The sequence below is a fragment of the Paractinoplanes ovalisporus genome (genome assembly GCF_016834655.1).
In the GTDB taxonomy this organism is placed as follows: domain Bacteria; phylum Actinomycetota; class Actinomycetes; order Mycobacteriales; family Micromonosporaceae; genus Actinoplanes; species Actinoplanes ovalisporus.
Genome location: NZ_JAENHP010000023.1, coordinates 1 through 57,671, shown reverse-complemented (window position 1 = coordinate 57,671; position 57,671 = coordinate 1). Strand labels below are relative to the sequence as shown.

46 protein-coding genes, 1 pseudogene and 1 riboswitch (1 of these 48 running past the window's edge) are annotated in these 57,671 nt (G+C 72.1%); of the genes and pseudogenes, 27 read left to right on the top strand and 20 right to left on the bottom strand.

The window, feature by feature from the left end:
- The 5 genes in view from JIG36_RS41695 to JIG36_RS41675 are tightly spaced (at most 5 nt apart) and all read right to left on the bottom strand, a layout consistent with a single transcriptional unit that may run on beyond the window.
- Positions 1–259, bottom strand: partial view of a hypothetical protein gene (locus tag JIG36_RS41695; protein ID WP_203382302.1) — the beginning only. 1,529 nt of this gene lie to the left of the window's left edge; the window shows 259 of its 1,788 coding nt (coding positions 1–259); it begins with the start codon at positions 257–259; its stop codon lies beyond the left edge, outside the window.
- Positions 256–528 (bottom strand): hypothetical protein, encoded by a 273-nt coding sequence (locus JIG36_RS41690; protein ID WP_203382300.1) that lies wholly within the window; start codon positions 526–528, stop codon positions 256–258. The genes JIG36_RS41695 and JIG36_RS41690 overlap by 4 nt, the downstream gene beginning before the upstream one ends.
- Positions 529–533: 5 nt before the next feature.
- The gene (locus JIG36_RS41685; RefSeq protein WP_203382298.1) at positions 534–1,973 is read right to left on the bottom strand and encodes a hypothetical protein; all 1,440 of its coding nucleotides are present in this window, start codon (positions 1,971–1,973) and stop codon (positions 534–536) included.
- Positions 1,963–2,670 carry a hypothetical protein gene (locus tag JIG36_RS41680; protein ID WP_203382296.1) on the bottom strand — a complete coding sequence of 236 codons (708 nt, stop codon included), beginning with the start codon at positions 2,668–2,670 and terminating at the stop codon, positions 1,963–1,965. The genes JIG36_RS41685 and JIG36_RS41680 overlap by 11 nt, the downstream gene beginning before the upstream one ends.
- Positions 2,670–5,597 (bottom strand): FtsW/RodA/SpoVE family cell cycle protein, encoded by a 2,928-nt coding sequence (locus JIG36_RS41675; RefSeq protein WP_203382294.1) that lies wholly within the window; start codon positions 5,595–5,597, stop codon positions 2,670–2,672. Before JIG36_RS41675 ends, JIG36_RS41680 begins: the two co-directional genes overlap by 1 nt.
- A 448-nt stretch (positions 5,598–6,045) precedes the next feature.
- Here JIG36_RS41675 and JIG36_RS41670 point away from each other — a divergent pair, with 448 nt between their 5' ends.
- Genes JIG36_RS41670 through dhaK form a run of 6 tightly spaced genes read left to right on the top strand, consistent with a single transcriptional unit; the run spans position 6,046 to position 10,606 of the window.
- Positions 6,046–6,642 (top strand): hypothetical protein, encoded by a 597-nt coding sequence (locus JIG36_RS41670; RefSeq protein WP_203382292.1) that lies wholly within the window; start codon positions 6,046–6,048, stop codon positions 6,640–6,642.
- 15 nt (positions 6,643–6,657) lie between these two features.
- Complete coding sequence (locus JIG36_RS41665) at positions 6,658–7,368, top strand: LuxR C-terminal-related transcriptional regulator (RefSeq protein WP_203382290.1); 711 nt, start codon at positions 6,658–6,660, stop codon at positions 7,366–7,368.
- A gap of 19 nt (positions 7,369–7,387) precedes the next feature.
- Complete coding sequence (locus JIG36_RS41660) at positions 7,388–8,248, top strand: class II fructose-bisphosphate aldolase (RefSeq protein ID WP_203382288.1); 861 nt, start codon at positions 7,388–7,390, stop codon at positions 8,246–8,248.
- Complete coding sequence (locus JIG36_RS41655; RefSeq protein WP_203382286.1) at positions 8,245–9,003, top strand: HAD-IA family hydrolase; 759 nt, start codon at positions 8,245–8,247, stop codon at positions 9,001–9,003. Before JIG36_RS41660 ends, JIG36_RS41655 begins: the two co-directional genes overlap by 4 nt.
- Positions 9,000–9,614 (top strand): dihydroxyacetone kinase subunit DhaL, encoded by a 615-nt coding sequence (dhaL, locus tag JIG36_RS41650; protein WP_203382284.1) that lies wholly within the window; start codon positions 9,000–9,002, stop codon positions 9,612–9,614. The genes JIG36_RS41655 and dhaL overlap by 4 nt, the downstream gene beginning before the upstream one ends.
- The gene (gene dhaK / locus JIG36_RS41645; protein ID WP_203382282.1) at positions 9,611–10,606 is read left to right on the top strand and encodes a dihydroxyacetone kinase subunit DhaK; all 996 of its coding nucleotides are present in this window, start codon (positions 9,611–9,613) and stop codon (positions 10,604–10,606) included. The genes dhaL and dhaK overlap by 4 nt, the downstream gene beginning before the upstream one ends.
- 23 nt (positions 10,607–10,629) lie before the next feature.
- Here the strand turns inward: dhaK and JIG36_RS41640 are convergent, their stop codons facing one another.
- Positions 10,630–11,166: a DNA-binding transcriptional response regulator gene (locus JIG36_RS41640; protein ID WP_203382280.1), complete on the bottom strand. Its 537-nt coding sequence runs from the start codon at positions 11,164–11,166 to the stop codon at positions 10,630–10,632.
- 110 nt (positions 11,167–11,276) lie between these two features.
- Positions 11,277–12,152: a MerR family transcriptional regulator gene (locus tag JIG36_RS41635; RefSeq protein ID WP_203382278.1), complete on the bottom strand. Its 876-nt coding sequence runs from the start codon at positions 12,150–12,152 to the stop codon at positions 11,277–11,279.
- Positions 12,153–12,253: 101 nt separating this feature from the next.
- Here JIG36_RS41635 and eno point away from each other — a divergent pair, with 101 nt between their 5' ends.
- Positions 12,254–13,546 (top strand): phosphopyruvate hydratase, encoded by a 1,293-nt coding sequence (gene eno / locus JIG36_RS41630; RefSeq protein WP_203382276.1) that lies wholly within the window; start codon positions 12,254–12,256, stop codon positions 13,544–13,546.
- Here the strand turns inward: eno and JIG36_RS41625 are convergent.
- Positions 13,496–14,476: a LacI family DNA-binding transcriptional regulator gene (locus JIG36_RS41625; RefSeq protein ID WP_203382274.1), complete on the bottom strand. Its 981-nt coding sequence runs from the start codon at positions 14,474–14,476 to the stop codon at positions 13,496–13,498. The genes eno and JIG36_RS41625 overlap by 51 nt on opposite strands.
- A gap of 72 nt (positions 14,477–14,548) precedes the next feature.
- Here JIG36_RS41625 and JIG36_RS41620 point away from each other — a divergent pair, with 72 nt between their 5' ends.
- Positions 14,549–15,673: a phytanoyl-CoA dioxygenase family protein gene (locus tag JIG36_RS41620; protein ID WP_203382271.1), complete on the top strand. Its 1,125-nt coding sequence runs from the start codon at positions 14,549–14,551 to the stop codon at positions 15,671–15,673.
- A gap of 18 nt (positions 15,674–15,691) precedes the next feature.
- Here the strand turns inward: JIG36_RS41620 and JIG36_RS41615 are convergent, their stop codons facing one another.
- From JIG36_RS41615 to JIG36_RS54840, 3 genes are all read right to left on the bottom strand, one after another.
- Positions 15,692–16,867 (bottom strand): glycoside hydrolase family 32 protein, encoded by a 1,176-nt coding sequence (locus tag JIG36_RS41615; RefSeq protein WP_236049270.1) that lies wholly within the window; start codon positions 16,865–16,867, stop codon positions 15,692–15,694.
- 5 nt (positions 16,868–16,872) lie between these two features.
- Entirely contained in the window at positions 16,873–17,268 is a 396-nt protein-coding gene (locus JIG36_RS41610; protein ID WP_203382267.1) for a PRC-barrel domain-containing protein, read from the bottom strand.
- 116 nt (positions 17,269–17,384) lie between these two features.
- The gene (locus JIG36_RS54840) at positions 17,385–18,764 is read right to left on the bottom strand and encodes a protein kinase domain-containing protein (RefSeq protein ID WP_203382265.1); all 1,380 of its coding nucleotides are present in this window, start codon (positions 18,762–18,764) and stop codon (positions 17,385–17,387) included.
- 92 nt (positions 18,765–18,856) lie between these two features.
- On the opposite strand from JIG36_RS54840, the gene JIG36_RS41600 reads away from it, so the two are divergent.
- The 6 genes from JIG36_RS41600 to JIG36_RS41570 all read left to right on the top strand — a co-directional run bounded on the left by JIG36_RS41600 (position 18,857) and on the right by JIG36_RS41570 (position 33,893).
- Positions 18,857–19,726, top strand: coding sequence for a DUF4132 domain-containing protein (locus tag JIG36_RS41600; RefSeq protein WP_203382262.1), 870 nt, complete (start codon positions 18,857–18,859; stop codon positions 19,724–19,726).
- Positions 19,723–24,432: a hypothetical protein gene (locus tag JIG36_RS41595; protein ID WP_203382260.1), complete on the top strand. Its 4,710-nt coding sequence runs from the start codon at positions 19,723–19,725 to the stop codon at positions 24,430–24,432. Before JIG36_RS41600 ends, JIG36_RS41595 begins: the two co-directional genes overlap by 4 nt.
- Complete coding sequence (locus tag JIG36_RS41590; protein WP_203382258.1) at positions 24,429–25,535, top strand: ATP-binding protein; 1,107 nt, start codon at positions 24,429–24,431, stop codon at positions 25,533–25,535. Before JIG36_RS41595 ends, JIG36_RS41590 begins: the two co-directional genes overlap by 4 nt.
- Positions 25,536–25,683: 148 nt before the next feature.
- Positions 25,684–30,690, top strand: coding sequence for a DUF5682 family protein (locus tag JIG36_RS41580; protein WP_369076888.1), 5,007 nt, complete (start codon positions 25,684–25,686; stop codon positions 30,688–30,690).
- A complete protein-coding gene (locus JIG36_RS41575) occupies positions 30,687–32,756 on the top strand; it encodes an SWIM zinc finger family protein (protein WP_236049269.1) in 2,070 nt (689 codons plus the stop codon). Before JIG36_RS41580 ends, JIG36_RS41575 begins: the two co-directional genes overlap by 4 nt.
- Before the next feature lie 249 nt (positions 32,757–33,005).
- Positions 33,006–33,893, top strand: coding sequence for a CYTH domain-containing protein (locus tag JIG36_RS41570; RefSeq protein WP_203382250.1), 888 nt, complete (start codon positions 33,006–33,008; stop codon positions 33,891–33,893).
- Between the two features lie 177 nt (positions 33,894–34,070).
- Here the strand turns inward: JIG36_RS41570 and JIG36_RS41565 are convergent, their stop codons facing one another.
- The 3 genes from JIG36_RS41565 to JIG36_RS41555 are packed head-to-tail and all read right to left on the bottom strand — an operon-like array spanning position 34,071 to position 37,776.
- The gene (locus tag JIG36_RS41565) at positions 34,071–36,017 is read right to left on the bottom strand and encodes a potassium transporter Kup (protein WP_307873128.1); all 1,947 of its coding nucleotides are present in this window, start codon (positions 36,015–36,017) and stop codon (positions 34,071–34,073) included.
- 37 nt (positions 36,018–36,054) lie between these two features.
- Complete coding sequence (locus tag JIG36_RS41560; protein WP_203382248.1) at positions 36,055–36,741, bottom strand: NADPH-dependent F420 reductase; 687 nt, start codon at positions 36,739–36,741, stop codon at positions 36,055–36,057.
- Between the two features lie 3 nt (positions 36,742–36,744).
- Positions 36,745–37,776 (bottom strand): LLM class flavin-dependent oxidoreductase, encoded by a 1,032-nt coding sequence (locus JIG36_RS41555; RefSeq protein ID WP_203382246.1) that lies wholly within the window; start codon positions 37,774–37,776, stop codon positions 36,745–36,747.
- A gap of 75 nt (positions 37,777–37,851) precedes the next feature.
- Between JIG36_RS41555 and JIG36_RS41550 the strand changes: the two genes are divergently transcribed.
- Together JIG36_RS41550 and JIG36_RS41545 are read left to right on the top strand one after the other, a co-directional pair.
- A complete protein-coding gene (locus tag JIG36_RS41550) occupies positions 37,852–38,316 on the top strand; it encodes a MarR family winged helix-turn-helix transcriptional regulator (RefSeq protein ID WP_307873127.1) in 465 nt (154 codons plus the stop codon).
- Positions 38,317–38,326: 10 nt separating this feature from the next.
- Positions 38,327–39,178 (top strand): NAD-dependent epimerase/dehydratase family protein, encoded by an 852-nt coding sequence (locus JIG36_RS41545; protein ID WP_203382242.1) that lies wholly within the window; start codon positions 38,327–38,329, stop codon positions 39,176–39,178.
- Here JIG36_RS41545 and JIG36_RS41540 read toward each other — a convergent pair.
- The 3 genes from JIG36_RS41540 to JIG36_RS41530 are packed head-to-tail and all read right to left on the bottom strand — an operon-like array spanning position 39,139 to position 41,514.
- Complete coding sequence (locus tag JIG36_RS41540) at positions 39,139–39,627, bottom strand: 5-methylcytosine restriction system specificity protein McrC (protein ID WP_203382240.1); 489 nt, start codon at positions 39,625–39,627, stop codon at positions 39,139–39,141. The two genes, JIG36_RS41545 and JIG36_RS41540, sit on opposite strands and share 40 nt — an antisense overlap.
- A gap of 8 nt (positions 39,628–39,635) precedes the next feature.
- Positions 39,636–40,043, bottom strand: a complete 408-nt coding sequence (locus JIG36_RS41535; protein ID WP_203382238.1) for a hypothetical protein — start codon at positions 40,041–40,043, stop codon at positions 39,636–39,638.
- 1 nt (position 40,044) lies between these two features.
- Positions 40,045–41,514: an McrB family protein gene (locus JIG36_RS41530; protein WP_203382236.1), complete on the bottom strand. Its 1,470-nt coding sequence runs from the start codon at positions 41,512–41,514 to the stop codon at positions 40,045–40,047.
- Between the two features lie 33 nt (positions 41,515–41,547).
- A riboswitch (SAM riboswitch) is annotated at positions 41,548–41,664 on the top strand.
- 9 nt (positions 41,665–41,673) lie between these two features.
- On the opposite strand from JIG36_RS41530, the gene JIG36_RS41525 reads away from it, so the two are divergent.
- From JIG36_RS41525 to JIG36_RS41500, 7 genes and pseudogenes are all read left to right on the top strand, one after another.
- The gene (locus JIG36_RS41525) at positions 41,674–42,825 is read left to right on the top strand and encodes an aminotransferase class V-fold PLP-dependent enzyme (protein ID WP_203382233.1); all 1,152 of its coding nucleotides are present in this window, start codon (positions 41,674–41,676) and stop codon (positions 42,823–42,825) included.
- A 125-nt stretch (positions 42,826–42,950) separates the two neighbouring features.
- Positions 42,951–43,529 (top strand): HdeD family acid-resistance protein, encoded by a 579-nt coding sequence (locus JIG36_RS41520; RefSeq protein WP_203382231.1) that lies wholly within the window; start codon positions 42,951–42,953, stop codon positions 43,527–43,529.
- A 177-nt stretch (positions 43,530–43,706) separates the two neighbouring features.
- Positions 43,707–43,859 (top strand): annotated as a pseudogene (locus tag JIG36_RS54890) (S1 family peptidase); the annotation flags it as partial.
- Positions 43,838–44,179, top strand: coding sequence for a hypothetical protein (locus JIG36_RS41515; protein ID WP_203382229.1), 342 nt, complete (start codon positions 43,838–43,840; stop codon positions 44,177–44,179). The pseudogene JIG36_RS54890 and the gene JIG36_RS41515, both read left to right, overlap by 22 nt.
- A 17-nt stretch (positions 44,180–44,196) precedes the next feature.
- Complete coding sequence (locus tag JIG36_RS41510; RefSeq protein WP_203382227.1) at positions 44,197–44,637, top strand: NUDIX domain-containing protein; 441 nt, start codon at positions 44,197–44,199, stop codon at positions 44,635–44,637.
- A gap of 1,093 nt (positions 44,638–45,730) precedes the next feature.
- Complete coding sequence (locus JIG36_RS41505; protein WP_203382226.1) at positions 45,731–45,910, top strand: hypothetical protein; 180 nt, start codon at positions 45,731–45,733, stop codon at positions 45,908–45,910.
- A 19-nt stretch (positions 45,911–45,929) separates the two neighbouring features.
- Complete coding sequence (locus JIG36_RS41500) at positions 45,930–46,205, top strand: hypothetical protein (protein WP_203382224.1); 276 nt, start codon at positions 45,930–45,932, stop codon at positions 46,203–46,205.
- A 55-nt stretch (positions 46,206–46,260) separates the two neighbouring features.
- Here the strand turns inward: JIG36_RS41500 and JIG36_RS41495 are convergent, their stop codons facing one another.
- Entirely contained in the window at positions 46,261–47,658 is a 1,398-nt protein-coding gene (locus tag JIG36_RS41495) for a gamma-glutamyltransferase (RefSeq protein ID WP_203382222.1), read from the bottom strand.
- 94 nt (positions 47,659–47,752) lie between these two features.
- On the opposite strand from JIG36_RS41495, the gene JIG36_RS41490 reads away from it, so the two are divergent.
- Together JIG36_RS41490 and JIG36_RS41485 are read left to right on the top strand one after the other, a co-directional pair.
- Positions 47,753–50,287, top strand: a complete 2,535-nt coding sequence (locus JIG36_RS41490) for a family 78 glycoside hydrolase catalytic domain (protein WP_203382220.1) — start codon at positions 47,753–47,755, stop codon at positions 50,285–50,287.
- A gap of 390 nt (positions 50,288–50,677) precedes the next feature.
- Positions 50,678–51,775 (top strand): hypothetical protein, encoded by a 1,098-nt coding sequence (locus JIG36_RS41485; protein WP_203382218.1) that lies wholly within the window; start codon positions 50,678–50,680, stop codon positions 51,773–51,775.
- 13 nt (positions 51,776–51,788) lie between these two features.
- Here the strand turns inward: JIG36_RS41485 and JIG36_RS41480 are convergent, their stop codons facing one another.
- Positions 51,789–52,280: a cupin domain-containing protein gene (locus tag JIG36_RS41480; RefSeq protein ID WP_203382216.1), complete on the bottom strand. Its 492-nt coding sequence runs from the start codon at positions 52,278–52,280 to the stop codon at positions 51,789–51,791.
- Entirely contained in the window at positions 52,277–53,212 is a 936-nt protein-coding gene (locus tag JIG36_RS41475; protein ID WP_203382214.1) for an MBL fold metallo-hydrolase, read from the bottom strand. The genes JIG36_RS41480 and JIG36_RS41475 overlap by 4 nt, the downstream gene beginning before the upstream one ends.
- Here JIG36_RS41475 and JIG36_RS41470 point away from each other — a divergent pair.
- Together JIG36_RS41470 and JIG36_RS53685 are read left to right on the top strand one after the other, a co-directional pair.
- Complete coding sequence (locus tag JIG36_RS41470) at positions 53,211–54,491, top strand: multidrug effflux MFS transporter (protein ID WP_203382212.1); 1,281 nt, start codon at positions 53,211–53,213, stop codon at positions 54,489–54,491. The two genes, JIG36_RS41475 and JIG36_RS41470, sit on opposite strands and share 2 nt — an antisense overlap.
- A 127-nt stretch (positions 54,492–54,618) precedes the next feature.
- Positions 54,619–57,489 (top strand): helix-turn-helix domain-containing protein, encoded by a 2,871-nt coding sequence (locus tag JIG36_RS53685; protein WP_203382210.1) that lies wholly within the window; start codon positions 54,619–54,621, stop codon positions 57,487–57,489.
- The last annotated feature ends 182 nt before the right edge of the window (positions 57,490–57,671 follow it).

The following is a 57,671-nucleotide window of genomic DNA, read 5'->3' as shown; positions in this document are numbered from 1 at the left end:
CGTGCGGATTGAACCGTGGGCCGGTCGACTCGGCCGGCGGGAAGTTGCCGGCCAGCATGGTGACCCGCCACGGATGCCGGTGCTGGTTCTGCTTGTCGGCCGCGCCGACCTCGAGGCGAAACGACGGCGGCCGCACGAACCGGTCGCTCTCCTCGTCGATCTCGGGCTCGTCGACCCCCAGCGACGACCCGCAGACCGGGCAGACGGTGCCGAACCGCTTGGTCAGGTCGTCGGTGGGCGGCGGCGGTCGGCGCCTCATGCGACGGCCCAGACGAGCAGGAACACGATCAGGGCGCCGGCTGTGCCCAGCCCCACCCCGACCACGGTGCCGACCAGCCGGCCCTCGCGGACCGCGCCGCCGAGATATCCGGCCACCGCGTCGCGTACCTGAACCACGTCGCGGTCCGCTCGCGTGGCCGGATCGGCGTCCAGCCACTTGCCGAACCGGTAGCCGTAGGGGGCGAACGCCTCGCCCGGGTCGCCGCAGCGCTCTTCGACGCGACGCCGCAGCATCTCTTCCCAGATCACGCCGATCACCTTCCGATCACGAATGCGTTCAACGCGATGAGCAGTCCGGCGCCGGTGAGCCCGCCGCCCCACAGCCACATCGCCAGCCGGGCCTGACTCTCGGCGAGGTCACCGGCGACCTCGTCGATGACCTCGTAGGCCCGCCGGACCAGCTGCGGCTTGCCGGCCGGATGTGCGCGCGTCTCCTGGCGCACACGGTCCACCGCGCGGACGGCGACGGGCGGGGCCTCCGGCGTACGGACGGGGGAGGGTTCGACCGGGGTGCGCACCTCGGTGCACTCGGCCTCGGCCCGGACCAGCCGCTGCAGCCACTCGGCGGCCCACGGGTCTTGGCGTTCCAGCGCGAGCGAGCCGCCCGGGCCGGTGCCGAACGGTTCGGCCAGCGCCCGGACCAGCGGCTCCCAGCGTGGGTCAGGCCAGAGGGCGGCCAGCGCGCGGAGCATCTTCTCCTCGTCGTCGGCGATCCGCCCCCCGGCCGGGTCGGTGGCGTCGGGCGCGAGGGCCAGCTGCTCCACCCATTCCCGGCCGGCCAGGGCGCAGAGCACCATCAGCATCAGGCCGAAGCGGTCCTGGGCATAGAGATGCCCGGCCCGGGGCGGCCCGGCCACCCGGCCCAGTCGCAGGTCGCGCAGGGCCCGGTAGTCGTAGAGCTCGCTGGAGCGCAGTGCCCGCGGCGGCGGGGTGGTGCGGGTGGCCGCGTCCGTGTCGATCAGGGCGTACTCCGACATCGGGGGCAGGTTCTCCGGGAAGTAGGTGTACCGGCACACGTTGTCGGGCTTGATGTCGCAGTGCGCCCACTCCTGCTGGTGCAGCAGATCGAGACCGGCGGCCAGGGTCTCGAACATCGACAGGTTCTCGGTTGCCGGGTGCGGGTCGCCGTGGTGATCGGCCTCCCAGTTCATCGGGTCGATGCGGGGGGAGACGGCCAGCAGCACGCAGTCGGGCTGGGTCTTGTCGCCCAGCCACGGCGGCAGGTGCCGGCGCAACTGGGCGACGATCTGGTCCGAGGGCACGCCGAGCCGGGTGGTCACCGCGCCGGCCAGCTCCTCGGGGCGGCCGTCGCCCCGTACCACCTGCACCGGGACGACGGCCCAGGGCGGTTTGAAGGCCATGCCCCGCTGGCCGGGCAGGAAATTGTTCACGTGCTGCAGGGCGCCGGCCTGGCGGTGCAGGTGCTGGCGCAGGGTGTCGGCGTCACCCACGGTGGCGCAGCGGTAGATCTTGACGTGCCACTCCAGCCAGCCGTCGCGCTCGTTGGCCGCGGTGGTGAAGATGACCTGCGTACTGATCGCCACCAGCTGGTCGGCGGCGGCGTTGCCGCTCAGCGGGGGCACCTCGAACTCGACCGGCTTGGACAGCAACGACTCCGGCGGCCGGACCCGCAGCAGCGCGCGGCCCTGCGGCCCGGCCAGGTCGATCATCAGCGGGGCATCGTCATCGGCCATGGTGGCCCTCCCAGTCGACGCTGTAGGTGAGACGGGTGGTGGCCGGGCCCGAGGCGTAGACCAGGGAGCCTCGGGCCCGGGCCTCGATCGCACCGCTGAGCGGCAGCGGTGTGTCGTCGACGCGGATCTCGTACTGCGGGCGGTGCGACGACCGGCGGAACGCGAACTGCCCGTGGTGGTTGCGCACCTGCAGCAGCGGGCCGCGCGGCACCCAGATCGCGTACTCCGGCAGCTGCATGAGCGCGCCGCGCACCGGTGCGCGGCTGCCCCAGCGGCCGACCGCCAGCCAGTTCGAGGCGGCGCCGACCCGGCACGGCCAGACGTTCTTGTCGTCGTAGCGCAGGGTGAGCACGGCGATGGGCTCGTACGCGTCCGGGCGCCGGGGCGGGGTGTCGTCCCGTGGCGGCGCCGGCCGGGGCACGGGCGGCGGCAGGAACGTGAACTCGAAGCCCGGCGGCGGCAGACCGGGGTCCTCGGCGAACGAGAAACGTGGTTTCAGCTCGGCACTGAGCATTCCCCTGAGGTGGGCCAGGCCGTCGGTGTAGATCCAGTCCTGGGACCACGCCGACAGCGGGCCTACCGTGGTCACGGTGATGTGCGGGGCCAGACCGGCGGCCCGCAGCCCGGCCGTGTTGGCCAGGTTGCAGTAGCGCACCACGGCCTCGTGGAAGGCGTCACGGACGACTCGCTCGTCCATCACCGGTCTCCGATCGTCGTACGGATGGCGCTGAGCAGCCGGTCGGCGCCGGACTGGGCCGGGACGACCGCGGCGAACGCCGTCTTCCCGTCGGGGGTGAAGCCGCAGACCCACTGCAGGGATCCGGCGGTGACCAGGTCGACGTGCAACCCGTCCGAGAGGGGGTAGTCGCTCGCCTTCAGCTGCTCGGCGACCTCGGGCGGGAAGGCGGCGACCGGCGGCCGGGCCGGGGTGACATCGGACAGCCCGGTGGCCGGGTAGGTGATCCGCTCGACGATCCGCGGGTGGACGGCCCGGCCGCCGTTGCCGACCGCGCCCGCGAGCACGGCCAGGGTCAGCGGCGTGCCGTGCGCGCCGGTCGGAGTGGACGGATCGGGCACGCAGGAGACGGCCGTTCCGGTGAGCCGGTCGGCGGTCCAGCGCTGCGGCCCGTCGCAGCGGCCCACCCGCAGGCCCAGGCGGGTAGCGGTCCCGGCCGGGGCGGCGGCCCACACGGGCGTGAGGGCATCCCCGTACGGATAACTCTGACCGAGCACCCCGTCGGGCCGGGGCGTGCGGCCGGGGTCGGCGTAGGACCACCGCCAGCACTGGTCCTGCCCGGCGCCGTCCCGCGAGCGGCGGCGGCAGTCGGCGTCGGCCGTGGAGTCGTCCACCTGGCCGGCGTCGTCCCGGCGTACGTAATTGTCGTGCTCCTCGGCGAAGTCGCGTTGCGCCTCGTCATCGACGTCACCGGCCGCGGCCGTGCCCGGGGTGGACGCGCTGACCAGCACCCGGCCGGTGGACGCGTCCAGGATCACCACGGCGGCCGACGGCTCGTCGTGCAGCGCGGCCGCGATCCGGTGCTGCCGGGCCGGGTCGATGGTCAGGGCGAGGTCGCCGTCGACCCGGTCGCGGGGAGCCGGGGCCAGCCGCTCGCGCAGGCTGGTGCCACTGCTGATCTCCATCACCCGCGGGTACGACGTGCGCAGCGGCCCGGCGGCGGACAGCAGACGGCCGAGGTCGTCCGCCTCCATCCCGGCCAGCTCGTCCCGGTTCTCGGGGGTCCAGTCGCCGGAGTGCCGGTCGAGCACGAGACGGCCCCCGCCGGGGAACGACACCGCGACCCGGGTGCGGGCCAGGGTGATCAGGTCGGTCGAGCACTGCTCCGGGTCGGGTCCGGGCGAGCCCAGGCCGTCCAGGTCGGGGGTGCGGCTGTCGCAGATCGGCCGGTTCGGCGAATACGTGGTGGGCAGGCGCAGGCTGCCGATGCGGGGCGCCGCGTACGGCACGGTGGTCAGCACCGCGACGATGACGATCAGCACCGCGGACAGGGCGGAGGCGGTGACCGGCCGCAGACCGGGCGCTCGGGCCGCGCGGTCGGCGGGCCCGTCGGCGCGGGCCACGGCGAGCAGCAGGGCCACACCCATGCCGATGGCGAGTGTGGACTGCCCGCCGCGGGACAGCAGCGGCGCCGGGATGCCGGTGTGCGGGACGACGTTGGCCGTGGCCGCCAGCACGAACAGGAACTGTCCGGTGAGCATCGTCCCCAGCCCGGCCGCGAACAGCACCAGCAGCGACGGGCGCCCGGCGGCCGGATCCAGGGTCGCGGCCCGCACCAGGGCGGCGCTGAGCAGCGCGAGCAGCAGACCGGCGGCGATCACGACCAGGCCGCCGAGCTTGTTCCAGACCACGGCCAGCACGAAGTCGGTCGACCCGGCGGGCACGGCGGCCGAGACCCGGTCGTGCAGCCCGCGCCCCCACAGCCCGCCGTCGGCGGTGGCGGCGATGGCCCGGGAGACCTGCGACCGCTCGCTCTCGGCGTCGGCCGCCAGCGAGCGCAGGCAGGCCACCCGCCCGTCCGGCACGTCCTGGTCGACGTGGGCCGGGGCGTCGACCACGGCGCAGGGGGCGTCCCAGCGGAAGCGCCACGGATCGTTCCAGACCCGGCCCCGCTCGCCGATGTAATCGGTGGTCAGCAGGGCCAGCGTGGCCGCGATGAGCAGCACCGCCGCGCCCACGAAGAGCCGGTACGCGGCGACGATCGCGAAGCCGTGCCGGCCGCTCTCGCCGGGCAGGCGGTTGCGGTCCAGATTGTGCCGGGTGGCATACCAGGTGACGCCCATGGTGGCCAGGGCGGCCGGGACGATGGTGCCGAAGTCGTGGCGCAGCCCGCTGGCCACCGCCACGACCGCGAAGACACCCAGCGGGAGCAGCAGGAACCGGTAGTTGCGACAGAGCGCGGGCAGCGCCGAGCCGTAGCCGTGCCGGGCCGCCGCCCGCCGGATGTCGGCGAACCCGTCGCTGAGCCGCCCACCCTGGAAGCGGTGGCTCTCCTGGGCCACCACGAAGGCCAGGGCGGCGCAGAACAGGATCTTGCCGTACTCGGCGGTGGCCACCGGCCCGGCGGTCAGCGCGACCCCGCCGCCGGCGAACAGCAGCGGCAGCAGGAACGGCACGGCCACCACGGTCAGCAGCACCGCCGTGCGGAGCGGCCGGCCCGCCTCCTCGGGGAAGTCGCTGCGCCGGGCCCAGGCCGCCCACCGGCCCAGCCCGCGCCGCCCCAGGAACGCGAGCAGCAGGACCACCGCGATGATGCCGAGCAGCGGCTGCACCAGCGCCGACCACGCCGCGCTCCAGCTGTCGGCCGTGATCGCATGGCCGAAACCGGTGCGCGGGTCGGGGACGACCACGAGCCGGACCGCCAGCAGCGCCCCCAGCTCGACCAGCACGGTCACCGTGACCAGCACGGCGAGCACCGGCCCGCGGATCGAGTAGCCGCCGGCGCCCGGGAACGGGTCGCGGAGCCGGTTGAACGCCAGACGACCCAGCACGACGGTGGTGACCAGGATGACGGGCACCCACACCGCGTAGGCCGGACCGGCGAAGAAGAACGGCGCCGCGACGAGGACGTGCGGAGCCAGCATGGTCAGCCCGGCCGGACTGAACACACCGTTGAGCAGGATCTGGCCGCGGAGCAGAAACCGTATCGCGGCAATTCCCGCCCAGCCGAGGCCGAGCAGAACGCAAATACCGTCATGCGCCGGCCCTGTGAAGAAGTTCGTGATGATGTGCCGACACCTCCGTCAATTCGCGACGGCCGGTATATACATATCCCAGGTAAAAGAGCCGTGCATCGGTGGTTAACCTGGCCGGGGGAAGGCCGAAAGGGCGGTTCCCTCAACCGTTCGGAGCCGGGCGGTTCAGCCCTTCACAGTCTTGCGCGGATCACCTTGGGCGGCGTCCTGCGGAGACCGTCCACAAGGGATGATCGGTTTATCGATGAATGCTCCGGAATTACTCACCCGAACGGCTGAACTGTTCCGGCCCGTGTCTTTGGCGGTTTTTTGGCGGCCCCGGTCAGGCTCTGATCACCAGGTGAGGACAGGGAGAGAGAACATGCCTTTTGTACGTCGTACCAGCTCAGCCGTGGTGGCTGTCCTCGCGGCGGTGACCCTGGCCGCATGCGGCGCGGTCTCGGACGACGCCGATGCCGATGCCGTCTCCGGAGATGCCGGCGACAGCGAGTTCTCGCTCGGCCCCAAGGTGGACATGACCTTCGAGCTGGACGGGGCGACCACGCTGAAGGGCAAGCAGACCGCGCTGGCGCCCTCGCTCAACGGCAAGTTCCTCAAGAGCTGCGACGAATACTCACAGGGCACCAAGCAGGACGACGGCAAGACCCTGTTCGCCATCGCCGGCCTGCTCGACGGCAACGTCGACGGTCGCAAGGTGACGGTCGAGCTGTGGATCGACGACTACACCGGGCCCGGCACCTATCCGAAGGACCAGCTGGTCGCCCCCGGCTCGCGGCCCAGCATCGCGATCGACAACAAGGTCTACGGCACCTGGCCCGAGAGCACGTCGAGCGAGGTGACCACCGACGGTGACGGCGGCGGCACCTGGACGTTCCGCAAACTCGCGACCACCGGCGAGGGCGGTCTGCCGGGCGACCCGGTCGACGGGACCTTGAAGTGGACCTGCAGCAACCCCTGACCTTATGTTCGAGGGGTGGGCGAGGAGGCCTTCCGGCTGGAGGAAGCGGTCGCGGACGTTTACCGCGACCTCCGGCTGGCGTCCGTCCTGCGCCGGCTGCTGCGGCACACCGCCCGGCTGACCGGCTCGGCCGCGGGCAGTGTCTCGCTCGTGGACGCGGAGGCCGGGCATTACACGAAGGCCGCCGAACACGGCGCGCTGTGCCGGCTCGGCGACACGTTCCCGCTCGACGAGGGCGCTACCGGCATGGCCTTCGCGAGCCGGCGACCCGTGGTGATCGAGGAGTACGGCCGGTTGCGGGCCGGGCACCTGGCGGGCTCGGACCCGGCCCGGCGCGGCCCGGCGGCGGCGGTGCCGATCTGGTGGCGGGGTGACGTGATCGCAGTCAGCGTCACCTTCGCGCCCCGGGCCGGCGTGTTCACGGCCCGCGAGGTCGACGACCTGGAGGCGCTGACCCAGACCGCGGCGGCCGCGATCGTGCGGGCCGACCAGCCGTCCCGGTCGCCGCTGACGGCTCGCGAGGGCGATGTGCTCGAGCTGATGTGGCGGGGCTTGACCTACCGGGAGGTCGCGACCCGGCTCGGGTTGTCGCCCAAGACCGTCGAGAAGCACGTCGCCGCGATCATGCGGAAGACCGGCACGTCGAACCGGACGGCGGCGGTGGTGACCGCGCTGAGCAACGGCTGGCTGGGCCTGGGGGATTCACCCCATACCGCGTACGGGTGACGGTGGCTTGACTGGGCGCATGCCCGTCGTGTCCCTGAAGGAGATCCTCGGCCGCGCGCTCGCCGACCGGTACGGGGTGGCCGCCTTCAACATCGTCAACGACCTGAGCATCGAGTCCGTCCTGGCGGCGGCCGTCGAGGAACGCGCCCCGGTCATCCTGCAGACGTCGGTCAAGACCGTGAAGCAGTACGGCCGGGCCCAGCTCAAGGACATCTTCGACACGCTCGTCCGCGGGGTCGACGTGCCGGTCACGCTGCACCTGGACCACTGCCCCGACCGTACGGTGATCTCGGACTGTCTCGCCGGCGGCTGGAACTCGGTCCTGTTCGACGCGCACGACCTCGACGTCGCCGAGAATCTCAAGCAGACCGTCGAGGTGGTCGCGGAGGCCCGGCGTACGGGAGCGCACGTCGAGGGGGAGATCGAGGGCATCCAGGGCGTCGAGGACGATCTGGGCTCGGACGACGCCTCCCGGATCCAGTCGCTCGAGGTGGCCGTCGACTTCATCACCCGTACGGGCGTGGACTGTTTCGCCCCGGCCATCGGCAACGCGCACGGGCAGTACAAGCAGGCGCCCACCCTGAACGCGCAGCGCGTGACCGATCTGGTCGAGGCGACCGGCGTCCCGATGGCGCTGCACGGCGGCACCGGGCTGTCGGACGAGCAGTTCACCGACCTCATCGCCCGCGGCTGCGCCAAGGTCAACATCTCGACGGCGCTCAAGGAAAGCTATCTCAAGTCGAGCCTGGAGGCGCTGCTGGCGGCCCGCGAGAAGGACAAGTGGGATCCGCCGACGCTGTTCCGGCACCAGCGGGCGGCCGTGCTCGAGATGGCCCGGCAGCACATCCGGCTCTTCGGGGGATCGGGGAAGGCCTGGTGACCGCGCTCGTCTTCGACTGCGACGGGGTGCTGGCCGACACCGAGCGGTACGGCCACCTGCCCGCGTTCAACGCCACCTTCGAACACTTCGGACTGCCCGTACGGTGGTCCGAGCGCGAGTACGGCGAGAAGCTGAAGATCGGCGGCGGCAAGGAACGGATGGCCAGCCTGTTCGCCGACCCCGCCTTCGCCGCCGCAGTCGGGGACGCCGACCGTACGGAACTGCTGCTCACGTGGCACCGGGCGAAGACCGCCGCGTTCAAGCAACTGGTCGCCGACGGACGCATCCCGCCCCGCCCGGGCATCGCGCGGATCATCCACGCCGCCCTGGACGCGGGCTGGACCGTGGCCGTGGCGTCGACCTCGGCCGAGGAGTCGGTGCGGGCCGTGCTCGAGAACGCGGTCGGGCCCAACCGCATCCCGGTCTTCGCCGGTGACGTGGTGCCGGCCAAGAAACCCGACCCGGCGATCTATGAGCTGACCGTCGAACGCCTCGGGCTCGACCGGGCCGACACGCTGGTGGTCGAGGACTCCCGCAACGGGCTGCTGGCCGCGACCGGCGCCGGGCTGCGCTGCCTGGTCACGGTCAACGACTACACCCGCGCCGAGGACTTCACCGAGGCCGCGCTGGTGGTCTCGGAACTGGGCGACCCCGGCCGCCCGCCGGTCGAGGTGCTGGCCAACCGCAGCGCCGCCCGGCCCGGCGACTGTCTGACGCTCGACGACCTGCGCGCCTGCCTGGAGGAGCCACGATGAGCCTGGCCGACACGGAACTGGTGGTCCGGACGATCGCCGACACCGCGATCGAGAACGAGAAGTACTTCGGCGACCTGGACTCGGTCGTGGGCGACGGCGACTTCGGCTACTCGCTGGCCCGCGGCTTCGAGAAGCTGCTGGAGGGCTGGGACGACCTCGACCGCACCGACGCGGGGACGTTCCTCAAACGTACGGGAATGGTGATCGCCTCGCGCATCGGCGGCACCTCCGGACCGCTCTGGGGCACCGCCTTCATGCGGGCCGGCGGGGCCGTCGCGGGCGCGACCGACCTCAGCCACGAGCAGGTCGTGGCGATGCTGCGGGCGGCGATCGAGGGCATCAAGGCGCGCGGCCAGTCCGACGTGGGGGACAAGACGCTGCTGGACGCGCTGGTGCCGTTCACCGACGCCCTGGAGGCCGGGACGATCACCGAGGCCGCGGCGGCGGCCCGGGCGGCCGCCGACGCCACCAGCGGAATGGTCGCCAAGCGAGGACGTGCTGCGTACACCGGCGAGCGCAGCCGAGGCTCGGTCGACGCCGGTGCCACCGCGGTGGCGGTCATCGCCGAACGGATCAGTGAGATCTGGCAGAAACAAGGAGCGTCGTCGTGAAGAAGTTCGTCAACGATCCCAAGAGTTTCGTCCCGGAGATGCTCGAGGGGCTCGCCCTCGCCAACCCCGGCACCCTCAAGTACATCCCCGCCTACAACCTGATCATGCGGGCCGACGCGCCGAACGAGAACAAGGTCTCCATCGTGCAGGGCTCCGGCTCCGGCCACGAACCGGCCCACGTGATGGTGGTCGGCCAAGGGATGCTCGACGCGGCCTGCCCCGGCGACGTGTTCGCGGCGCCACCGATGGACTACGTCTATGAGACCGCGAAGCTGATGGCCTCGCCCAAGGGCGTGCTGCTGCTGGTGAACAACTACACCGGCGACCGCATGGCGTTCGACATGGGCAAGGAGATGGCCGAGGCGGACGGCGTACGGTGCGAGATCCTCACGGTCAATGACGACGTGGCCGTGCAGGACTCGCTCTACACGGTCGGCCGGCGTGGCGTGGCCGGCAACTTCTTCGTCATCAAGGCCGTCGGGGCCGCCTCCGAGCAGGGCGCCGACCTCGACGAGCTGCTGCGCATCGGCCGCAAGGTCAACGACGTCACCCGGACGATGGGGGTCGCGCTGACCGCCTGCACGCCGCCGGCCAAGGGGTCGCCGCTGTTCGACCTCGGCGGCGACGAGATGGAGTTCGGCGTCGGCATCCACGGCGAACCCGGCCGCGAGCGCCGCAGCCTGGCCTCGGCCGACCAGATCGTCGACGACCTGCTCGACGCGGTGGTGCCCGACCTGCCCTACAACTCGGGCGACCGGGTGGCCCTGATGATCAACGGGCTCGGCGGCACCCCGATCAGCGAGCTCTACATCCTCTATCGCCGCGCCCACCAGCGACTGACCGAGCGCGGCATCACGATCGGGCGCAGCTACGTCAACGAGTACTGCACGTCGCTCGACATGGCCGGCGCGTCGCTCACCCTGGTCCGCCTCGACGACGAGATCGAGGGCCTGCTGGAAGCCCCGGCCGACGTCGCGATCCGCGTTTTCTGAGGCCTTTTTGCGGGGTGATGCGGTCAGGACAGCTGGGCGTTGACCGCCTTGACCAGCTCGTGCGGGTGGTCGATCACGGCCTGGGCGCCGAGGACGGTCAGCTGCGACGCGTTCGTGGTGTAGACGACCACCGGCTGCGTCAGGCCGGCGCCGCGCATGCGTTTGATCAGGCCGACGCCGTTGCGGCCGGTGATGACCAGCTCGAAATCCAGCTCGCCGAGGTAGTGCAGGGCGGCGTCGACCGTCGTCGTCTTGGTGACGAACCGGCCGAGCTGTTCGAGCGCCACCGTCTCGTAGAGGTTGTTGTCGGGCTCGTCGTCCAGCCAGAGAACCCGCGCGAGCGTGGTGTGTTCGCGGGGCGCCAGGCCGGCGACCGGCGGTTCGGGCTCACCCCGCTTGCGGGCCGCCCGCTGCACGGCCTTGATGGCCGACGCGGTGTCGCGCGGCCGCACCATCACCGAGGCGAAGGTCTGGCCCCGGAACAGCACGGTGGCGATGAGGGCCATCGCCACCAGGGCGAGAAGGGAGAGAACAAGCGTGTTGCCCACAGTCAGTGCCACCGTCCCTGGATCGCCGGACCTTGCGCAGGGCAGTCTGGCAACCACAGCGCGTCAGGGGGACCCCGTTCCTCTTCCTGGGTATTCCGGCAAAAGTCATCGCGGGCAATGAATCACGACAAGCGGGTCAGCCAGCGCATGACCTCCAGCGCGTGCGACGCCGGGTCGGGGATGGGGTGGAAGACGTGCTCGACCACGTCGTCGCTCACGATCAGGGTGAGCCGGTCGTAGAGGGCGCCCGCGGCCAGCGTGGGCAGGCCGGTCGCGGCGGCCAGGGTCAGCTTCGGGTCGGGGATCAGCGGATAGGGCAGCTGCAACCGGTGGACGAGCTCACGCTGGTAGCCGGTCGACTGGGCGGACAGGCCGTAGACCCGGGCGGCGCCGGCGGCCAGGATCTCGGCGTGGTGATCGCGCAGCCAGGCCGCCTGGTCGGTGGCTCCACGGGCGCCGCACACCTCGAGCAGGCCGCGCGGCAGGTCCACCCCGGGGCGGCCGGTCAGCGGATAGACGAACACGACCGTACGGCCGGGGCCCAGCGCACCCAGGTCGACCGGGCGGCCGTCGGTGGCATAGAAGCGCAGCGACGGCAGCGGCCCACCGATCAGAGCGGCCGGCTCGTTCCGGAACGCCGGTGGCGCGGCGACGACCTCGCGGGCCGCCTCGTCGATCCGGGCGTCGAGGGCGTCGCGCTGCGCGGTCAGGTGACCGATGCGCTGCTGCAGGGTGGTGGCGGTGCTGCGGAACGTCGCGAGGGCAGCGGCGCAGAGATCACCGTCGACGGCGATCGACTCGACGAACGGGCGGGTCTCCTCGACCGTGAGCCCGAGCGCCATCAACTCCCGGATCTGCGCCACCTGCCGCTCGGCCACCGGCTCGTACTCGCGGTAGCCGTTGCTCAGCCGCCGCGGCACGACCAGCCCGGCCGCCTCGTAATAGCGCAGCGCCCGCACCGTCGTCCCGGTGCGTCGTGCCAGCTCACCCACCCGCATCCCGCGACCCTAAACCCGTACCCCAGGGTGCGGGTCAAGGTGTTGTTTGTCGCCGCCGCAAAGCCACTGACCAGGCCGGAAAGCGTGCCAACCTGGCCGCCATGACAGCCATCAGCAGAGTGCACGCCCGGCAGATCCTGGACAGCCGTGGCAACCCGAGCGTCGAGGTCGACGTGGAACTGGCCGACGGTTCGCGGGGGCGGGCCGCGGTGCCGTCCGGCGCGTCGACCGGGGCCAACGAGGCGGTCGAACTGCGCGACGGCGACCCGCGACGCTTCCACGGCAAGGGTGTCGGCCAGGCCGTAGCCCACGTCAACGGCGAGATCGCCACCGCCGTCACCGGGCTCGACGCCGAGGACCAGGCCACGGTCGACGCGACGATGATCGAACTGGACGGCACCAAGGACAAGGGCCGCCTCGGCGCCAACGCGATCCTCGGCGTCTCCCTGGCCACGGTCAAGGCCGCCGCCGAGGCCCACCGCCAACCCCTTTTCCGGTACGTCGGTGGGGTCGGCGCCCGGTTGCTGCCGGTGCCGATGATGAACATCGTCAACGGCGGCGCGCACGCCGACAACCCGCTCGACTTCCAGGAGTTCATGATCGCCCCGGTCGGCGCGACGAGCTTCTTCGAGGCCGTCCGCATGGGTTCCGAGGTGTTCCACACGCTGCGCCGCTCGCTGGCCGAGGCCGGGCACAACGTCAACGTCGGCGACGAGGGTGGTTTCGCGCCGGCCTTCACCACCGCCGACGAGGCCCTCGACTTCGTGCTGCTCGCGATCGAGCAGAGCGGCTACCGGGCCGGTGCCGACTTCGCGATCTGCCTCGACCCGGCGAGCTCCGAGTTCTTCACCGACGGCCATTACGCGTACGCGGGAGAGGGTCTGACCCGGACCTCCGACGAGCACATCGATTATCTGCTCGACCTGGCCCGCCGCTACCCCATCGCCTCGATCGAGGACCCGATGGCCGAGGACGACTTCACCGGCTGGAAACGGCTCACGGCCGAGGCCGGCGACCGGCTCCAACTGGTCGGCGACGACGTCTTCTGCACCGACGCCGACCGGCTGCTCGACGGCATCGAGGGCGGCTACGCCAACGCGATCCTGGTCAAGGTGAACCAGATCGGCACGCTGACCGAGACGATCCGCACTGTCGAGACCGCGCACAAGGCCGGCTACCGCGTCGTCATGTCGCACCGCTCGGGCGAGACCGAGGACACCACGATCGCCGACCTGGCCGTCGGGCTGGGCTGCGGCCAGATCAAGACCGGTTCACTGTCGCGGTCGGACCGCACGGCCAAGTACAACCAGCTCATCCGGATCGAGGAGGAGCTGGGCGGCAGCTCAGAATTCGACGGGCGGGGCGTTGTACGGGGTGATCACCTGAACCGCTGACGGGTTGGTGCGCACCGGACCCGGCACCACCCCGTGGGCCTGCAGGACAGCGTGGCAGGCGCGCCTCAGGTCCGTACGCAGGTCGTGGTGCAGGACGGCGGAGGGCTTGCGCTCACGTAGCAGCATCGTGTTCTCGCCGTCGAGGTCGTGGGCGATGAAGACCTCGTACGGGTGGCCCTCGAACGCCTCGACCACGGCGGTGTTGCCGCCCGCGCCGGCATAGAGCGAATAGATCGCCCGGATGCCCGGGTGCTCGCGCAGCGCGGCGCGGATGGCCGGCACGGTGTTCCGATCGTCGACCACCTCGACCACGGGCCGCCGGTTCTCGGCCCGGAACCCGGCCGCCCGGTCGTCCTCACCGCGGAACGAGCCCTCGCCGCGCACCACGAGCACGTCGCCCGGGCGGTCACCGAGCCACTGGTCGATCAGGTAGGCGGTGGTCGCCCCGGCGGCGCGGTTGTCGATTCCCACGTACGCGATGCGGGGGCTCGCCGGCAGGTCGGTCACCAGCGTCACGAGCGGCACCCCCAGGCCACGCGTGGCGGCGACGACCTCGGGGAGGTCCGGCGCCTTGAGGATGACCCCGTGCGATCCCGACCGGCTGATCCGTCCGAGCGCCGGCACGACGTCGCCCTCGTGGAAGCGGGCCCGGAACACGGCCGGGCGCAGCGCCGGCAACTCGGCCTCCATCGCGGCCCGGATCGTCGCCGCGAACCGGGGCGGCGCCTGCACGACCACGTCGACCAGGAACGTGCGGCCACCCAGCCGCACCTGGTCGCGCTGCCGGTCGAGGTCGTCGATGGCGTGGTGCACCTCGCGGACCGTGCTCGCGCGCACCCCGCCCCGCCCGTGCAGCACCCGGTCGACCGTGGCCTCGCTGAGACCGGCCTGGGCGGCGATCTCGCGGATCCGGTAGGGCGGCCGCTTCATGCGTACACGATGAGGGCCTTTTGAGGGGTTCTCAAGGGTCTGCGGCGTCGCGCCCGGACTTAGCGTGACGGCATGACTGCTACCTGGTTCACCGCCGCCGACTGCCGACTGGAGGACTTCCGGGCCGTCTGCGAGCAGAAGACGGAGTTGACCGGCTATCCGCACGCGACCGACGTGGCCGGCAACGTGCTGATCTATCCCGGCGACCTGCCGAACACCCGCGAGATCCAGGGTGAGCTGATCCGGGCGCTGCGCGACGGACCCGGCATCGTGGTGTTCACCGGGGCCTTCGCGCCGGACGTGGTCGACCGGGCCACCGCGGTGTTCACCGCCCTGATCGACGAGCAGAAGGCGGCCGGCGTGCGCGGCGGCGACCACTTCGCGAAGCCCGGCGCCAACGACCGGGTGTGGGGCGCGCTCGACAAGTTCGCGCTGCGCGACCCGGCGGCGTTCGCCGCCTACTACGACAACAACACGCTGGCGCTGATCTGCCAGGCCTGGCTGGGCGTCGGCTATCAGGTGACCTCACAGGTCAACGTGGTCAACCCCGGCGGTCAGGCCCAGGTCGCGCACCGCGATTACCACCTCGGGTTCATGTCGCAGGAGCAGGCGCTGCGCTACCCGGCCCACATCCACACGCTGTCACCGGCGCTGACGTTGCAGGGCGCGGTCGCCCACGTCGACATGCCGGTCGAGACCGGTCCGACGCTCTATCTGCCGCACTCGCAGAAGTATCCGCCCGGCTACATCGCCTTCCACCAGCCCGAGTTCACCGCCTACTTCGAGGACCACCACGTCCAGTTGCCGCTGGCCAAGGGCGACGCCGCGTTCTTCAATCCGGCCCTGTTCCACGGCGCCGGCACCAACCGGTCCTCCGACGTACGCCGGATGGCGAACCTGCTGCAGATCTCGTCGGGTTTCGGCCGGGCCATGGAGGCCGTCGACCGCACGGCGATGGTGGCCGCCCTCTATCCGGTGCTGCTGTCCCACACGGGTTCGGTCGACAACGTCATCGCGGCGTCGGCCGAGGGTTACGCCTTCCCGACCAACCTCGACCGCGACCAGCCGATCGACGGCCTGGCCCCGCCGACGCAGGCTTCCCTGATGCGGCAGGCGGTGGCCGAGCGCCGGCCCGCCGACCGTTTCGAGGCCGAGCTGGCCGCCGCCGACACCCGCCGGGATTTTCGAAACCCCTGAGCGCGCTGCCGCTCTGCTTCAGCCGTCGGCGGGGGCGACCGCCCGGTCTCTGCGGGCGTCGTCCTGACCCCGTACGTGCCATCGGCTCGAATGAGTGGGATAGGCGCGCGTGGTGAAGGGCGTCGCGGTGCCGTCGAAGATCTCGACCATCGAACCGTCGAGGAACAGGCGGGGCGGCACCAGCGGTGACGCCGGCACCTCGAACTCGGCGACCAGCGTGTCGTCCAGCCACAGCGCGCCCGGGCCCGGTTCGAGGTCGATCGCCGGCAGGTCGGCCGCCGGGCGCGAGACCAGCACGTCGCCCACGAGCGACAACTCGCGGGCGTAGGTGAGGCAACCGGCCCAGTCGGCGGTGTCCGGGCGGTCGCGTTCCCACGCCCAGGCCCACATCAGCGTCCGGTCGGGCAGCGGCAGCAGCTGCGGGGCATAGAAGCAGGGCCCGCGGTCGAGCAGGCCGCCGGTCTGCGGGCGGAAGCACGGGCCGGGCAGCGTCAGGTCGCCGACCAGGTAGCGCACGCCCATCAACCCCTCCCGGCGCCACAGCGACACCACGAGCACCCAGCGGTCGCCGAGACGGACCAGGTTGGGGCACTCCCAGACGTCGGCCGGGGCGATCACGCCGGCCACCGGGTCGTCGCCGTCGAGCAGCACGCCGAGTTCGCGCCAGGCGGTCAGGTCGTCGCAGTCGTAGACCAGCACGCAGGGCTGCCCGTCGCCCCGGCCCGCGCCCTGGATCGCGTAGCGGTGGCCGAACGCCTCGAAGACGTACGGGTCGCGTACCTGGCTGACCGTGGGGTCGCGTGGGGGCCCGACGACGAGCGACGACGTCTGCTGCCAGGTCCGCATCGATCGGTCGCCGCGGGCCAGGAGCACGCCCGCCAGAGGCCGGTTGCCGTTGACCGCGCTGTAGACGGCGGTCGGCACGCCGTCGTCATCCACCACACAACCGGTCCAGCACCCGTACGCATCGGGCTCGCCCGGCCGGTTCACCAGCGCGACCGGTTCCGGTTGCCAGGTCACGAGATCGGCCGAGCTCATGTGCCCCCACTTGATGGCGGCATGCACGGGCGCATCGGGATTGTGCTGGAAGAACACGTGATAGCGGCCGCCCGCGAAGAAGCAGCCGTTCGGATCGTTCACCCAGCCCCGCTCGGGCCGCCCGTGCAACCGTGGAAACGTGGGATCGCCGGACATCACGTCTAGCGCGGGAAGCCCGGATAGAAGTAGCCCGGTGACCAGAACGGCGTGTGGCCGTAGTAGCCGTAGACCTCTTCGAGGTAGTCCCGTTCGGCCAGTTCGGGGTCGAAGCGCGGGGCCCCCGAGACGCGGTCCTTCGAGGTGTCGATGCGCACCTCGTCGTCGGTCACCTCGCGGACGGCGTCAATCGGGATGAAGGACGAGGTCGCCCCGAACCCGAGAATGCCCCCGTGCGCGACGTTCAGGAACCGGACCCGGCTCTCCTCGGCGTCGACCAGCAGGTCGGCGACCGTGCCGACCTCGGAGCCGTCGCTGTCGACGACCCGGCGTCCGCGGATGTCCTGCGCGGGATCGGCCACGATCTGATCGGTTTCCTTGAGCGGCTGCAACGTCGTCATCACCGTCTCCTCACCTGAGAACGGTGATTACCCCCGTACCGGCGTCTGATGCGTCCACCGGCAGGCCGCGGTGATGTCAGACGGATCGGCGCCGCCCGGTCGAGGCCGGCCACCTCTCACCCTGCGACTGCGCGCGGGGTCAGGGATGGGGCAGGCTCCAGATCTGGGACGGGGTGTCGGTGCAGGTCTGCAGCGCGAGCGGACCGTCGGGAAGGATTCCCAGGCACTTGCCGGAGCGGGCGTTGAAGAGCGCGCCGTTGGGCTGGGGGACCCAGATCTGGGCCACGCCGAAGTTGCACTCCCACAGCTGGATGCGGTCGCCCAGGTCGGCGCCCGCGTTGCCGCCGAGTGTCGAGGCAGCGGGTGGTGCCGGGGAACTGCAGGGCGCCTTCGCGGGTGAACGTCCAGCGCTGCGTGGGGGAGTCGGCGCACGGGACGGCGTTCAGCCGGGCGCCGTCCGCGTCGTCGGGCGGCTTCTCGATGCAACGGCCGTCTTCGGTTCTGGGGGCGGGCATTGCCGCGGGCGGGGAAGGGGGTGGGGAATCGGGCGGGAAGAGCCGGCGGGAGGCCAGGGCACCGGAGGCGAACACCAGGAGCAGCGTGAGCGCGGCGGCGGCCACCGTCAACGGGCGGCGGCTGCGGCGGGCGGGTGTGGGCTCGACGGTGGGCTCGGGCGGGCGAGTGGGAACACGTACGGTCACCTCGCCGTTCTGCCGCCACTGACGGCACCATTCGACGATCTGGGCCGGGGCCGGGCGCGCGTCCGGGTCGCGGGCCACGCACCAGCGGATCAGGGCGGCCAGCTGCGGGTCGACGCCGTCGAGATCGATGTCCTCCCGCATCGAGCGCATCCAGATCGACTCCAGCGTGCCCACGCCGTACGGCTTGCGGGCGGTCGCGGCGTGGGCGAGCGTCGCCCCGAGCGCGAACACGTCGGCCGCCGGTGACAGCGGTTCGCCGTTGAACAGCTCGGGCGCCGTGTAGCCGGGCGTGCCGACCGCGAGGACGGAGTTCGTGAGCCCGGTCTCGGCCAGGCCGCGCGCGATGCCGAAGTCGATGAGCCGGGGACCGGTCGGCGAGAGGATCACGTTCTGGGGTTTCACGTCGCGGTGGCAGATGCCGTGCGCGTGGACGTCGGCCAGGGCCTCGGCGAGCGCCGCCATCAGGGTGCGGCAGTCGGTGGCGGGGGCCGGACCGTTCGTGTCGATCGCGGCGGCCAGCGTCGGGCCGGGGACATATTCGGTGGCGAACCAGAACGGCGGCTCGTCCAGCTCGCAGTCGATCAGGGCGGCCACGTACGCGTTGCGGACCGTCCGCAACGTCTCGGCCTCGCGCCGGAAGCGGTCGAGGGCCTCGGGCTGATCGAGGTAGCCCGGGTTGATCACTTTGACCGCGGCCGGGCGGCCTCCGGGCGTGCGGCCGAGGAAGACCGTGCCCATCCCGCCGGAGCCGAGACGTCTCTCGATCTCGTACCGCCCGATCGTCGCGGGATCCACGAGCGGGAAGGATACGTGCTCACGGCGGGTGCGGAAAACTGTCGGTCCCCGATGGCACAATCCGCGGCACGTTCGACGGTGGGGGAGTTCCGATGGGTTGGGTGGCGGCTGGTGCCGACTACGAGGTCAGCCTCGACGGCAGCCGGGTGGTGGCGCGCAAGAGCGGGGGCAGACCGCTGAAAAGCCTGCCCAAGGCCCTGAAGGAGCACGAAGCGGTCGTCGGGCTGCGTCAGCTCGCCGAGTGGCTGAAACGCCACGAGGCCTCCGCCCGGGCCGAGGTCGAACGCTGGATGATCCGGTCGCTGCCGGTGCCGGCGGCGGTCATCGCCGAGGTCTGGGCCGACGAGACGTGGCGGGCCCTGCTGCGAGACGTGGTGGTCGTGCCGGTCACCGGCGACGGCGGGTGGGATGTGGCGGCCGCCGGGCTGCTGCGTCACGCCGGCGCCGACGGCCTGGGCGTGGTCGACCTCGACGGCGAGTCGGCCCGCATCACCGCGCCCGCGGTGGCGCTTCCTCATCCCGTACGCCTTCCCGACCTCGACGACCTGCGCGAGTTCGCCGCCGATCTGGGCGTCGAGCAGGGGCTGTTGCAGCTGTTCCGCGAGATCTGGCGCAAGCCCGAGGGCGAGGCCGAGCAGCGGGCCGAGCTGCGGCGCTATTCCGGCGCCCGTTACAAAGAGCTCCGCCACGTGCAGTCCCGGGCCACCTCGTCGGGCTACCGCGTCCAGGGCGGCATGGCCGTCTGCCGGGTCTGGGAGGGCGGCGCCACCTTCGTCGCGTCGGTCTGGATCGGCGACGGCGAACCCAGCTACGAGACCATCACGTCCGACCTGAGCTTCGCCGACCCGTCCGGTGAGCCGGTCGCGCCGGCCGACGTGCCGCCGGTGGCGTGGTCCGAGGGCCTCCGGATGGCCGCGACGCTGCACGCCGGCCGCGTCACCGACGAGGAGGGCGACCGATGAGCGAGAGCCTGCTGGAGTCCGGGGCGATCCTGCCCGGCGCCCCGACCGGCGACGCGGTCGACACCGTCACCGCCCGGTCCTACGAACACCCGGTTCTCCCCGGCCGCAGGGTGGTCCGGCTGGTCGGCGCCACGGTCGGGCCGGCCGAAGACATCACCATGGAGTTCCTCGGTTTCACCCCGGCCGCCGAGCCGGTTGCGGTCGGTCACGCCCGGCGCCAGGCGCTCGGCTTCCCGGCCTGGGCGCTGGTGCACGACCCGGCCAACGGCCGCCACGCCCTGGCCCTGGTCAAAGAGATGGAACGGCTGGCCCGGGTCGCCCGCAGCAAACCGGGCAACGCCAAGGAGGGCTACGACGGCCTGGCCCAGCGCCTCGGCGACGCCGCCCCGCAGTTCCTGCCGACCTTCTGGGAACAGGCCGGCCGCGCGTTCGTGGCGGCGGAAAATGCCCGGATGGCGGGCACCTGTTTCACCGAGGCCCGCCGCGCCGAACAGGTGCACGGCCTGGTCGTCGACGAGGACCGGGTGCGCGACGTGCACCTGGAGTTCGCGTTCGCGGGCGCGCTCACGGCGGCCATGCTGGCCGAATACTCCCGGGGCGTGGTCGGGCGGCGTGACCCCGCCGAGGCGTACGCGCTGGTCCGCACCCTCGCCCTGCGGCGGGTCGCCGGTGGCCTGGCCCCGCACGCGTCGATGGCGACCGATCTGGCCCGTCTGGCCAAGGCGGCCGGCCTCGACGCCGAGCACGAGGCCGACGAGGTGGTCGCCCAGCTGCTGACCTATCCCGCGATGGGCCGTTCCCACCCCTCGGTGTGGAAGAACTACCGCAAGAGCATCGTCCGGCTGGGCCGGCACGACGCCGCCGTCCGCGCCCGCCTGCTCGAGATCTTCCCCGAGCCCCCGGGCTGGGGCACCGACATCACCGACCAGTGGCTCGAACTGCTCGAAGCCTCGGGTGCGGCGGCCGACCTGATCGGGGCCGCCGAGCCGCCGGCTTCCCGCTGGCTCGAGAGGTTCCTCGCCGCCCGCGCGTCCGGCGGCGGCGTCGACAAGCGCAACACCCGCCTGCTCGGCCTGGTCGAGCGGATGATCCCCCGGTTGCTCACCGAGGGCGAGGTGCAGCTCGCCCCGAACCGCTACCGCGTCGACCTCGACGTGTTCGACCTGTGCCTGGCCGGCGGGGTCACGGTCGCCATCCCACCCGACCGCTTCCACGGCGCGCTCGACATCGACGACTGGGCCCGCGACCAGGGTCCGGGCCGCCGCGACCTGTCCGCCCTGGCCGCCGACGCGCGGTTGCGGCCGCTGCTCAAGCTGGGCGTGCGCAACGCCATCGGCCGGCTGCGCGACGGTCACGCCCTGACCAGCCCGGCCCTTCCCGTCCGTACGCTCGAACAGGTCTTCGGCGCGGCCGGCGTCCGCGAGGTGCTGGTCGAGATCGTCCGTGAGCAGACCAGCCGCGCTGCCACGGGCACGGTCGCCGGGCTCGACGTCTCGCTGACCGAGCTGGCCGCGCTGTGGTCGCCGAGCGGCATGACGCTGGTGCCCGAGGGCTTCCGCGAGCTGCTCGAGCTCGACCTGGGCGCGATCGTGGCGCGGAGCCTGCGCGCCGGACTGCCCGCCGAGTTCGCCTGGCCCGAATACGAGACGGCCGCCCGCGACAAGAAGAACCTGCGGTTCGGCGAGTCCTGGCCCGAGCTCATCGTCCACGACGACCAGTCGGCCCACGTGGTCACGCCCGGCGGCGAGGTCACCGAACACGTCTTCCGCATCCCGCCGACCGGCGAACGCTACGCCCGTGCCCACTATGCGCAGACGTCCTGCTTCCACGTCGACGGCGACCTCGTGGTGTCGTGGACGGCGGCCGACAACCCCGCGGCGTACTGGTCGTCGAACCCGGGTGACATCCACGAGAGCGACTGGACCCCGGGCCGCGCGGGCTGGGGAGTGCCGGCGCAACCGCTGCCCGTCCCCGGCGGCGGCCTCAGCACGGGCGTCCGGCCGGTGCACGCGGGCGACGTCCGTGGCCCCGGTGAGATCTATCCACTGGCGAGCGACGGTGAGGCGTTCTGGCGCTGCGAGTTCGTGACCGACGAGTCGGGCGTGTCCTCGTGGAGATGGCGCGAGTTCGATCCCCGTACGGGGGATGCGGGCCGTTTCAGCACCCCCGCGTTCCTGGCCGAGCTCGCGCCGGGCGAAGAGCTCAGGGCCGAGCGCTGCCAGCTGCGGCCCGCCGTCGACGCGTTCGCCGCCTCACCGCTCGGCGTGCGTGACGGGCTGGTCGGCTGGCGCTCGGTCACCGCCGGCGAGCTGCGGATCGGGGTGGGCATCGACGGCCGCCGGGTGACGCTGCCCGAGGCCACGCTCTACCGCGTCGGTCGCAGCAACAACGAGCGGCTGGCCGGTGCCCTGCTCATGCCGGGCTCGTCCGAGCCGCTGCCGGTGACCCAGGTCGACGGCTATCCCAAGGCCCGGGTGCGGTTGTGGACAGCCGACGGCGAACACCTGCTGGCCGAGGTGAGCGAAGGCTCCTACGCCCTGCCGCCGCTGGCCTGGTGGCACGCGCTGCGCACCCGAGACGAGGCCGGCTCGGCCGCGCTGCGCCAGATCGACGACAAGACGGCCACCCTGCTGCTCGCCGTCGACGCCGAGGTGACCGGCCCGAACGAGCTCCACGAGGCGGTGGCCGCCAACATCGCCGCCCACCTCCCGGCGGTCACCGACGACACGCTGCGCATGCGTATCGCCGAGATGGTGACCCGGGCCGTACGCATGCGCCGCCGCCTGGCCGAGATCCCCGACCACCTGGAGAGCGAAGCCGGTCAGACGCCGATGCTGCCGTCGGTCACCGACGACGCGCTCGACCGGGCGTGGGAAGGCCTGGTCCACGCCCACCGCGGCTACTACGGCGGCCACGCCGGGCGTCACCAGACGCTCGAACAGATCAGCCTGGTCGGGGCCGCGCTGCGTGAGGGCGGCGAACGGGGCGAGATTCCCGCGGTCGGCTCGGCCTGGACCTCGTTGCTGGCCGGGCTGGGCGGCGTCGCGCTGCGGGCCGCCGCGGCGGTGACCTCTGGAGAAGACCGGGAGGCCCTGGCCGCCTTCCTGGCCGAGGTCGCCGGCAGCCCGCTGGGCGGTGACGGGCCGCCGATGCGGGTGCTCGAGCTGACCCAGGCGCGCACGACCGAGAGCAAGGTGGAGTTCCGGCGTGACGGCGACCGGGTGACGGTGCTGTTCCCGCTGCAGCCGAACTACGACTACGGCAAGACGACCTGGCTGCGGAACGCCGTCCAGTTCTCCCCCGACGCCGTCTTCACGACCCCCGAAGGCACCAACGTGCGCGAGGAGGCCCGGCCCAGCCGCCGGTTGCAGGTACTCGCTTTTGTCGCCCTGCTCGCCGAGCGCGGCCCCGCGCCCTGGCGTCCGGAAGCGGCCGAGCAGTTGGCCGCCGCCACCGGCATGACCCGCGGCGAGGCCGTTCTGCTGCTGGCCGGGCTGCCCGGCATCGCCAAGTGGGAGACCAACTTCCTCACCACCGGCCAGCGCACCACACTCGGCCTTACCGCCGCCCACGCCAAGGTGGGCCGGGCCTCGCTGCGTGAGCTGACCGCGCCGCAGCGGCTGGCCCTTCTCGACGCGGCCATGCCGGCCGACCCGGCCGAACTGTGGCAGAGCGGGCCCGACGTGGCGGCCGTGGCCGAGCAGTGGATCCGGTTGCGGGGGCGGCAGATCGCCGTGCCCGACGACCTGGTCTCCGACCTCGCCCGGGTCGTCGACAACGCGCTGGCCGCGCCCGTGCTCCAGGCCGTCGCCGGGCCCCGCGCCGGTGACTGGCTCAACACCGACGGCCGCACCGAGGCCCAGGGCTACCACTACATCAAGACCGTCGCCGACGAGGGCACACCGTTCGAAGAGCCGTATCTCAAGGCGGTCGCGATCGCCCTGCCGTGGCTGGCCTACCGGTTGCGCTGGGAAGACCCGCTGCGGGCGGCGCTGCCCGAGGCGCTGCGCCTGGTGCGGGCCCGGCTGACCAACCCGGCCCTGCTCGTCGGCAACGGCTTCTATGAGAGCGCGAAACGTCCCGAGGCCGGGCCGGCGCTGGTCGACGGCGCCACCATGCATTCCTGGGTCACCTGCCACATCGCGCCGGCCAAGGTGTCCGGCGCCGACGACCCGGCGCTCGGCTTCGTCGACGAAGAGACCGCGACCGCGCTGCGCGTCGTGCTCTCCGACTGGATCGACGCCCTGGTGTCCACACCGGAGGGCGCCCACGGCGATCCGCGTGATCCCCGCGTCAGCGCGCCCCAGCTGGTGGCCGAGGCCGCCGGCCGGTTCGATCTGCCGCCCGACGCGGCCGCGTACTACCTCCAGCTGCTCGCGCTGCCCGACCCGACCGACAAGTCGGTGCAGGCCTTCAACGGCTGGAAACTTCCCGCCGTCCGCAAGGCCCAACAGGCCCTGGTCACGGCCGAGCTTGTGGTGCCGGCCAAACGGGAACGGGCCGGACGCCCGGTGTTCCTGCCCGGCGGCTGGCAGGCGGCCCGTGCCCCGCGCCTGCCGATGGAGAGCTGGAAGGAACAGTTCTTCCTCACCACCGGCAAGCAGCAGCTCGTGACCCGTCCGCTGCCCGAGCTGTTCGCCGCCGCCTGGGCCCGTGTCGTCGCCGGCGACGTGCCGCGTTACCGCGACCTCGAGGAGAAGCCGTGACCGCCCGTCAGATCGACCCGCCCGAACACCGCTACGCCGACGAGCTGACGTTCCTGGCCGAGGCCGACGGCGGCCCCCGCCCGCCCGGCTGGCGTCTCACCCCGCGCGCCGTCGTCACGTTCGTGGCCGGTTCGGGCGGGGCGCCGGTGCAGGGCCGGGTCATCGAACCCAAGTTCGTCGGCGAGCGGGCCCTGGTCGAACGCTGCGTGGTCACGCTGGCCGGCGAGCGGGGGCTGCTGCTGGTCGGTGAACCCGGCACGGCCAAGTCGATGCTGTCCGAGCTGCTCGCGGCCGCGATCTGCGGCACGAGCGCGCTGGCTGTGCAGGGCACCGCGGGAACCAGCGAAGACCAGCTCCGGTACGGCTGGAACTACGCCCTGCTGCTGGCCAAGGGCCCGTCGTCCGAGTCGCTGATGCCCTCGCCGATCTTCACCGCGATGCGCACTGGGGCGGTGGCCCGCGTCGAAGAGATCACCCGCTGCCTGCCCGAGGTGCAGGACGCCCTGGTCTCGATCATGTCGGAGCGCCGGATCAGCGTGCCCGAGCTGGCCGGCCAGGACGAGGCGACCAGCTATGCCGTGCCCGGCTTCTGCCTGATCGCCACGGCCAACCTGCGTGACCGCGGCGTGTCCGAGATGTCGGCCGCCCTCAAACGCCGGTTCAACTTCGAGGTCGTGCCGCCCATCGCCGACCTCGACGCCGAGGTGGCGCTGGTGACCCGGCAGGCCCGGGCGGCCGTCGAGCGGGGCGGGGCCACGTTCGCGGTCGACGACGCGGTGCTCGAGACGTTGGTGACGGCGTTCCGCGACCTGCGTACGGGCAGCAGCGCCGAAGGCTGGGAGGTGGAACGCCCGTCGTCGGTGATGAGCACGGCCGAGGCGGTGGCGGTGGCGGCGTCGATCGGCCTGTCGGTGGCCTACCTGCCCGGCCCCGATCCGCTGTCGCTGCTGCCCGGCCATCTGCTCGGCGTGGTCCGCAAGGACGACCCGGCCGACGCCGAACGCCTGCTGGCCTATTGGGACGGCGCCCTGCGACGCCGGGCCGAGGCGGGCGCCCGCATGTGGCGGCAGTTGTGGGAACACCGGGACGTGCTGCGTGACTGACCCCCGCGCGCAGATCACCCGCCTGGCCGGCGACGCCCGCGTCCAGCTGATCGGCGTGCGCCACCATTCCCCGGTCCTGGCCGCCGCGGTGCCGGCCCTGCTCGACGCCTTCGCTCCCGCGACGGTCCTGGTCGAGTTGCCGGCCGAGATGCAGTCGTGGTTGCGCTGGTTGGCCGACCCGTCCACGGTCGCACCGGTAGCACTGGCCGCCGCGACTCCCGACGGGCCGCTGGCGTTCTACCCGTTCGCCGATTTCAGTCCCGAGCTGGCGGCGTTGCGCTGGGCCGAGCGAAACGGCGTTCCTGTCGTCTGCTGCGATTTGCCGCTCTCCGATCCGGCTTGGCAGTCTCGTTCCGCCGCTTTCGGCTCCGCCGCATCCGGCGCGGCGTCTGGTTCGGCGGCGTCTGGTTCCACCGCGCCCAGTTCTGCTGCGTCCAGTTCCACTCCGCCCGGTTCAGCTGCGTCTGGTTCCACCGCGTCCGGCTTTGCGCCGCAGGGTTCTGTCCCGTCCGGATCCGCGCTGTCCGACTCCGCCTCGTCCGGCTCCACTGCGCCCGGATCCGTGCTGCCCGGCTCCGCCTCGTCCGGCTCCATTGCGCCCGGATCTGTGCTGCCCGGCTCCGCCTCGTCCGGCTCTACTGCGCCCGGATCCGTGCTGCCCGGCTCCGCCTCGTCCGGCTCCACCGCGCCGGGTTCCGCGCCGCCTGTTCCCACTGCGCCGGGTTCCGCGCTGCCGGGTTCTACTGCGCCGGGTTCCGCGCTGCCGGGTTCCGCGCTGCCGGGCTCGACCGCACCAGGCGCTGCCCTGCCTGCCTCCGCCGGGGCAGCGCCGTCTGCTTCCCGCCGTGACTCGGAGCCCAGGCGTGAGAACGTGTCTCCCGATCCTGTCGCCGCTACCTCGGGTGCGGGTCGCGATTCGGAGTCTGTTTCCGGAGCCGCACCCCGGCCGAACGTCGGGGCGGCGGCTTCGGGTCATGCTGCTCACGCCGCGCCGGCCGGGTCGGGCGCTGAGCCCGCCGACGGAACGGCCCCGCAGGGTTTCGGACTCGCGACTCCAACCGATACCGACTCGGGCCTGGAGACGGATTCCCTTTCCACGCCTCATGTTCACGAAGGGGAGCCTCAGCTCTCGGCCGATCCACAGGCCGATGGCGCACCGGGTCCGGGCGGCGCGTTGAGGCTGGGGGACGCTGTGCACGCGACCCTGTCGGGACGGGCGGGCGAGGATCTGTGGGACCGCTGGGTCGAGGCGGCGGCGCCGGGCAGTTCGCCCGATTCCGTGCGACGGGCCGCGCTCGCCGCGGGGTGGGCGCTGCGTCACGACGCCACCCACGACGGCATCGACACCGTCGACCTGGCGCGTGAATCCGGGATGCGCGGCCATATCGCCCAGACAACCGGCCGCGTCTCGGTTGTCGTCGGTGCCTTTCACGCGCCCGCCCTCCTGGAAGGGCCAGTTCCGCAAGCCTTCGCACGCTCCACAACCGACGTCGAGGCCGCGCTTCCGTCAGCAGAACTCCCAGCCCACCTACAGCCTCCCACCGCAGCGCAGCCGCCCGTTGCGCCTGCGCCCGCGGTGCCCGTTGCGCCTGCCCCGGTTGTTCCCGGTGCGACCCGGCCCCACGGCGCTGGGCCTGACTCGGGCCGGACTCCGGCGTCAGAGGCGGGGGAGCCGGGTGGGATTGCGCCGGTTCCGGGGGCCGCGCCGCTTGGGGTGGCGGAGCCGGGTGGGGTTGCGGCGGTTCCGGGGGTCACTTCGCGTGGGGAGGGGGAGCCGGGTGGGGTTGCGCCGGTTCCTGGGGTCACGCCGCGTGGGGAGGGGGAGCCCGGTGGGGTTGCGGCGGTTCCGGGGGTCACTTCGCGTGGGGAGGGGGAGCCGGGTGGGGTTGCGCCGGTTCCTGGGGCCGCGCCGCGTGGGGAGGGGGAGCCCGGTGGGACTGCGGCGGTTCCGGAGGCGACGCCGCGTGGGGTGGCGGAGCCGGGGGTCACGCCGCTTGGGGTGGCGGAGCCGGGTGGGGTTGCGGCGGTTCCGGGGGTCACGCCGCGTGGGGCGGGGGAACCGGTTGTCTCGTTGGTGCCGTACACGTTTGATCTGCTTGATGCGCGGTCGGGATATCCGGCGGGGATTCGGGATCCTCGGTGGCAGCAGGCGGTTTTCGACTGTGGGGCCGTGCCGGGCCTGATTCGGCTGGCGGCGGACCGGTTCGCGGTTGAGGTTGCCCGGGAGTTGCGCGGGCTGGGGCAACCGGCGGGGCCGGGGGAAGCCGCTGAAGTGGCGCGGCTGGCGGGGGATCTGGCGTCGCTCCGGGGGCTGCCCGCGCCGGGGCGAGGAGAGCTGGTCGAGGCGCTTCAGACCGTGCTGGCGCAAGGGGCGCCGGCCGGCGTGGGGCGTGGGGTGGCCCGGGCCACGGAAGAGGTGCTGGTCGGGCGGCGCCGGGGGCGGCTGCCGAAAGGGGCGCCGGTCACGGGGCTCCGGCCCGCGGTCGAGAAGGAACTCGAGCGGCTCAAGCTGGCCGGGCCGGGGGAGAAGTGGCAGCGGGTACGGCTCGATCCGCTGCGGTCGCCGACCGATCGGGCTCGGGAGCTGGCGATCCGGCGGCTCAATGCTTGTGGTGCGCAGTACGGGAGTGCGGGGACGGCCGGGCCGGTCCCGGGTGGGGAGGCGCTGACCAGCACGTGGCGGGTGGAGTGGACGCCGGCCTCGGACGCGGCCCTGGCCATCGCGGGGCTGCACGGGGTCACACTCGCCCAGGCGGCCGAGGGAGTGCTGGGCGGTCGGCGGCGCCGGGAACTGCGGGCCGGCGGGCCCACGGTCGAGCAGGCCCTGGACGGGCTCGAAGAAGCGGCCCTCTGCGGGTTGCCGGGGTTGGCTTCGGAGCGGCTTTCCGACGTACGGGAAACGGTTTGTCATGCCGCCGGAATCGAGCAGATCGTGGCCGCGCTGCGCCTCCTCGGACGCCTCGAAGCCACGATGCCACGCGCGACTCCCGGCGATGCGGACGTGTCTCCGAGAGCCGGCGAGGTGCATGCGACGTTGCCGGTGAGCGCCGGTGATCGGGACGTGCCGCTGTCTGCGGGGGTCGGTGGGGTGCATGTGACGTTGCCGGTGAGCGCCGGTGATCGGGACGTGCCGCTGTCTGCGGGGGTCGGTGGGGTGCATGCGACGTTGCCGGTGAGCGCCGGTGATCGGGACGTGCCGCTGTCTGCGGAGGCCGGCGAGGTGCAGGCGACGTTGCCCGCGAACGTCGGCGATGTGGACGTGACGCCGCCTGCCAGCGCTGGTGATGGGGACGTGACGTTGTCTGTGGGTGCCGGCGATGTGCCCGCGACGTTCCCGGGGAGTGCTGGCGAGCCGGGCCCGATGCCGCATGTGGGTGCCGGAGCGACGCCGCCGACGTTGGGTGCGGGGCGAACGACGGCGCTGGTGGGTGTGGGTGCGGTCCGGGATGACGTGCATGCGGCGGCGGTCGCGGCGGTGGGTGGGCTTGCCGGGTCGACGCGGGTCGGGGATGCGCGGGCGCTGCTCGACCTGGTTCAGGCGGCCGATGAGGGTGGGCGGCGGCTGCGGCTCGGGCGGGCGATCAAGACGCTCGCGCGGGACGGGTCGCCTCTGATGCGCGGGGCGGCGGCTGCGGTCGGCGTGCTTCTGGGGCATGAGGAGCCACGGGCTTTCGGCGTACGGCTGGGGTCCTGGGCCGATCTGCCCGGGGCGGAGGCCACCGATCGTCTGCGTGGCGCGCTCAGCGTGGCCGGGGCGTTGCTGCAATCGGGTGGGGAAGCGCTGACACCGCTGCTCGACGTGGTCGACGAGATGCCGGATGAGGAGTTCGTGCGGCGGTTGCCGGCGCTCCGGGGCGGGTTCGACGCGTTGAGCCCGGCCGACCGTGACCGTCTGCTCGAGACGATCACCGACCGGCACGGTGCGTTCTCGGCTGAGCTGCCGACCGATGCGGCCACCGTCGCGTCGTGGATGGCGGCGGATCGGGGCGGGCTGAACGCCGTACGGGAGCTGGGGTTGGCTCCTCCCGAGCGGACCGGGGACGGTGCCGTGCCCGAGCGCGGGATCGTCCCGGTGGAACGCTGGCGGCTGCTGCTCGGGCGGGAGAGTGACCAGCTTCCTGCGCGGCAGCGGCGGCTGGCGACCGCGCTCGACGAGCTTTACGGCGCGGGGCGGGGCGAGGGGGCGTACACGGTCGGGGGTGGTGCTGGGCGCGAGGCGGCCTACCCGGAAGTACGTGACTGGTTGTCCGATGTGGAGGCCCTGTTCGGGGCGGATGTCCGCGACGAGGTTCTGGCCCGGGCGGCCGAACGGGGACGGCTCGACGCTGTGCTGGCGGCCGACCCGGACCGCGTACGGCCGTCGATCGATCTGCTGCACACCGTGCTCTCGCTCGCCGGTGGCCTGCCCGAAGCGCGGCTGGCCAAGCTGCGGCCCCTCGTCGCGAAGCTCACCTCGGAACTCACCGCGAAGCTGGCCCGGCGGATCCGGCCGGCGCTCACCGGCATCGGCACCCCGCGGCTGACGACACGCCCGACCGGACGGCTCGACCTGGCCGCGACCGTGCGCCGTAACCTGCACACCGTGCGGCCCGATGCCGCCGGGCGGCCGCAGATCCTCCCGGAACGGCCGGTGTTCCGCAGCCCGGGCCGGCGCAGCGTCGACTGGCAGGTGATCCTGCTGGTCGACGTGTCGGGCTCGATGGAACAGTCCACGATCTGGGCCGCGCTCACGGCGTCGGTGCTGGCCGGGGTGCCCGCGCTGCGGACGCACTTCGTCACGTTCTCGACCGAGGTGATCGACCTGACCGACCGCGTGACCGACCCGCTGTCGCTGTTGCTGGGCATCCGGGTCGGCGGGGGTACGCACATCGCGGCCGCACTGCGGTACGCCCGCCAGATGAGCGTCGTCCCCGCCCGCACGATGGTCATCACGATCAGCGACTTCGAGGAGGGGTTCCCGCTGGGCGACCTGCTGGGCGCGACGCGGGCGCTGGTCGACGACGGGACCACGCTGCTCGGCTGCGCCAGCCTCGACGACCGGGGGCAGCCTCGCTACAGCACCGGCGTGGCGGGCCAGCTGGTCGCGGCCGGGATGCCGGTAGCCGCACTGAGCCCGGCCGAGCTGGCCGGATGGATCGGGGACCGGGTCCGATGAGCCTGCCTCCGGTGGATCCCGCGGTCACGGCCGAGGCGGTGGCGGCGTTGCCCGCGCGGTTGAAGAGCCGGGTCGACGCCGCGGTCGACCAAGCCCGTACGTGGCCCTGCCACACCGACGGCACCACGGTGACCGTGCACCCCGACGACAAGACGACGGTGACGCTGACGGTCCCGGTGGTGTCGGCCGGGGACGCCACTTGCAGTTGCCTGTTGGCGCCGCGCTGCCTGCACCGGGCGGCGGTCCTGAGCGCGGCGCCCATCCTGACCGAGGTCGGCTCGCATTCCGGGGGTGGGCCGCCGGAGGTCGCTTCTTCGCTTTCTGGGGCGCCCGTCCGGGCCGGAAGCGGGGACGGGCGTGATGCCGGATCGCCCGCGTCAACGGGGACTCCGGAAAGCGGGCCGGGTGCAGCGGATGGGGAGCCGGCCACTGTCGGTGAGACAGCCCGGCCGCTCGAGTGCCACAGCGAGGGATCGGCGCGTTCCGGTGCACCGGGCTCGGCTGAGGCGAAGCGCGGGTCGGTGGCAGCGGCGGGCGTGCCGGTCAGTGCCGCTCAGCGCGGAGCGGCGGCCGGGCTGTGGGCGGTGGCGGCCGACGTGCTGGCCGGGGGTGTTCCCGGAGGCGGGGCGGTGGCTCAGGCGGCGCTGCTGCGGGCCGTTCATTCGGCTCGCGCGGCGGGGCTGCACACGGCGGCGGCTGCGGCGGTGCGGGTGGTCGAGCATCTGCGGGCCGCGCGGCGGGACGATCCGGCCTTCCAGCGGGGCGACCTGGCCGACGACCTCCGGGAACTGCTCCTCACCTGCCACCGCCTCGGGCGGGGCGAGGCGAGCGCGGTCGGGGTGGCCCGGCGTGGCTACCAGCCGGTGGGTGACTTGCGGTTGTTCGGGCTTTTCTGCGAGCCCGTACGGGCGGCGACCGGTCACGCGGGCGCCGTCACCTACCTGGCCGATCCCCGGGGGCGTACGTGGGTGGTCTCCGACGTCAAGCCGGCCGAGCCGTCCGTCGCCCTCACCGCGACCCGGGGCTCGGTCGACCTGGGCGAGGTACGGCTCAGTCACCGCGACCTGTCCCGGGCCGGCCTGCGGGCGATCAACGCGCACGCGTCACCGGCCGGCCGCCTCAGCCACGGCCGCGCACGCCAGGCTGTCACCGCTCCCGGAACGGGCTGGTTCGACGAGCCACTGGACGCCCTCTGGCGCGTCAGCCTGGCGGCCCAGGTCGACCGCTGGCTCACCGCGGCCGCACAGCCGGTCCACGAACGCCCGGCCGCTCACGACCTGGCCTTCCTGGAGGGCGTCATCCTCGGCGCCGACCGCCGCGGCCTGCTCCTGGCCGTCCAGCTCCCGGCGCCGCCAGACGCCCAGCCCACCCGCGACGCCGACGCCGAGTCGAGCCGCGTTGTCGACGCCCCATCCAGTCGTGAGGGCGATGCTCAGCCCGGCCGTGGTGTTGACGCTGGTGCAGGCCATGACGGAGATGGGGGCGTGGGGGCTTCGGCCGGGGGTCGGGAGATCACCGTGGTTGTCGGGGTGCCGCATGAGGATCCGGCGCTTCCGTATGTGGGGAATCTCCGTCTGCTGGCCGAGCACGCCGTGGGGCGTTCGGTTCGCGTTGCCGGGCGGTTTTCCGGGGCCTGCCGGGTGGAGGGGCTCGCGGTGGCGGCGGAGTGGCTTCCGGACCGGTACGGCGGGCATGTCGACCTGGGGGCCCAGCGGCTGACCAGGGCAGATGTTCCTGGGTCGACCGGTGGTGAACGGCCGGTGGTCGCTGACCGGGCGGGGCCTCCGCTGCACCTTGTGCGACATCAGCTCGAGCGTGTGGCTGCTGCGGGGCGGGCGGCTCTGCTGTCGGGGGCCGAGCAGGACGCCGCGCGCCTGGCTGTGGCCCACCTGGCGACGGCCGCGGCGGTGGTGGGGGCGCTGGCCGAGGCGGGCGTACGGCGTACGCGGGATGTCTTCGGACGCCTCGACCCGCAGGATTCCCGGCACTTGGCTCAGGCTTGGCTCGCCGCTGCCGTCTATGAGCAGGCAGCCTCCGCCGAGGCGACCCGTTCCGCCTGGACGTGACGGACCACCCCGCGCCCGGAGTGGGGGTGGTCACCTGTCGGGGGACTCGGCTTGTCGGGGACAGCCGGTAGTATGGCCGCTTCGCTGCGTTCAAGTGAAGCGGCGGGGGTGGTCAAGTGAACGGCAGGTTAACGAGCCGAATGGTCCGGGTTTTGTGCGGGGCCTCGGCGGGGAGAAAGGGTGCGTTTCGAATGGCTGATCCGGGCAATGCGGGTCGGCGTGCCGGAACCCTACTTACGCGAGCGTGCTGTGACTGAGACGTTGATGACCAACTGTTTCTGGCAGCCGCCCCTGACCGGGCAGGTGCCGAAGGTCGAGCTGAAAGTGGCTGTGTCGGCCGGCGATCTGCGGACGCTCGGCGCTGACCTCTCCAGCGGTCTGGCGCGGAAAGTCTATTTTCTCGACACCATCGACCTCGCCCTGCAGCGTCACGGGCTGATCGTCCGGCTCCGCAGCAACAAGGCATTCCGCAGCAACGAGCAAGGCCGCAGGAGCAAAGGCCGCAGCAACGAGGGCCGCAGCGGCAAAGGCCGCAGCAACGACGGCCGCGTCAACAAGAACGGCAAGGAACTCGGCCGCAAGGGCCAGGGTAAGGGTCGCTGTGAGAAGGGCCTCAGCGGCGATGCGGTGGTCAAGCTCCGGCCCGTGCTGCCCAAGGCTCTGCCGGGATGGCTGCGCCGCGACGACGGGTTCGCGGTCGAGATCGACGCGCTGCCGGACAACTACGCCTGCTCGGGCACGCTCAAACGGCATCTCGGCCACGACGAGGTAGACCGCGCGGTCGCGTCGGGCAAACCGCTGGCCCGGCTGCTTTCGAACCGGCAGAAGCGGCTCCTCACGGCGTACGCCAATGTGCCTCTGAACACCCTGCTCACCTTCGGCCCGGTCGAGGTGCGGCGTTGCCGGCTCACCCTCGCGGCGCTCGACTTTCCGCTGGTCGCCGAGCGGTGGACGTTCCCCGACGGTTCGGTGATCGCCGAGCTTTCCACGCGGTGCGCCACCGAGAAGGCGCCCGAGGTGGCCGACCAGGCGTCCAGCGCCCTCCGCGCGTACGGGATCGTGCCCGACGACGAACCGCAGGTGACCAAGACCGAGGCCACCCTGCGCCACTTCACGCCCCGTTTCGCAACCCCATGATCGCTGCGGGGCTGCGGGGCTGCGGGGCTGCGGGGCTGCGGGGCTGCGGGGCTGCGGGGCTGCGGGGCTGCGGGGCTGCGGGGCTGCGGGGCTGCGGGGCTGCGGGGCTGCGGGGCAACGAGGGCAGCGAGAGGCTAGGCCGGCAAGTGACCGCGACCGAGGCCGCCCGGCGGTGTCTTACACCTCGATTCTTGAACCCATGATCACTGTGCGGTTGCGCGGGAGGCTGAAGTATTCGGCGGCGTCGGCGGTGATGTAGGACGTGGCTATGAACAGGCGTTTGCGCCACGGGGCCATCGTGTGCGAGTCGCCGCGGGTCAGCTCGATCTTGGATAGGAAGTAGGACGCCTCGGGGACCGAGATCGCGCCCTCGGTCTGGTCGGCCTTCAGCATGCGCAGCAGGGCCGGAACGTCGGGGGTCTCCATGTAGCCGTAGCGCGCGCTCACATGGGTCATGCCGTCGCCCGCGCAGCCGAGGTCGTCGACCACCACCCGCTGGTCGTCGGCGAGGCGCGGCACCGGCAACGTCTCGATCGACAGGATGATGACGTGGTCGTGGCGCACGTGGTTGTGCTCGACGTTCGCGCGCAGCGCCAGCGGGGCGGTCTGCTTGCCGCGGTTCAGGAAGATCGCCGTGCCGGGCACCCGGGTCAGCGCCGGCGTGCGGTTCTGCATGTGGTCGACGAACTCCTGCAGGGACCCCTCGGCCTTGTCGCGTTCCGCGGTCACGATCTGGCGGCCGCGCTGCCACGTGGTCATCACGGTGAACGCGATCAGGCCGATCAGCAGCGGCAGCCACGCGCCGTGCACGAGCTTGGTGAGGTTGGCGCTGACGAACAGCAGGTCGGTGGCGAGCAGCAGGCCGCCGCCGATGATCACCAGCCACTTCGGGGCGTGCCAGCGGACCCGGGCGAAGTAGAGGAAGAGCAGCGTGGTGATGGTGATCGTGCCGACCACGGCCATGCCGTACGCGTAAGCCAGCGCGGCCGAGCTGCGGAACGCGAACACCAGCACCAGCACCGCGATCATCAAGAGCCAATTGATCCACGGTACGTAGATCTGGCCGACCGTCGATTCCGAGGTGTGCGCGATGCGCAGCCGTGGAAGGTAGCCGAGCTGGCCGGCCTGCGACGCCACCGAGTAGGCGCCGGTGATGACCGCCTGCGCCGCGATCACGGTGGCCGCGGTCGCCAGGATCACCAGGGGCAGCCGGGCCGCGTCGGGCACCAGCAGGAAGAACGGGCTGGTCAGCTTGCTCTTGTCGCCGAGCAGCAGGGCGCCCTGACCGAGGTAGCTCAGCGTGCACGCGGGCAGCACCAATCCCAGCCACCCGACCACGATCGCCTTGCGGCCGAAGTGGCCCATGTCGGCGTACAGGGCCTCGGCGCCGGTGACGGCCAGCACCACCGCGGCCAGCGCGAAGAACGCGATGTGGAAGTTTCCGGCGACGAACCCGATCGCGTACGTGGGGGACAGCGCCTCGAGGATGCGGGGCTGGTCGATGACGCCCCACACGCCGGCCGCGCCGATCACGGTGAACCAGGCGATCATGATGGGACCGAAGAGGCGGCCGACCGCCGCGGTGCCGTGCCGCTGGAAGGCGAACAGGATCACGATGATCACGGCGGTGATCGGGACCACCCAGCTCTCGAAGCCGGGGCGTACGGTCTCCAGCCCCTCGATCGCGGAGAGCACCGAGATGGCCGGGGTGATCATGCTGTCGCCGAAGAACAGTGAGGCGCCGAAGATGCCGAGCGCGGCCAGGAACACCGCACCGCGCCGCGCGTGGGACGAGCCCCAGCGCCGCAGCAGCGTGATGAGGGCCATGATGCCGCCCTCGCCGTCGTTGTTCACCCGCATCACCAGCGAGATGTAGGTGAGCGTCACGATGATCATGACGGACCAGAAGATCGTCGACACCACGCCGAGGATGTTGCCGTCGCTGATCGGCACCGGGTGCGGGTCGGCCGGGTTGAAGATCGTCTGGAGGGTGTAGATCGGGCTGGTGCCGATGTCGCCGAAGACGACACCGAGCGCGCCGATCACCACCGCCGCCTTCAGCTTCGAGTGGTCGTGGTGCTCGTGCGGGGTCGCCAGCTGAGGCGGCGCCTCTGACTCGGTCACGGGCCCATTCTGCGCCCGATCAGCACGATCGGGGGTCCTATCGGGCGTGTCCGCCGCCACGTGCCTCCGCTACCACACGCCCACGCTCGGAAGTGGGGAAACGGTCGAGAACAGCGCTCAGTTCGTCCGCGGGCAGGTTGGCGCCAAAAGCCTCAGAACCAGGTTCCAGCCGTACGCCCTCAGCCAGCGCACCGATCGGCAACGGATCAAAACCCAGGTCGTCGACGAGGGCCGCGACCGCCGCCACGTCGGCCTGCTCGTCACCGGCGACGGCGATCGCCTTGCGGCCGGGCGCACCCGCCGGACGCGCGCCCTCCTCGATGTCGTGATAGCCCATGTGGTTGAACGCCTTCACCACCCGCGACTCCGGCAGGAAAGCCTGGACGATCTCGCTGGAGGAGGTGCGCGGGTCGGTGAGGTCGTCGCGGATGCCGTCGACCTCCCACCAGTAGTTCATGGCGTCGATGACCAGCTTGCCCCGCAACTGCTCGACCGGCAGCGACCGGTATTTGCCCAGCGGTAGCGCGAGCACCACGATGTCGGCCCGCGCGGCCGCGTCGGCCGAGGTGGTCGCCTCGGCCCCGGGCACCAGGACGCTGATGATCAGACCGATCTTCGAGGGGTCGCCGGAGCCGGAGATCAGCACCTTGTGCCCGGCCGCCACCGCGAGCCGGGCCAGGACCGTGCCGACCTTGCCCGCGCCGAGAATGCCGATCGTGGTCATCGCTCAGCCGGCCAGCAGGTCGCGGGTCATCGGCAGCACCTTGGAGCCGAACAGTTCGACGGCGCGCAGGCGGGCACTGGCCGGGGTCGACCCGGCGCTGTAGATCATGTCGAACCGGCCGACGCCGAGCGCCTTGATCGCGCGGGCCATCTTGCGGGCCACGGTCTCGGGCGAGCCGATGTAGAGCGAGCCCTGCTCGACCTCGTGGTCGAACTCCTGCTTGCGCAGCGGCGGCCAGCCCCGCAGGGCGCCGATGCGGTCACGCATGACCTTGTAGCGCGGGTAGAACAACTCCTTGGCCTCCTCGTCGGTGTCCGCGACGAAGCCCGGCGAGTGCATCCCGACCGGGTGGGCCACGGTGCCGAGCTGGTCGGCGGCACGGCGATAGAGATCGACGTACGGGGCGAAGCGGTCGGGCGCCCCACCGATGATCGCGAGCATCAGGGGCAGACCGTACCGCGCCGTACGGACCACCGACTGCGGGGAGCCGCCCACACCGACCCAGGTCGTCAGGCGCCCGGAGTCGGTCTTGGGGAAGACGTCGGCGTTCTCCAGCGGCGCGCGGGTGGTGCCGCTCCAGGTCACCGGCTTCTCGTCGAGGAGCTTCACGAACAGCTCGATCTTCTCCTCGAACAGCTTGTCGTAGTCGGCCAGGTCATAACCGAACAGCGGGAACGACTCGGTGAACGAGCCCCGGCCCAGGATGACCTCGGCCCGGCCGTCGCTCAGACCGTCGACGGTGGCGAAGCGCTGGAACACGCGTACGGGGTCGTCGGAACTCAGCACCGTGACGCCGGAGGCGAGCCGCAGGCGCTCGGTCCTGGCCGCGATGGCGGCGAGCACGGTCTCGGGGCTGGAGATGGCGTATTCCGGGCGGTGGTGCTCGCCCAGCGCGATCACGTCGACGCCCAGCTCATCGGCCAGAACCGCCTCGTCGACCACTTGACGCAGCGCCGCACCGTACGAAAGCAGGTTGCCTTTGTCGTCCTCCGGCACGTCGCCGAACGTGTCGAGGCCGAAGGTGAACTCCGTCATCATGACCCCCTCAAGCTGATTGACGTGTCAATTATGCCCACTACTATTGACACGTCAATCACAGGAGGTGGCGATGTGAGCACCGGCACGCGGCGGTTCCCCACCCAGGCGGAACTCGGCATCTGGCGCGACTATCTCGAAACCGGCGAGGCCGTACGCACCGAGATGGCAGCCCGGCTGCACGAGGCCTCGGGCTTGTCCACGGGTGACTACGCGGTGCTGCTGGCGCTGAGCGAGGCTCCCGGGCAGCGACTCCGGTCGTCCGAGCTCGCGGCCACCATCGGATGGGAGCGCAGCCGGGTGTCCCACCACCTCGGCCGCATGGAGAAGCGCGGCCTGATCCGGCGCGAGGAGTGCGCCACCGACAACCGGGGCGCCGAGGTCGTGCTGGCCCCGGACGGCCTGGCCGCGTTCCAGGGTGCGACCCGGCCCCACCTGCGCGACATCCGCGAGATCTTCGTCGACGCGCTCACCCCGGCCCAGCTCGAGGCGGCCGGGGAGATCGCGGCCGCCCTGCGCGCTCATCTGGCACGGGAGTAGAACTAGGTTCATGGCTCGCATCGCGGTTACCGGAGGCAGCGGCAAACTCGGCCGCGCCGTCGTCCAGCACCTGCTCGACCACGGCAACGAGGTGGTGAACCTCGACCGGGCGCCGTCGGCGGCGCCCACCATCAACGTCGACCTGTCCGACTTCGGCCAGGTGGTGTCGGCCCTGACAGCGGTCGACGACCGCTACGACAAGATCGACGCGGTGGTGCACCTGGCGGCCATCCCTGCGCCCGGCCTGCTGCCCAACGCGGCCACGTTCCACAACAACATCACGGTGACGTACAACGTCTTCGCCGCCGCCCGCACGGCCGGCATCAAGACCATCGTGTGGGCGTCGAGCGAGACCGTGCTCGGCCTGCCGTTCGAGACCACGCCACCGCCGTACCTGCCGGCCGACGAGGAATATCCGGCCCGCCCCAACTCCTCGTACTCGCTCGCCAAGCACCTCGAGGAGCAGATGGCCGAGCAGTTCTGCCGCTGGGACCCGACCCTGACGATGATCGGCCTGCGCTTCTCCAACGTCATGGAACCGGCCGACTACGCGGCCTTCCCCGGTTACGACGCCGATCCCCACGCGCGCAGCTGGAACGCGTGGGGTTACATCGACGCCCGCGACGGCGCCCAGGCCGTCCGGCGCGCTCTCGCGTACGGGAAACCGGGTCTGGAGGTCTTTGTGATCGCCAACGCCGACACCGTGATGAGCCGGTCCAGCGCCTCGCTGGCGGCCGAGGTCTTCCCCGACCTGCCCGTGAAGAAGGAGCTGGCCGAGCACGAGACGCTGCTCTCGATCGACAAGGCCCGCCGCCTGCTCGGCTACGAGCCCGAGTTCACCTGGCGCACCGGAACGCCGTAGCTCTCGATCGCCACCCCGTCGATGGTGAGCGACGCGTGCCGTTCGACGGGCGACGGATACATCAGTCCGGCGCGGATGATGCCGAGGCGGCGGGCGTACGTGTAGAGCTGGTAGATCTCGTCCGTGCCGGGTCCCTCGCCGGGCCACGGCCGATATTTCGCGTCGAACACGGCGATCGGCGCGCCCGCCTGGTGGATGACGAAGTCGGCCTTGGCGGTGCGCGGCTTCCCGCTGTCGGTCAGCTCGATGGGGTGCTGGGCCGAGACCGCGCAGTCGGGGAAGCACTCCCGCAGCCGGTCGCCGACGTACTCCTCCCAGATCCGGGTCATGGCGAACAGCACGCTGGCCCCGGCATTCACGCTCGCGGTCGGCAGGGCGGTCCGGCCGTCGAGAACCAGCCGGGCCAGCGGCACGATCTCGCGGTAGCGCCTGTCCGGCGGCGCCGGCACCGGCCCGGTCAGTTCGGGAAGGCGCTGGAAGACCGGGGCGGCCCCTGCCCGGCGATGCGCTCGGCCTCGCGGACGAAGGCCAGCGCCACGATGTCCATCAGCCCGCTCCCGCCGGCGGCGCCGGTGGCGGCTTCGTCCAGCAGTGTCGCGCGCCGGCCCAGACCGAGCAGCACCGACAGATCCGCGAACGGGAACCGGCTCGCGATGTCCACTCCGCGCCCGCCCCGCAGCTGGAACCGGCCCACGTACGGACCGGCCTGCACCTCGTACGTCCCGGCGCCCGCCGGCGCGACGCGCTCGATCACCCGGGGCCGACCGTCCTTCGCGCCCGAGCCACGGGTGAGACCGGCCAGTTCGGCCGCCTCGTCGTCGTCCAGCGCGACAACCGCGTTGCGGTACTCGACCAGCCGGATCACGTCAGGTGAAGTCCGCGATCAGGGTGCGGACGTCCTCGTCGAGCTTGCGCAGATCGGCCGGCCGCTCGAACCAGAACTCGGCCAGGTACGGCCGCAGCTGGTAGTCCCACACCCGCTCGGCCCCGGCCGCGTCCAACCCTTCGGCCATCCAGTACGAATGGCCCGGGCTCACCGGCGCGTCGGCCCCGACCCGGTCGCGGATCAGCCGGAACACTCCCAGCACCAGTCCGGTGTCGGCCGCCCTGCCCTCGGCCCAGCGTTCGAGCACGCCGTCGTCGGGCAGCAGCGGGAACGCGTTGAACCGCCGCCGCAGCGCGAAATCGAGCAGGGCCAGGCTGCGGTCGGCGGTGTTCATCGTGCCCAGCACGAAGATGTTGGGCGGCACCGAGAACCGATCCTGCGAGTACGGGAGCGTCACCTCGGCCGCCCCGCGGTATTCCAACAGGTAGAGCAGTTCACCGAACACGGCCGCGAGATCGGCCCGGTTCATCTCGTCGATGATCATCACGAAGTCCTCGTCCGGGGCGGCGGCGGCGCGGGCGCAGAGGTTCGAGAAGACCCCCTTGCGCACCACGTAGCGCAGCGAGTCGCCGCTGGTCTCGGGGCGCAGGCCTTCGACGAAGTCCTCGTAGGAGTAGGCGGGGTGGAACTGCGTGACCTCGATGTGACTGGGCGAGCTGGCGAGGTGTTGTGCCAGCAGCCGCGCCACGTGGGTCTTGCCGGTGCCGGGCGGGCCGTGGAAAACCGCCTGCCGCATGCCGGTGCGCAGCGCGGCCGCCCACTGGTCGACCTGCTCGACCTCGAGATGGCACAGCGCCGCGACCTCCTCGGCGCTGATCCTTCCCGGCTTCACCTCGGCCGGCTCGTCCGGTTGTGGCCGCCGCCCGTAGCGCATGAGCCGGGTCAGGACCGCATCCGCCTCCTGCGGCGCGACCCCGTATTTCGTACGCCAACCCCGCAGGTCGTCACAGAAGCGCCGGTAACCGTCGAGGCTGCGGGCCTGATAGCCGTTCCCGGTCTGGCCGGCCAGACCGTTCATGGTGGCGTTGACGCAGATCCCGAAGCGGTCGGGGTCGCGCAGGTAGAGCAGGAAGCTGGGCAGCGAGGAACCGGCGTGCGGGAACACCGCGCGGTTCGCGTAGATCTCCCCGAGCGTCGCCAGCGCCGACTCGATCGGCTCGCGCCAGAGCCGGGTCACCATCCGGTTGAACGTGGCCGGGTCGCTGCCCAGCTTTTCCATGATCGCGCCGGTGAAGCCCGGGCTGAAGCGGTCGTAGCGGTCGCGGCCGACCTTGGTGTGCCGGTTGATCAGGCGCCCCAGTTCGACGATGGTGCTCGCGTCCAGTTCACTCAGGCGGGTGTCGAGAACCGCGCGGACCGCGTCCTCGGCCTCCTGGCGGGCCGGCACGAACCGGTCGCCGAAGTCCTCGCGGACCTCTTCGAGGACTTCGGCCGTCGACTTTTCAGGCATGCCCCGAGGTTAGTGGTGCTAGCCTCGTCGGCAGGTCATGAGTGCCAGCGGAAAGCCCCGGCTTGCTGGCCGGCAACCCTTGCGTTCGCGATGGGGTGCCCCGGGTGAGGACCAGGTCTGCGCCCGGCCGGGCGTGGGCAAGCGCGAGCCACCGGAGGCATGCCCGTGTCCGATCACCTCGACATCGTCGGCGCTGAGCTGGATTTCACCCACCTCGACTACGCGGCCTCGGCGCCGTGTGTGCGGGTCGCGGCCGACGCCGTACGGGATCTGCTTCCGTTTTACGGCAGCGTCCACCGCGGCGCGGGGCTGAGGTCGCAGCGGTCCACTCTCGCGTACGAGCGGGCTCGTGACGTCGTGGCCGAGTTCGTGGGGGCCCGCGAGGGCGACAGCGTGATCTTCACGCGCAACACGACCGACGCGCTCAACCTGCTCGCCCGGGCGCTGCCCGCCGGCACCACGACGGTCGTCTTCGACGGTGAGCACCACGCCAACCTGCTGCCCTGGCCGTCGCCCGTGCGGCTGGCGGCCTCGGCCGATCCCGTCGGGGCGGTGCGAGAGGCGCTTTCCCGCGTACGGGGCCCGGCCCTGCTCGCCGTGACCGGCGCGAGCAACGTGACCGGCGAGATCTGGCCCGTCCGTGAGCTGGCCGACGTGGCCCACGCGTACGGGGCCCGGGTCGTGGTCGACGCGGCCCAGCTCGCGCCGCACGCGCCGATCGACCGGGGCGAACTCGGCGCCGACTACGTCGCGTTCTCGGGCCACAAGCTGTACGCCCCGTTCGGCGCCGGCGTGCTGGCCGGCCGTTCCGACTGGCTCGACGCGGCCGAGCCCTACCTGCGGGGCGGCGGCGCCAGCCTGGCCGTCGGCGACGCCCCGGGCGACGTCACGTGGGCCACCGGCCCGGCCCGCCACGAGGGCGGCACCCCGAACCTGGTCGGCGCGGTCGCCCTGGCCGCCGTCTGTGAGGCCTTGCTGCACGCCGACCGGGCCGCCCTCGACGAGCACGAGCAGAGCCTGCTGGCCGCGCTCCCGGCCGGGGTCACGCTCTTCGGTGGACGGCGGGAACGGGTCGGCATCGTCTCGTACGCCGTGCCCGACCCGGCCGGTGTCGCGGACCGGCTCGGCCGCGAGCACGCTATCGGCGTACGGGCGGGAATGTTCTGTGCCCACCCGCTGGTGCGCAAACTCGGCGGTGGCGGGAGCTGCGACGGCGGCGGGCTGCTGCGCGTGAGCTTCGGGCTCGGCAGCACGCACGACGACATCGACTACCTCCTCCGCGCGCTGGACGAGCTGGGCGTGTGCGTCTGAACACTCACGGCTATCCCCGAACGCCGTGACGGGCATAGATTCGTCCTGACGGCGACCCCTGCGGTGTCCGCGACGCCGCATCGGCCGGCCCGGTCAGCTCGTGCTCACCGTTCCGGGAGGCTTCCGTGTCCACTGTTTCCCCACCGACTCCGGCTCAGCTGTTCCGTTCCGCCACCCGCGCGTTCTGGTGGCTCGGCATCGCCGGCGCTCTCACCTCGATCGTCCTCGGCGTGCTGGCCCTGGTCTGGCCCGGCGAGACCCTGTTCGTCGGGGCCGCGATCTTCGGCGTCTGGCTGCTCGTCCACGGTGTCATCAACATCATGCAGGCGCTCACCTCGGACCGTGAGGACGGCGCCGCCCGCGCGCTGACCGCCGTGGTCGGCGTCCTGTTCGTCGTCGCGGGCGTGATCTGCCTGCGTAATGTCGTGGTCTCGCTGATCGTGATCGCCACCCTGATCGGCATCTCGTGGCTGATCGGCGGCATCACCGGCGTGGTCAACGCGTTCGCCGGCGGCTACGACGCGACCGGCCGTCTGGTGGTCGGCCTGCTCGGGGCCGTCACCATTCTGGGCGGGCTCGTCGTGCTGTTCTGGCCCGGCCCGTCGCTGGCCACCATCGTCTGGCTCACCGGCATCTGGCTGCTCGTGATGGGCGTGATCCAGCTGGTCCTCGTGCTGCGCCACCGCCCGGGCCACCTTGTTTAGAAGATTGTCGATATGAGCTAGAGGCTATCTACCTGCGTCGACGCTTTGGCGCTACGTTTCCAACCCTGGCCGGCGCGGCGGCAGCAGCGGTCCTGCTGCCCGCCGGCATTTTCGCCATTGCCGTTGCCACCCCCCGCTTCTGCTGACACTGACCGGGGTGAGGCGGCCGCCCCCGAGATGCTTGCCGCCATGCAGCGCGACCTCGGCCTCAACGCGGACGCCGCCCGCGCCCGCATCGCCAATGACGACCGCGCCAGCCGTACGGAACTCGCTCTGCGCAAGAAGCTCGGCAAGGCCTTCGGAGGCGCGTGGGTGACCGGCGGCTCGCTGGTCGTCGCCGTCACCGACGCCGCGTCGGCCCGGACCGTGACCGCCGCCGGCGCCACGCCCATGGCGGCAACGTCTATCAGCCGAACGGCAGCTACTACCAGTCGACCGTCTCCGGCACCCACCGCGCCTGCCCCGGCGGCACCGACTTCGACATCTACCTGCAGAAGTGGAACGGCACGTCGTGGGCCGTCGTCGCCCAGGGCGCCACTTCGGCCGCCGACGAGACCGCCACCTACAACGGCACGGCCGACTACTACCGCTGGCGGGTCCACGCCTACGGCGGCTCCGGCAGCTGCTCCCTCGGGTATTCCAACCCGTAACCGGGCATCCTGGGGCTATGACCCAGCCCCGAGCCGTCGCCGTCGTCCTCGCCCAGGGGCGGGTGCTGCTGATCAAGCGTTACCTGAAGCAGCCCCACCCCTGCGCCATGTGCCCCCGCGGCGCCTCGGACTGCCCCGGCCACCACTACGCCGTGCTCCCCGGCGGCTGCGTGGAACCCGGCGAGACGTTCGCCGAGGCCGCCGTGCGCGAGCTGACCGAGGAGACAACACTGACGGCAACCATCGACCGCGAACTCTGGTCGGGCCGCCACCGCCGGCGCCGAGCCGTCTATTTCCTGATGGCCGATGTGGTGGGGACGCCTGTGCTTTCCGGGCCGGAGGCTCTGGAACACAGTCCTACCAACAGTTTTGAGCTCTTGTGGGCCGGTCCCGAAGAGTTCGATTCGCTGAACCTGTTCCCGCCCAGCATCCGCCCGAAGCTGACGGACCTGTTGTAAGGCCGCTTCCCCCTCTTCTGTCAAAATCAAATTCATGATGTCCCGGCTGGGTGGTGGGTGACAGACCGTCGCTCCCGCGGGGGCCGCGGCGGCTTTCGCTGGCCGCTGACGCGTCCAAAACGCGAAACCCCCCACGGCGACGTGCGTGCGTGGTGACGCTCAAATCGAATGCCAAGCTTTGGTCGTGATCAGCGGCGGCAGCGGTTCGCCGGGGAGCCGTGGTTCCCGCCTGCTCACGGCCACGACCCGACACAGGCCCGGGTATGGAACGGGCTGGCTCGACGCTCGGCGGCCGCGTGGAGTTGGCCGCCCTGACGGCGAGACACCGCCGTGACGATCCCTGAACGGCGTGCGTGACGATCCCTGAATCACGTGCACCCCGCCCATTTCTAGACCGTGGTCGACAACCGCATCGAGGTGCGTTTTCAGGTTGACGGGTATCGTCCGGGCAGTTCATGTGCCCTCGCCCGCTCGCCCGCTCGCCCGCTCGCCCGCTCGCCCGCTCGCCCGCTCGCCCGCTCGCCCGCTCGCCCGCTCGCCCGCTCGCCCGCTCGCCCGCTCGCCCGCTCGCCCGCCCGTTCCGTCTCCGGCCCGCCACGCGCCGTTTCTGGAGACCCCGAGCCGTTCCGAGGCCGCGTTCCTACTCCACACCGCGATGCTTTTGCGCCCCACGCGGCGGCCGTGGTCGTGGCCAGAACAGGGCCCTGCCCGCTAGGTGATGGTCGTGATCAAAACAGGGGCCCACCCTACCGGGGGTCCCCCACCCAGCCCCATTTTAGTGGGGTTTGCTGATCTTCGCGGGGGTGGAGCGGGCCGCCTGTGGATAGCGCGGCACTGTGGATAGAGTCGGGCCGCCCGGCGGACTGTGCTAGGGAGCGGCGGGGGATCCTGGATGCGACGGGAGCAGAGCCGGCACCTCGATGTCTTCGCCCTACTCGCAGCCTCCACAACAAATGGCGTCGCGCGTACCCCGTCGAGCTCCTGCTCGCCGCGGCCAGATCGACCGACGATGGAGCGCGCCAACCAACGGGACCACGGCTGCGTAGGGAAGTCAGTAGCCTCGAACCGCCTCTTCGGACAACAGGAGCCTCCAATGACCGCCGACTCTCTCGAACACCGGTGGGTTCGGGACTGGGCCTCGGATCTCGACGATCAACTGCGGGCCGTGCTGTCCGCGTTTGACGACTACTATCCGTTCCCGCCGGGGGAGAACGCCGTCGTGTGGGCGGAACCGGGGGCGGCGTCTGCCGGTGGGGCTGGGGCTGCCGTCTGAGCTTGTCACCTTCTATGAGGTGATCGAAGAAGTGATCATGTCGGACATCGGGAACGGCTTTTTCATCCACGCGCCGGATCGTGGACTCGACGCTGGGGCCGCCGGCATGGTCTTTGCCAGCAACGGTGGCGGGATCCTCTATGCCACCGCGCCCGACAACACGGTGACGCGTTCGAGCGCGGCCTCCACCGACAGCGACTTCCAGCCCGTTGCCGCCACGCTGAGGGAGTTTCTCGGGCAGGTCCTGGCCGCCGCCGCGCACTTCGCCGCCACCAAGGAACCCGGCGACCTCTAATGCGCAGAAGGCACGGCGAACACAGCGAATCCGACAGCGAACGGGCACGGGGAGGTCAAACCAGGACGGCGGCCAGCCCGTCGGCTCGGGGATCGCTTCCGGCGTCCAGCTTTCCGGCGAGCAACCGGGACAACTGCACATGGCCGGCGTCGTCGTGCGGCCCGTCGAAAAAGGTGGCGCCACTGGGTGGCACGGGCGCACCGGGCTCGGCCAGAAGCTCGTCGCCGCGCAGGATCCAGCGTGGGCGCGCCACCTGCTCGGCCGGGTCGGGTGCGGTGAGGACACCTGAGGCGACCTGAGCCAGGATCCACGGCTGGGACCGGCCACCCTGGCAGCCCAGCGCGATCACGCCCTCGGCCGTCGTGGCGATCGTCGGGCACAGCGTGTGCGGCGGGCGTACGCCGGGCGCGATCCGGCCGGGGTGCGACGGGTCGAGCCGGAACGACGAACCCCGGTTGTGCAGGACCACCCCGGTCGACGGTTCGAGCAGGCCGGCGCCGAAGCTCTCGAACACGCTCTGGATAAGCGTGACGGCATTCCCGGACTCGTCGACCGCGGTCACCGCCACGGTGTCGCCGGTGGGCTTGCGGCTCGCGGACAAAGAGGACAAAAAGGAATGAGGCCGCAGCATCCCCTCCACGTCAACCGGGCCAGACCGGGGATCGCCCAGCAAAGCGTCCCGAGCAGCCTGCGCCCGGCGACTGTCCGCGAGCAGCGACGACGACGGCGACCCCACGAGCGCGAGGAAGGTGGCCCCCTGCACCGGCGGCGGCGCCGCATGCCACGTCGCCGCGCCGACAACCTTCCGCAGCGGCGCCCCCACCTCGGCCACGTGCGCGGCGAAATCCTCCTCGGCCAACGGGCTGCCCAGCGCCCGCAACCCGGTCACCAACCGCCGGCCGAGCGGTCCGGAATAGAACGACCGCCAGTCCCGCCCGATCTCGTCCAGCGTGTCGGCCAGGGCGGGCTGCACGAGCCGGGGCTGCAGCATCACCGCGGCCAGCCCGGGGTCGGCGCGGATGTCGTCCAACCGGCCCTGGATCGCCGCGCGCAGACCGGGGGCGAAGTCGACACCCTCGGTCGCGAGCCGCACCGAAGGCGCCAGCAGCTCGGCCATCGGGAGCCGGGCGCCGAGCGCGTGCACGGCCGTCCACCCGGCGACCACGCCGGGCACGGTCACCGTCTGTGGCCCGCTGAGCGGCATGCGGGACCCCAGCGCCGCCACGTCGACCGCGAGCGCGGCCGCGCCGATCGAGAGCACCGCCCGTACGGGAGAACCGGCGGGACGCACCATCGCGACCAGGTCACCGCCCACCGAGCACTGATGCGGATAGGCCACCGTGAGGGCGCCCGCGGCCGCTAGGGCCGCGTCGAAGGCGTTGCCCCCGGCGGCGACAACGGTGCGCGCGGCCTCGACGGCCGCCGGATGGGGCGCGGCGACGGCGACTGACATACCGGCGACCCTACGGCCGAGCCATCGGCTTCGCACATCGTTGCCATCGGCGCTCGCGACTTCCGCCGGGGGCCGGACCGGGGTCGGATGGGGCATGCGCGTGCGAGTCGAACACCTCGACCAGCCCTTCGGTCTCGACGTCCGGCGTCCCCGGCTCTCGTGGCAGCTGCCGCCCGGGGCGAGCCGCCAGACCGCGTACGAACTGCGCCTCGACGACGGCACGCTCACCGGCCCGATCCCTGGCGACGGCACCGTGCTGATGCCGTGGCCCGGCCGCGACCTGACCTCGCGCGAACGCCGCCGGGTGTGGGTGCGCGTCTGGACCGATCGTGGCCTGAGCGACTGGTCGGAGCCGGCCGAACTGGAGGCGGGCCTGCTCGAGCCGTCGGACTGGGTGGCGCAGTGGATCTCCCCGTACGAAATCGAAGTGGGGGAACCCGGATTCCGCCGCGTCCACCGGCTGCGCGGCGAGGTGAGCCTGAACCGCCCGGTCGCCACGGCCCGCCTCTACGCGACCGCGCTCGGCCTCTACGAACTGCACCTGAACGGCCGGCGGGTGGGCGACCTCGAACTCACCCCGGGCTACACCGAGTACGGCACGAGGATCCAGGTTCAGACGTACGACGTGACCCCGCTGCTGCGCCCCGGCGTGAACCGCCTCGAGGCGCTGCTGGCCGACGGCTGGTTCCGCGGACAGGTCGGCATGCTGCGGTCGCACAACCAGTTCGGCGACCGGACGGCGTTCCTGGCGCAGGTGCACATCGACCACTCCGACGGCAGCACAACGGTTTGCGGCACCGGGCCGTCGTGGGTCTCGTCGCCCACGGCCATGACGGCCGACCTCATCGAGGGGCAGACCACCTCGGACGCCGCAGAAAGCGCGGAAACGCCGGTGGTGCCGACCGGACATGGCTTCGACCGCCTGGTGTCCTCGCCGGCCCCGCCCGTGCGGGCCATCCGCGAGATCCGGCCGATCGCGGTGCGGGGCAACGTTTTCGACCTGGGGGAGAACGTCAACGGCCGGGTTCGCGTACGGAATCCCGCCCGCACCCCGCTCACGCTCACGCACGCCGAGGCGCTCGGCCCCGACGGCGACGTCACCACCGACCATCTGCGGCCGGCCGACGTGCCGTTCATCGAGCACGAGCTGCGCGCCGGGCAGGTCGACCGGGTCGAGACGGCCGGTGTCTTCGAGCCCCGCTTCACCACGCACGGGTTCCGATACGTACGGGCGCAAGGCTCTGCTCTGACCCCGGACGACCTGACGGGCGTGGTCGTGCACACCGATCTGCGGCCCACGGGTGGCTTCGCGTGCGACGACGAGCGGCTGAACCGGTTGCACGAGGCGGCGGTGCGCAGCTTCCTCGGCAACGCGTGCGACATCCCGACCGACTGCCCGACCCGCGAACGGGCCGGCTGGACCGGCGACTGGCAGCTGTACGCGCCGGTCGCCACGTTCTCTCACGACGTGGCCGGCTTCTCGGTGAAGTGGCTGCGCGACCTCGCCGCGGGCCAGTGGGAGAACGGCGTCGTCGGCAACATGGCGCCCATGCCACCGGCCGAGCGCACCGGTTTCCTGCGGAATCTCAACGGTTCCGCCGGTTGGGGCGACGCGATCGTGCTGGTGCCGTGGGAGATGTTCCAGGAGTACGGCGACCGCGACCTGCTGGCCGAGATGTGGCCGGCCATGACCCGATGGCTCAACTACGTTTCCCGTACGGCGTCAGCCCAACGCCACCCGTCCCGCACCGGCGCCCCCGCCCCGCACGAGCGATTCCTCTGGGACACCGGCTTCCACTGGGGCGAATGGCTCGTACCCGGCGAGGACATGAGCGACTTCGCCGCCTTCGCCGCGGCCGACAAGTCCGATGTGGCCACTGCTTACTTCGCCCGTACGGCCAGAGTCGCCGCCCGCATCGCCGGCTTGCTGGGATTCTCCGAACAGGCCGCCCAGTGGGCCGAGGTGAGCGACGGTGCCCGCTCGGCGTGGCAGGCCGAGTTCGTCACCCCGGCCGGAGACGTGCGCCCGGAAACGCAGGCCAACCTCGTACGGGCGTTGGCCTTCGACCTGGTCCCGGCCGAGCTGCGCCGGCGGACCGCCGACCGCCTGGCCAAGCTGATCCGCGACAACGGCACCCACTTGTCGACCGGTTTCCTGGCCACGCCCGACCTGCTGCCCGTGCTGGCCGATGCCGGTCACCTGGACGTGGCCTACGACCTGCTGCTCCAGACGACGCCGCCGTCCTGGCTCACGATGATCGAGCGGGGCGCCACCACGGTCTGGGAACGCTGGGAGGGCATAGACACCAACGGAATCCCCCACGATTCCCTGAACCACTACTCAAAGGGCGCGGTCATCGGCTTCCTGCACCGCTACACGGCCGGCCTCCAGCGCCTGACCCCCACGTGGCGCCGCTTCCGCGTGCACCCCCACCCCGGCGGCGGCCTGACCTCAGCCTCGGCCTGGCACGAAACCCCACACGGCCGAGCGTCCGTCGAATGGACCTTGACCGACGGTTCCTTCGTCCTGAAGGCGACCGTCCCGCCCGGCTGCGAAGCAGAGGTCGTCCTACCCGACGGCGACACTCACAAGGCAGGCCCGGGAACCCACCACTTCGAGCAGGGCTGACCCCCGGCCCAGCGCGAGCGTTCGTTCACCGGCCGCTGACCCACCAGGCAACCGCCGTGACGGCCGCACCGCCCGCGGCGGTCGCGGCTCCCTGCAGAAACCTGACGGCCAGGCTCAACCCCACAGCACGAACCATCCGCCGACTGCGCGAGACAGCGGGTCCGGCGTTCCTCATGATCTTCATCCACCCTTCCGGCGACTTTCAGTCCATGATGGAGGGCGCTAGTGGTGCTGCTTCGGGTGCAACGCGTTGCAAAAGTTGATGCAACGATTGGCGCACGGATTCCTGAGCGGTATTCACAAGATGTGCATCATCAAGCCGGCCGTCTCGGGCCGATTCCGGAGTCGTTGAACCCAGCCCGTCGTGAGCTGACAGAGGAGTTGCGACGCTTGTTCGCGCTGCTGAACATGTCGGTCCGCAAGTACGCCGTCAGCCAGGGACGCGATCCTGGCCTGTTGTCGCGCTACCTGAACGGGCACGTGTTGCCGTCCGAGGAGTTCTGCCGTGACCTGGTCGCCGAGGTCGGCCGGCTTGTGCCGGCCGCGGCAGCCGATGAGGAGCGGTTGCTCGCCACCCATCGAGCGGCTGGTGACGCGAGCCCGGGGAGCTGGGGCGGTTCGTCGCGTGACCGGCAGCAGTTGGCCACGGCTCGTGCTCAGGCGGAACAGGCGCAGCGGGACCTGCGCCAACTGGTCGGAGAACTCGCCCAGGCTCGCGAGCGGATCCTGCACCTCGAAAGGCAGCGCGGTGACGTCCGCGGCCGCCCGGTCACGCACGGGCCGCGCTGGGACTTCTACCGGAACCACCTGGGGTCACGTGTCCCGCACGCCTTCGTCGAGTCGGTCGACCAGGCCACGGACGAAATCGTTCAACGGATGGCCGACCCACGCTCCAGCAGCCCCTTTCACGGCAGTGGCCGGGTCTTCGTGCCGATTCAGGCCGGAGGCAAGTCGCTCTACGTCGGCGCCACCCTCGCGAAGGCCCTGGATCTCGGTTTCCGCTTCGTGATCACCATGACGGACCCGTTGAACGCCGTCCGCTCGCAGATGCAGGCGCGACTGGATGAGGGTTTGCCGCGCGCAACGTCCCTGTGGCTGACCGGGCCGCACTCCGACTATCGAAGCATCATCGGCAGCTTTCCGGCCCTGCTCGCGTTCGAGAAACAGCAGCCCGATCGGCCGCTTCACGACCCGCAGAACCTGGAGCGTGCGTTGGCGAGGCTGGTTGTCGTCAAGCGGAGCGTCCCGGTCATGCGCAAGCTGATGAAGGACGTGCAGGCACACGCCGGGCGGCTGGAGGAAGTGCCGGTGCTGATCCTCGACGCCGTGGACGGTCCGCTGATGCCGGGCGGTGCGCTGGACCGCGCTGTGACGGACCTCAAGGCCGCGTTTCCGCGACTTCAATATCTCTCGTTCGCGACCGTCGACCCCGCCGAGCGGGAAACGCCGGAGGACTTCACGATGTGGCTGCAGACCGCTCCGCGCTGAACCGAGGGCAGGGCTAGGCGTGCGGTCGTACGGGCAGGGACTTGTCGAAGGGGGTGTCGACCAGGATGAAGGCGACCCGCGCGATCTCGGTCCCGCGGTTGGCCCAGGCGTGGTCGGTGCCGCGCTGGACGACCACGTCGCCCGCGTGCAGGGTCACCTCGGTGTTGTCGAGGATCAGGGTCACCGAACCGGACAGGACTATGCCGTAGTCGATCGATGCCGTGCGGTGGACCGGGGACTGGCGGCCGGCCGCGTCGAGGTGGCCGGGGCGGAACTCGTTGATGCGGATCCGGGTGCCCGCGGCGGGCGGGGGGATCGACAGGTCGCCCGTGGTCGGCTCGTCCTCGGTGGCCGTGATGGGTGCGCCGGTGGTGGCCCAGATCTCGTGGAACGAGACGCCGTCGGCCGGCAGCTCGTGGGAGAACGGGACCGGGCCGTCGGAGAGGACGACCGAGACGCCCTCCGGTGTGTGGCCGGTGACGACCCGGCGCGGCGCGGCGCTCATGCGTGGCACTCGATCGGGCCGCCGTGGAAGGTCACCATGTCGGGCCACACCGACGGCACGGTCAGGCGGGTGTCGATCGGGTTGCCGCGCAGCTCGGAGAAGGCCCGGTGCAGGTTCCCGACGAAGCGCTCGGTCTCGGCCCAGTCCCGGTAGGGGTTGTCGCGGTGCTTCACGGCCGTCTCCAAGGGGCTCATCCCGGCCGCCAGCCCCACTTCGGCCACCGAGGCCACGTACGCGACGTAGGCGTCCAGGTCGTCGAGCAACCGGGCCACGTCGAAGCCGCGGACGACCGGGCCGTGGCCGGGCACCAGGACCTCGGGCTGCAGGTCGCGCATGGCCGCGATCGCCGTGCGGAAACCGGCCACCGAACCCTCGAGCAGGAACGGCTGCCCGCCCGCGAAGGCCAGGTCCCCGGCGTAGAGCACCTTCCGCGTGGGCAACCACACCAGGACGTCGTTGCTCGTGTGGGCCCGCCCGACGTGCCGCAGCTCGATCGGGAAGTCGGCCATGTGCAGCGTGAGCCGGTCGGCGAAGGTCAGCTCGGGCGGCCGCAGGCTCAGGGCGCCGTAGTCGGGCGCGGTGATCACGCGCGTGGCCTCGAGCCCGGCCGCCAGCACCTCCTCGCGGCACTTCTCGTGGCCGATCACCACGGTCGAGGGCGGGAGAAACCCGTTCCCGTACGTATGGTCGGGGTGATGGTGGGTGTTGACCACCGCTCGTGGCGGCCCGTCGGAGAGCCGGGCCAGCTCGGCCAGGACGCCCCGGTTGCGCGCCTCGGTCGAGGTGGTGTCGACCAGCACGGCCGACCCGCTCGCGTCGACCACGATGCCGCAGTTGTTCACCATCCAGCCGCCGACGGGCTGTACGTAGGCGTAGAGGCCGGGCGCCACCTCGTCGACGTACGGCCGGCCCGCGTCCCATGAAGTACCCATGCGAGAAGTCAGCCTCATCGCGGCCGCGGCCACAACCGTGCGGGCCATCGGCGATCGGCATCCGAGCCATTCCGGGTGCGGGCTTCCCGCGTACGGGAAACCGGTGTTGACTTTGTGGGTGACGATCGGGCCGGCCTTGCTCCTCACCCTGGCCCTGCTGGTGGCGTTCGGGCCGATCGCGACCGACCTCTATCTGCCCGGCCTGCCCGCCATGGCCGACGCGCTCGGCGCGGACGCGAGCGGTGTGCAGCTCACGCTGACCACGTTCCTGGCCGGGCTCGCGTTCGGGCAGCTGGTCATGGGCCCGATCTCCGACCGGTTCGGCCGCCGCAAACCGTTGCTGGTCAGCGCGGCGGTCTGTGTGCTGGCGGGCATCGTGGCGGCCACCGCGCCCACCCTGCCCGTGCTCATCGCCGCCCGCCTGGTGCAGGGTTTCGCCGGCGCCGGGGGACTGGTGATCGGCCGGGCCGTCATCGCCGACCTGGTCACCGGCCGCGCCGCCGCCCGCGCACTGACGCTGATGATGACCGTGGGCGGTGTCGCGCCCGTGCTGGCGCCGCTGATCGGTGGCGTGCTGGCCGACCCGGTCGGCTGGCGCGGCATGCTCTGGACCGTCACCGGCCTGTGCGCGGCGATGCTGCTGGCCGTGCTGCTCGTGCTCCCCGAGACCCACACGTCGCGCGGCCGCGGCCCCGGCGGCTATCGGATCGTGCTGCGTTCGGCCGGGTTCTGGGCCGACACGGCCGTGTTCGCCAGCTCGTTCGCGATGATGATGGCCTACATCTCGGCCTCACCCTTCGTCTATCAGCGGGTGGTGGGTCTTTCCGAGATTGCGTACGGGGTGAGCTTCGGTCTCAACGCGTGCGGCCTGATCGCCGCCGGTGCCATCGCCAGCCGCCTCGTGGAACGGGTCGAACCCCGCCGGATCGTCGCGGGCGCACTGACCCTGGAGGTGGCGGCCACCGCGTCGCTGCTGGCGCTGGTGCTGGCCGGCGCGCCCGCCTGGACGTACCCGATCCCGATCTTCTTCGCGGTCAGCGCCAACGGCGGCGTGGCCGGCCCCTCGGCCGCGCTCGCGATGGGCCGCGTGCCCGAGGTGGCCGGCACGGGCAGCGCGCTGCTGGGCTTCTCCCAGTTCGCCCTGGGCGCGCTGGTCTCCCCGCTGGTCGGTCTCGGCGGCGAGGATTCGGCGCTGGTGCCGGCGGTCGTGATGCTCGTGGCCGCTCTGGCCGCGGTCGCCGCGAGCGCCCTGAACCGACCGGTGGCAGTCCGCACATAGTTCCGTGGGTCCGTGGGTGGGCCGGCTGCCGTCCGCACGCGAGTTCCGTGGATCCGCGGCCGGGCAGGCGGGTCCGTGACCGTCCGCACATGGTTTCGCGGGTGCGGGGGCGGGCAGACTGGGCGTTGTGGGAGCTCAGCAGCAGGTGCCGGGGCTGATCGGTCGCGGCGCGGTGTGGGCCGAGCTGCTCGCGTTGCTCGACGACGAACGGCCGGACCGGGCCGCGGCACTGCTCGCCGGCGCGGCCGGCATGGGCAAGACGGCCCTGGTGACACGCTTCGCGGAGCACGCGGCCGACCGGGGTCATCCCGTCCTGCGGGTCACCGGTGACTCGGGAATGCCCGGCGTCGCCTACGCGGCCCTGCGGGTGCTGCTCGACGGGCGTGACCTCACCCAGCTGTCGGCGGCCCGGCAACGGGCTCTGCGTCTCGCGCTGGCCGGCCAGGAACAGGGCGCCGACGTGCTCGTGCTGCGCGCCGCGGCCTGCGAGGCGATCGGCGATCCGGCCGGCGACCGGCCGGTGGTGCTGGTGGTCGACGACGTCGACCGGGTCGACGCGCCGAGCCTGGACGTCCTGCTCACACTGGCCTCGGTCGTCGCCCTGGGCCAGGCGCCGATGGTCGCCCTCTTCGCCGCCCGCACCGAGCGGATGCCGGTCGAGTTGTCCGAGCTGCTGCCGGCGACCGTGCTGTCCCCGCTCGCCGAGCCGGAGGCGGAACGGCTGCTCGACCGGGTGCCCGGCGCGCCGGTCGGCGCGGCCCGGCTCGAAATTCTGCGCCGCGCCGAGGGCAACCCACTCGCTCTGCGCGAGTTCGCCGACTGGGCCGACCTGCCCGGCGGTCGCCCCGGCGTCGACGACGTTTTCGCCCGCCGCGTGCACGACCTTCCGGAACGTACGAGATGGGCGCTCACCCTGGCCGCGGCCGGTGAGCGGAACCCGGCCGTGCTCGCCGCGGCCGACCCGTCCGCCGACGCCGACGCCTGGCAGCCGGCGGTGGACGCGGGGCTGATCACCGTGACCGAGACCGTGATCCATTTCCGGCACCCGTTGGTCGAGCGCGCTTTGCTGGTCTCCTCGACCATCCGGGCCCGCGCCCATCGCACCCTCGCGGCGGGCGTCGCCGACCCGCGCCGAGCGTTGTGGCACCGGGCCGCCGCCACCGAGGGACCCGACCCGGGCCTGGCCGCCGAGCTGGTGGCGGCCTGCGATCTGCTGGACGGCACCGGCGTGGTGACGGCGGTGACGATCCTGGAACGGGCGGCCGCGCTGATGCCGGCCGACCGGCGGGCGCCGACGCTGCTCGACGCCGCGGCCCGGGCCGGCGCGGTGGGCCGGTTGCGATGGGCCCGCGAGCTTCTCGACCGGGCGCGGGCGGCTCTCGACCCCGCGGTGACCCCGGCGCTGGGCGTCTCGCTCGACAGCTTCGGCTCGTGGCTCGAGACGATGGCCGGCCGGCTCGGCGCCGCGGCCGAACTGCTCACCGGCGTGCTGACGTCGGTGCCGGCCACCGCGGGCATCTCCAACACCGCGGCCTTCCCGGCCTTCCTGCTCGGGGACGGCCCGCTGACCGAGGTCCTGGCCCGCGCGTGCGCCGACGTGCCGGCCGATCCGCCCTGGCTGTTCCCGCTGATGGTGTGCCGTCCGAGCGAGGAGGCGCGGGCCGGCTGCCTGCTCGTGCCCGAGGGCGAGTCGCCGGCCGACCAGTACCGGTCCGCGCCGAGCGGCGCCGCCGCGATGCTGGCGGACGAGCCCGAGAAAGCCGTCCGGCTGCTGGCGCCGGCCGTGAACGCGGTCGTCGGCGGCGCGGCGGCCGCCGTGCATCTGGCGGCCCCGGGCGCGGCCGGATGGGCCCTGATCGACCTCGGCCGCTGGGTCGAGGCCGAGGACCGTCTCGTGCCGCTCCTGTCGTCACCGGTCGCGGCGGAGGCTCCGCTGATCCGCGCGGGCACGTACGCGCAACTGGCCGTCATCGCCCTGCTGCGGGGCCGGCGCGAAACCGCGGCCGATCTGGTCGCCCGGTCCCCGATCGACCTGCTGACCGTGCCGGTGTTCGCCCTGCGCCTGCGCTGGGCGCAGGGCGTCGCGGCGCTTGCGGCGGGTGAGCTCGACGACGCGTACCGGTTGCTGACCGCGGCCTTCGCGGTGCCGCACAACTGGCGGGTGCTCGTGCTCCCCGATCTGGTGGCGGCGGCGACCCGCAAACAGGCGGCTGGTGTGGAAACGCCCGATCGGGTGGCGGCGGCCCGGGAGCAGGCGGCGGCCGGGTTGGGAGCTGCCGATTGGGCGGCGGCGCGGGAGCAGGCGGCGGCCGGGTTGGGAGCTGCCGATTGGGCAGCGGCGCAGGAGCAGGCGGCGGCCCGCGAGCAGGCGGCGGCCGAGGCGGGAGCTGCCGATTGGGCGGCGACCCACGATCAGGCGGCGGCCGCGGTGAAAACGACCGATCTGGTGGCGGCGCCCCGCGCGCACGCGGCGGCCGCAGTGGATGCGGCCTGGCAGGCGTACGGGAAAGGGTGGTTGAGCACCCGCGCGAGGGCCCGGCTCACCGCGGCCCGGGCGCTGCTGGCCGACGATCTCGACGTCGCGGCGGCGCTGCTCGAGGGGCCCGAAGCCGCGCGCCACCCGTTCGAGCGGGCCACCCTCGCGGCCGAGGTGGCGAACCGGATGCGCCGTGCCCAGCAACCCCGCCCGGCGCGCGAGCTGCTGACCGGCGCCCTGGACAGCTTCGAACGGCTCGGCGCGGCCGGATGGGCGGGTCACGTCTCGGCCCAGCTCCGCGGTGGCGCGCCGGTCGCCGATCCGTTCGCGACGCTGACCGCGCAACAGGAGCAGATCGTGCGGATGGCCGCCGGTGGCCTGAGCAACCGCGAGATCGGCGAGCGCCTGTTCCTGTCGCCCCGCACGATCGGCTCCCACCTCTACCGGGTCTTCCCGCAGCTGGGCGTCGTCAACCGCACCCAGCTCGGCGAGCTGGTGGCGGCGCGTGGGGGTGGCCGGTGAGCGGGTCGTTCGATCGCGTCCGGTTCGGGGAGCTGGTGGCGGCGCGTGGGGGTGGCCGGTGAGCGGGCCGTTCGATCGCGTCCGGTTCGGGGAGCTGGTGGCGGCGCGTGGGGGTGACCGGTGAGCGGGCCGTTCGATCGCGTTCGGCTGGGCGAGCTGGTGGCCGCGCGGGGGAGTGACCG

What these genes read in the sequence shown, in the direction of transcription:
- JIG36_RS41685 (WP_203382298.1), bottom strand. Translation starts at nt 1,973, where the DNA reads ATGGCCGATGACGATGCCCCGCTGATGATCGACCTGGCCGGGCCGCAG.
- JIG36_RS41680 (WP_203382296.1), bottom strand. Translation starts at nt 2,670, where the DNA reads ATGGACGAGCGAGTCGTCCGTGACGCCTTCCACGAGGCCGTGGTGCGC.
- JIG36_RS41670 (WP_203382292.1), top strand. Translation starts at nt 6,046, where the DNA reads ATGCCTTTTGTACGTCGTACCAGCTCAGCCGTGGTGGCTGTCCTCGCG.
- JIG36_RS41660 (WP_203382288.1), top strand. Translation starts at nt 7,388, where the DNA reads ATGCCCGTCGTGTCCCTGAAGGAGATCCTCGGCCGCGCGCTCGCCGAC.
- dhaL (WP_203382284.1), top strand. Translation starts at nt 9,000, where the DNA reads ATGAGCCTGGCCGACACGGAACTGGTGGTCCGGACGATCGCCGACACC.
- JIG36_RS41635 (WP_203382278.1), bottom strand. Translation starts at nt 12,152, where the DNA reads ATGCGGGTGGGTGAGCTGGCACGACGCACCGGGACGACGGTGCGGGCG.
- eno (WP_203382276.1), top strand. Translation starts at nt 12,254, where the DNA reads ATGACAGCCATCAGCAGAGTGCACGCCCGGCAGATCCTGGACAGCCGT.
- JIG36_RS41625 (WP_203382274.1), bottom strand. Translation starts at nt 14,476, where the DNA reads ATGAAGCGGCCGCCCTACCGGATCCGCGAGATCGCCGCCCAGGCCGGT.
- JIG36_RS41620 (WP_203382271.1), top strand. Translation starts at nt 14,549, where the DNA reads ATGACTGCTACCTGGTTCACCGCCGCCGACTGCCGACTGGAGGACTTC.
- JIG36_RS41615 (WP_236049270.1), bottom strand. Translation starts at nt 16,867, where the DNA reads ATGTCCGGCGATCCCACGTTTCCACGGTTGCACGGGCGGCCCGAGCGG.
- JIG36_RS41610 (WP_203382267.1), bottom strand. Translation starts at nt 17,268, where the DNA reads ATGACGACGTTGCAGCCGCTCAAGGAAACCGATCAGATCGTGGCCGAT.
- JIG36_RS41600 (WP_203382262.1), top strand. Translation starts at nt 18,857, where the DNA reads ATGGGTTGGGTGGCGGCTGGTGCCGACTACGAGGTCAGCCTCGACGGC.
- JIG36_RS41595 (WP_203382260.1), top strand. Translation starts at nt 19,723, where the DNA reads ATGAGCGAGAGCCTGCTGGAGTCCGGGGCGATCCTGCCCGGCGCCCCG.
- JIG36_RS41580 (WP_369076888.1), top strand. Translation starts at nt 25,684, where the DNA reads ATGCAGTCGTGGTTGCGCTGGTTGGCCGACCCGTCCACGGTCGCACCG.
- JIG36_RS41575 (WP_236049269.1), top strand. Translation starts at nt 30,687, where the DNA reads ATGAGCCTGCCTCCGGTGGATCCCGCGGTCACGGCCGAGGCGGTGGCG.
- JIG36_RS41560 (WP_203382248.1), bottom strand. Translation starts at nt 36,741, where the DNA reads ATGACCACGATCGGCATTCTCGGCGCGGGCAAGGTCGGCACGGTCCTG.
- JIG36_RS41555 (WP_203382246.1), bottom strand. Translation starts at nt 37,776, where the DNA reads ATGACGGAGTTCACCTTCGGCCTCGACACGTTCGGCGACGTGCCGGAG.
- JIG36_RS41545 (WP_203382242.1), top strand. Translation starts at nt 38,327, where the DNA reads ATGGCTCGCATCGCGGTTACCGGAGGCAGCGGCAAACTCGGCCGCGCC.
- JIG36_RS41530 (WP_203382236.1), bottom strand. Translation starts at nt 41,514, where the DNA reads ATGCCTGAAAAGTCGACGGCCGAAGTCCTCGAAGAGGTCCGCGAGGAC.
- JIG36_RS41525 (WP_203382233.1), top strand. Translation starts at nt 41,674, where the DNA reads ATGCCCGTGTCCGATCACCTCGACATCGTCGGCGCTGAGCTGGATTTC.
- JIG36_RS41510 (WP_203382227.1), top strand. Translation starts at nt 44,197, where the DNA reads ATGACCCAGCCCCGAGCCGTCGCCGTCGTCCTCGCCCAGGGGCGGGTG.
- JIG36_RS41505 (WP_203382226.1), top strand. Translation starts at nt 45,731, where the DNA reads ATGACCGCCGACTCTCTCGAACACCGGTGGGTTCGGGACTGGGCCTCG.
- JIG36_RS41495 (WP_203382222.1), bottom strand. Translation starts at nt 47,658, where the DNA reads ATGTCAGTCGCCGTCGCCGCGCCCCATCCGGCGGCCGTCGAGGCCGCG.
- JIG36_RS41490 (WP_203382220.1), top strand. Translation starts at nt 47,753, where the DNA reads ATGCGCGTGCGAGTCGAACACCTCGACCAGCCCTTCGGTCTCGACGTC.
- JIG36_RS41480 (WP_203382216.1), bottom strand. Translation starts at nt 52,280, where the DNA reads ATGAGCGCCGCGCCGCGCCGGGTCGTCACCGGCCACACACCGGAGGGC.
- JIG36_RS41470 (WP_203382212.1), top strand. Translation starts at nt 53,211, where the DNA reads ATGCGAGAAGTCAGCCTCATCGCGGCCGCGGCCACAACCGTGCGGGCC.
- JIG36_RS41475 (WP_203382214.1), bottom strand. Translation starts at nt 53,212, where the DNA reads ATGGGTACTTCATGGGACGCGGGCCGGCCGTACGTCGACGAGGTGGCG.